Here is a 57,671-nt window from a genome sequence, read left to right as displayed (position 1 = left end):
TCTCAATCTCGGTTTTGCCGGTGGCAATAATTACGGTTACCGCTATGCACGCGGTGAATATATTCTGCTGCTGAATCCCGATGCTTTTCTGACGCCCGGATCTTTGTCTCTGGCACTGCAACGCATGCAGGAACAGCCGCAGGTCGGACTGGCGGGTGCCAGACTCAGCGATCCGCAAGGCCATCTGCAACCTTCGGGCCGTTTGTTCCCGTCACTGCTGAATGAATTTCTGGTGATGAGCGGTCTGTCGTCGCGCTTCCCGCATTCCCGTCTGTGTGGGCGTTTTGACCGTACCTGGGCCAATCCGGCGCAGGCGGCACAGGTCGACTGGGTTCCCGGTGCGTTCACCATTATCCGCCGCAGCGCGCTGGGCGACGCCGGATTGTTTGATGAACGTTATTTTTTATATTATGAAGAAGTGGATCTGTGCCGCCGGCTTAAACAACAGGGTTGCCAGATCTGGTACTGGCCGGAACTCAGCGTCACGCATATCGGCGGTGCTTGCTCCAAAGCCGTCAGTGATCAGCATTTTTCAAAAAGCGGATCACAACTCACCCTCTGGCGTATGCGCAGCGCGCTGCTCTACTACCGTAAACACCACGGACAATTCATCGCATGGAGTTACGCCATGCTGGAAATTGCATGGAACGGCTTGCGCCATCTGGTGCGTACCCTGCGGCACAAACATACTGCAGATACCCGCTCCGTCATACAGCTGATGCGGCAAGCCTGGCGCGATACCAAAGGCGGTAATGACAGCCCGCTGCGCCCATGGTAAGCGTACTCACCATCACCGACTGACAGGTGCCCTATGTTCGACAATCTGCGTTCTGACTGGATCACCCACGAAAGAGACCCGTGGCGGCAGGGTATGTGGGTGATGTGCGTTTACCGCTTTGGCCGCTGGCGCTATACCTTGCCGTGGGGCTGGCTGCGCAAACCGTTCTCGCTGCTGTATAAATTCCTGAAAATCTGGGTGCAAATCCTGACCGGTATAGATTTGCCTTGCGAAACCCGTATCGGCCAGCGTCTGACCATAGAACATTTCGGCGGCATTATCATCAGCGGTGATACCGTGCTTGGGGATGATGTTGTCATCCGCAATGGCGTTACCATCGGTTTGCGCCGCACCGGCCAGCCCGGTGCACCGCTGATAGGAAATCGTGTCGATATTGGCACCGGTGCTAAAATCCTCGGTAAAATCACGATCGGCGATGATGCTGTGATCGGTGCCAATGCCGTGGTCTTGCAGGACGTACCCGCCGGCTGCATCGCAGTCGGCATCCCGGCCCGCATTTTGCGCAAAAAAGATGCCGCAAGCCAGGCCGACTGTGAATCCGCACCTGCACAGTCTGCGGCAGGCGTACCGGACGAGCACGCAGCAAGTGTTTATGCCGCAAACCCGGTGGCAGCAGCCTCTGAAAAACTAACCGTCAGCGAAGCAGCAGCGGAAGCAGCCGTTTAAGACCTACCCGAACACCTTGAAAGAAAACCAGGCATGAGCATTTGCCGTGACCGCTGCGGCGCCTGCTGCATCGCCCCCTCCATCACCAGCCCGATCCCCGGTATGCCCAACGGCAAACCCGCCGGTGTGCGCTGCATACAACTGGGAGAAGATGAACGCTGCAAGATCTTCGGCCACCCCGACCGCCCCGCGTTCTGCGCCGGTCTGCAACCTTCTGAGGAAATGTGTGGCTCCAGCCGAGAACAGGCGATGTTCTGGCTGACTGAGCTGGAACAGGCCACCCGTCCCGCCGCTATCTGAAGTCCGCGCCGTTTCCGCAAGTCCAGCGGACAAGTAATCAAACAAGCAAATAAACGGTCAGTCAGCGCCTGCAAACACTCAGAAGTACTGAAAACCGGCTAAAAACACCCCAAATGCTGCATTCTGCACAGCAACCCGGCGGTCGTCGGCAGAAAGTCTGGCTGTCCGTAAATGACAGATGCGGATACCTGCACAGAAGTAATGTGAATTTACGGTGGAAAATCGCCAAAAAACGCTTTGGAATCACCGATTTGACTATAAATTTCGCAAATCTGCGATATACGGCAGATAGCACCCGTTACGCGCACAGAACGCTTCTATTCCATCCTGAAAAAAAGCCGGAACGAAAACACAATTGTGTTTGCACTCCGGCTTATTCACTACCGCGAAGACCAATACATTGCAATCAGCAACAATCCGCCTGAATGCTACTTTGGATTAGATATCCAGTTTCGGTAAGGATTTGACGATTTTCATGGTTTCCAGCGATACCGTGATAACGCGCAGGAACAATTCCAGCGGATACTTTGGATTCTGCATGGTCTCAATCGCCCAGTCATTCGCATCATTGACGATCCCGCTGTCTTTGTGAGTGCTGACGCACTGACGCTCAACAACCCAATCCAGTGCAGGCTTCCCATTCACCACATACTCATATGCTTCCAGCGGAATACCGGTGATGGTGATTTTTTCGTTGTAGATTAGCGTAGTCAGGTCTTTGTCTTTCCCCTTTTTGCCGTATTTCATTTTCTCGACACGGTAATCGCTGTCTTTCAGCAGCAGCGAGCCGCCTGCAATTTGCGCTGGGTACATGGCTACGGTTTCGTAGTTCAGATGCAGCTCGGCCAAGTCGCGGCCTGCTTGACTGAAGGCTTGGAAATCGGCGTAGGTTTTCACGCAAGGAATGCGTGGCAATTCTTTGCTCAGATTGTCAGCATAACGCTCACGGTAATCAGGCGAATGCAGCAGGCCATAGACGTAATAAAACACGTCTTCCTTGCTGATGCTGTGATTTGGGTACGCCGCGTGGAAATGTGCCAAGCCTTCATCGGTGATCGCATCTTTACGGGTGTAGCCCTGAGTATTGCTTTCCGTACCTTGCTCTTGAATGTCTGAGAGCAAATCCCCTTGCGGTGTATTTTTTGCTTCAATCTCATCTTGACTGGCGTACAAGTAAAGGGGGAAACATTGTCCTTTTTCAATATTGTCAAAGCAAGGAATAGAATCGGTAATGAGTGCAGTAAAGTTTCTAGCCCCAATTCCTGAGACACAAATTACTATATTGCTTACATTCGATGTAGGAAAAATTCGAGTGAGCTGATACACATATTCATTAAGATTTCTGTTGAAATAAAGCCACTGTTTAGTAAAAGGTCGATAACTACTTCGATTTAAAGAAAAAATATTAAATAATAAATAGTTTCTTTTTAGCAAACTTTGCTTTAGTGATCGTGTCCAGCTAATTTTGCTCGGATTAGTATCGATGAATGTATCAATTGAATACTCTCGATCTTTCTTATTTGAATTTTGATGAATTTTATTAAATTTATTGACTTCATCGTTATAGAAGTCAATCATTTTATTTATGTTATATGCAACATTATCTTTAGAGTAGTTATAGCACCATGCATCACGAGCGGTAGTAACACCTTGAGTGAAATTTTCAAATAGCTTCAGCTCGCTATTTTTTTTGTCGCCAATCGCAACAAGTTTAGAAAAACTGTCATCTCTCTGCCTAACCCAATCTCCGTGTTCATCTGGGTTAATATTAATCCAGCCATTGGCAGCGGTGATACTTGCGACACTGTGAAGTGCAGTAATTTTCGCAAGTTTTTCCTCGCGGCTAAGATAGTCTCCAATGTCATGCCAATAGATTTGACCATGCTGTTTGGCGTCTGGATTTTTTACTAACAAGGTGATCGCAATTGGTGCGCGACTACCGCTACCAAAAATCTTACCTCCCTCACGGCGTGACAATTCACCCGATGTTCGCTGATTACCTCGTAAATGGAAAACATAAATACTGCTAAATTCATCCGCTAAACATTTACGCAAGCCATCGGCCGTATTGGCTTCAAGGAAGCCTGCGTTAGTTACGAATCCAATCACCCCGCTGTTACCAATACGGTCTGATGCCCAGCGAATGGCGCGAATATAGGAGTCATAAAGATTTCGTACATTCCCCGCTTCCGACGCTTCTGCATAAGTGGCACGTATTCGGCTATCCAACGCAGGATATGGTACGTTTTGATTGTTATCGTTGGCGCTATCTTGCCCAACAGAATACGGCGGATTTCCAATAATCACCCGAATATCCAGCGCCTTCTGCTTTTTGCGGCGTGAACTATTGTCTACCAGTAGTTGATCGACTAAATCTTCCTTTTCGTACATCTGGAAAGTGTCTGTTAGGCAAATGCCTTCAAACGGCACATAGTCGCCGCCGACGATGCTGTGATACACCGCTTCGATATTGATGGCGGCGATGTAATAGGCCAGCAGCACAATTTCATTGGCGTGGATTTGATCTTTGTATTTTGCCGGAAGCTGCCTTTTTGGGATTAGTCCACTTTGTAATAAGCGTGTGATGAAAGTACCAGTGCCTGTGAAGGGGTCAATGATGTGAACACCGTCACTTCTTAAACTTTCACCGAATTCGTTTCTGAGAATATCGTCCACGCTATGGATGATGAAATCCACCACTTCAACCGGCGTGTAGACAATGCCCAGCCGTTCGGTCATGCGCGGGAAGGCGTTGCGGAAGAATTTATCGTACAGCTCGACGATGATTTTCTGTTTGCCTTCGGCCTTGTCGATGCCCTCGGCACGCATTTTCACGCTGTCATAGAAGCGTTGCAGCGTATCGGCTTCTTTATCCAGTCTGTGCTCTTGCAGGATATCCAGCACGTTTTGCATGGCGCAAGACATTGGATTATTGGAGGCAAAGCTGTAATCGCTGAAGAGTGCATCAAATACCGGCTTGGTGATCAGATGCTGTGCCAGCATTTCGATGACTTCGGCATCGGTGATGCTGTCGTTCAGGTCGTCGCGTAATTCATTGGCAAAGGCAAAGAAGGCTTCGCGTTCCGCCACATTCTCTTCATTTTCAATAATGGCGGTAATGCGGCTGATGTGGGTGCGGGCGATTTTGGCAATGTCATTTGCCCAGTCTGCCCAGTGGTGGCGGTTGCCGCATTTTTGTACGACTTTGGCGTAAATAGCGCGTTCAATTTCACCGATTTCAAACTGCAGTTCGCCCTGATCCTGTGGTGTATAGCCCGGCACGTTTTCGCCGATTTGATATTTACCTTTGCCAGCATCTTTATTTGTTTTGCCGGTGCTGCCTTTCGCCGCTTTTTTATTCAGATGGTCGGAAATGGCGATCACTTCCATTTTGGACAGCATGGATTTATTCAGTTCCAAATCCATTTTGTTGACCATTGCATCAAAGCGGTCATCGTGTGAGCGCAATGCTTGCAGTACTTGCCAAACCACTTTATAGGTTACGTTGTCGTCCAGTGCTTCATGCGCTTCCATACCGGATGGAATGACAACGGGCAGAATCACATAACCACGTTTTTTGCCTTCGGCACGGCGCATCACGCGGCCCACCGATTGCACGACATCAACCTGAGAACTGCGTGGCGTCAGAAACAGCACGGCGTCCAGTGCTGGCACGTCCACACCTTCAGACAGGCAGCGAACATTGCTGAGAATGCGGCAAGTGTTTTCGGGTGTTTCTTCCTTCAGCCATGCCAGTTTGGTTTCTTTTTCGCTGGCGTTCATGCCGCCATCAACGTGCTCTGCCTGACATTTAAGCGTGACGGATGGCAGATTGTCTTCAAACATTTGCTCTTTGTAGGCTTCCACAACGGTGGAAAACATATTGGCAATATTGACAGAGCTGACTTTGTGAACTTTGCTTTTACCGGTGTTTTCAATGACCTGGCAGAAGGCAACCGCACGTCGCATTGGTTCTTTGTCGTCAAACAGGTCTTCGAGCGTATCTTGCTTGGATAAGCCTTTCCAACAGCCAATAATTTTCGCGGCGTCGTCAACTTTTAACTGATTGTCTTCGCTTTTCAAAAGTTTTTGCAGGTTGGCGCTGATGTGATCTTCAGAAACGGCAAGCACCAGTACTTTGTAATCCACCAGTAATTCGCGGCGTACTGCTTCAGAAAAATTAATAACAAACAATTCTTTGCCGTACAGAGATTCATCATCCATAGAGCACAGCGCCACGTTGTCGGTATCCGCTTTGGCTTTTGCCATTTCGCCATAGATGCGTGGCGTTGCCGTCATGTACAGCCGTTTTTCGGCTTTGATGAAGTCGGCGTCATGCACTTTGACAAAATTGGATTCGTCGTCATCGCCAAAGGTTGCACCGGTTGTACGGTGTGCTTCATCACAGATGATGAGGTCGAAGCGGTCTAGTAGTGCTTCTTTTTGTGCTCGGCTGATGACGTCAATTGAATGGTAAGTACTGAATACAACGCTCATGTGGTGAGCGTCATGCCGTTTGGCCATTTCGGCAGCAAGGCGTTGCGGATTGGTGGTTGCAGGGTAGCGTAACTCGTGTGCAAAGGTTTGTACGATGTCGTCGCCTTTTTTGCGCTTGTTGCCGACTTCACTGTCTGAACAAACTGCAAAACTGTGCAACGGTGTTTCACTTTCCTGTGTCCACTCAGTCAGGGTTTGTGACAGTAAGGAGAGGCTGGGAACCAGAAACAAGACGCGCTTTCCTTTTCCAGCCAGTTTTTCTGCAATTTTCAGACTGGTGAAGGTTTTACCTGTGCCGCAGGCCATAATCAGTTTGCCGCGCTCCGCCGTAGCCAGTCCTTTTTCAACTGCAGCCAGGGCACTGATTTGATGTTCCCTGAGCTGCTTTTTGGCTTTTAATGCCGGTGTTTTTTCCGGCTGATATGCGGACCAGTCGATCTGGCTGTTTTCAAGATCATGTAGATCAATTTTGCTGACAGGGGGCTGCTGGTTTTGTAGCGCATCGTTTGCATGTTCGCTCCAGTTATTGGTCGTGGTGACAATAATCCGATGTGTAAACGGCTTTTTGCCGGAGGCGGTAAAGAAGCTATCGATGTCTGATTTTGTCACACGATAATCATCAGCATAAAATTTGCACTGGATCGCATGGAATTCGTTCGTGCCATTGGTCTGCGCGACCAGATCAATGCCCGTATCTCTCGCGTCTAATCCTTGTTCTTTGGCCCATTCCGCGTAAGTCCACACACGGCTATACAGGTCTGCGTATGTCGCTTCGTTGCGAAGGTAGCAGACGATCAATTCCTCAAAGTATGTTCCTTTCTCCCGTTCTGTAACGGCAGCATCGCGATATGTTTTTAAAAGTGATTGCAAAGGAGTTAATGTCATGGCGTGTAGTTATTGCGAAATAGTTGATTTGTGACGTTGCAAAATATTTGCAAGTTCACCAATTTTTTGATCGCGCCAATTCTACAGTTTTTAGACGAGAAAATAGGTGCTTGTTCTGAAATATTCGGTGTGCAAGCAAAGGGTTAAGGCGAGTGTTGTGACGAGTGCTTGACGTTAAGTCTGTTCAGGATCTTGCAGAAATGCTGAGAAACCGTAGAAAACACCCCAAATGCGGTATTCAGCACAGCAATCCGGCGGTTGTCGGCAGAAAGTCTGGCTGTCTGTAAATTGCAGATGCGGATAGCTGCATAGTAAGTGTCTGTGGTTGACGGGTCTGCGGCGGAGTGTGTGTTGCCTTGCGCTGTCTGTTTCAGGCAAAAAAACGGGACAGGCATCGCTCCTGTCCCGGCTGGCTAATCTGCTCGTTCGTTTTGGCCAGAATTACTTGATCGTGATGGTTTGGGTTGCGGTGGCGGTTTTACCGGCTGAATCGGTGACGGTGATTTTCAGCGAGTAGGTGCCGGCGACCGGATAACCCCAGTAAGATTTGATGGTCAGACCTGTCATCGAGAAGCTCATGCCCAGTGGTACACCAGAGATGGAGACCGATACCCACGCAACGCCCGGATCTGTGATGCTGATACTGCCGCTCAGTGCTTTACCAACGCTGCCGGTGATTGCCGGTGCATTAATGGTGATGCCGTTGGCGGTGACATTGAAGACCACGTTCGCGCTGCTGCTGAGGCCGGTTTTGCTGTCAGTTGCTGTCACGGTGACGGTATAGGTGCCAGCGGCTGCCGGTTTCCAGCTGATCACGCCTGTAGTGCTGATCGTCATGCCGGATGGTGCGCCTGTCAGTTTGTAGTTCACAGGATTGTAGGCAGTGACTGCGACAGTTTCGCTGACAGTCGCACCGACCAGTGTGCTGACGGTTTTACCTGTTACCACCGGTGCCGGTACTGCACTGATTTTCACGCTGACAACGGCGCTGGCGGTGAAGCCGGTTTTGCTGTCTTTGGCGGTGACGGTCACGTTGTAGGTGCCGAGGACAGGCGATGTCCAGCTGATCACACCGGTGCTGCTGATGCTCATGCCGGATGGTGCACCGGACAGGGTGAAGGTCACGGGATTCGGTGCGGTGTAGGCCACGGTGTAGCTGAGTGCTTTGCCAGCCATACCGGTCACAGTTGCTGCTGTCACGGTCGGTGGCGGTGGTGCTTTCACGGTAACGGTGTACACGCCCTGACCCGTCAGACCGGTTTTCGTATCCGTGGCTTTGACGGTGACAGAGTAGGTACCTGCCACTGGTGTACTCCAGCTAACAACACCTGCGGTGGTGATGGTCATACCGGCTGGTGCGCCAGTCAGACTGTAGGTAACCGGATTCACAGCGGATACCGATGCAGTGAAGGTCAGAGGTGTGCCGGTGGTGCCGGAAATGGCAGCGCCGTTGACGATTGGTGCTGCGACAGTGCCGCCATCGTTCAGCAAGGTCACCAGATTAGTCACATTCGGTGTGCCCAGACCGGTCAGCTGATCAAAGCCGGTTTTTGCAGAGCATGTGCCGCAAGTGCCGTGGGTGCCGGATGTTACATCCAGAAAGCCTTTGGCGTAGTTGGTGGCGTTGGTGGAGATTGTCTGATTCAGTGTGCTGTGTGCCTGACCAATCACCGCTTTGCCGGATGCTGCGCGGACGGCATTGGCCATCGCCACGATACCCGCCCATTGTGGCGTGGACATACTGGTGCCACCGGCACTGATCCAGTTCACAGTGGTGCTGCCCGGATTGATGACGGCAACGTATTGTCCGGTATTCGGATTCGCATTCATCGACACATCGGCCACGGTACGGCGTACCGGTGTCCCCATACCCGGCACGGCACTGGTCTGGTAAGACGGGGTGGCAACGTAAGCACTGATGCCGCCACCAGTGCCGGACCATGCCACTTCAGAGCGTGTGCCGGTGCCGGAGTAGGTCAGGCTGGTACCGCCGACGGCCAGTACTTTGGTCGAGACAGAAGGCCAACTGACGGAAACACCATTGTCGCCGGTAGCCGCCAGATAAGTCATTTTGGTGTTGGCAAATGCACTGTCGACGGAGCTGGTCCACGTGCCTTCGTTCGCGCCGAAACTCATCGAGACTGCGCCCGGGCCCATTGCATTCGCCAGATTCACACCGCCGACCAGACTGTTAATCGATGCATCCGGTGCTTCGATCAGAACGATACGTGCCAGTGGTGCAATGGCGTGTGCCCATTGCACATCCAGACTGATTTCTGTCGCCCAGCCGGAGTTGTAAGCGGGTGCGGTGTTGGTAATGCCGCCTGCAGCGGTGTTATACACGATACCGAATTCACAGGCATTCGCTGCCGGTGCCGGTAATGGCAGGGCAGTGCCAACGGTGTACTGTTTGGTGGTGCAGCCCGGCAGACCGAATTTGGTGTTGAATGCAGCCAGTTCCGCTGCAGCATTCGGGTTGTGGTACGCATCGACGATGTAAATTGTCTGACCGGCACCGAACTGCGCTAACTGTGCAGCAGTTAAGCCAGTGAAGCTGGCTGGCAGTGCTGGCAGGTTATAAGCAGCGCGGACTTGTGCCGGTGTATAGGTGGTTACGGCGGCGCTGATGCCGGCGGCAGGCTGGAAGCGCGCCGCGCTGGCACTGCCGTTCTGGACGAATTCTTTACGTGCGATTTGCGATACGGTCAGGCCACGGGTGGAAACACCTTGCAGCGCAGCCGAAATGCTCTGGGTATGTGCAGGCATGGAGGCAGATGCGCCCGGACGCAGTTTGTCAGCATCCGATGGTTCATTCAGCAAAACCGGGGCAACGTGGAAGGTCGGCGTTGCGGTCAGTGCTTGTGCTTCCGCCGGTACGGTGGTTTCCGCAGGAACCTGAACGGTGAAAGATGTAGTTGCGGTAGCAATGCCTGCAGCAGCGGTGTTATTAGATTGTTGTGCTGTTGGTGTGCTGCTGCCACCACAGCCTGCCAGCCCGATCGCAGTGATCGTGGCCAGTGTGATAGTACTTGCAGAAAAAGTCTTAGGCTGCAAATAAGAAGAAATTGTCATGGTACGCTCCAGAGTTGGGGCGAGGACCACGCAGTCAGTCTGAACAGTCTTACAGACTGGCAACCCCGCTGCCATTGCATCATGTGCTTTAGGCCGGAAGCTTTGCGTCCCCGATTTTCAACGGGTTTGCCCTCAAAAATAAAAATTACCCTGCCAGTGTAGACTGTAACAATCGTTACGAATTAAGAAAATTTGTTAAACATTGTCGCGGTTGTTCAGAAACATGGTTACCTTTATCACGTTTCCGCAAAAAACCTTGTTATCCGGCCAATGATTTAAATAATTCTTACGAAAATTTTGTCGTTTACTTCACATTCTGAGATGCCGCGTTGCGGTATTTTTGTCACAAAATCCAGCGTTGAATCGCTGATTTCCAGCCAATTCCACATTCTTGTAACAACTTGCAAGCAGCGCGCATGTCCGCATTGCATACCAGCGCGGCTGGCATATTTACCGGCATCAAAAATGCACCAAAATCGGGCGAAATGCGGTGTTTAGCACAGCACCTGCGCTGTCGTCGGCAGAAAGTCTTGCCATCACAAATTACCTGATGCGGATAGCTGCACAGTGCATCGCCTGATCGGCGCAAATTTACCGGCTTTACCGGAAAGCCAGCGGCCGCTTGGCGTCTGATCTCGTCTGATGGCGAAGGATATCGCGTCCCCAATCCCCATATTCAGCTGACAGCCCGCTAGTTCGAAAGGACTAGCGCAGGCCGCAATATAACTAGCGGCGGCTGGTCTTCCGGTGAATAGGCAAATTTGCTGTGCTCTCTAGAATCTGATAGTGCCACTAACAGAATAAGTGAGAGAAAAAATGGCTACACCTGTGCCACCTTCTGCACCCATTGCAGAGTCAAAAAAATACTTCGTGCTCGGCAGCAGTACGCTGGCATTCACCGTCTGCTTCACCATCTGGATGATGTTCGGTGTGGTCGGGATTCCGATCAAAACCGCGCTGCAATTAAATGAAACCCAGTTTGGTTTGCTGACTGCCATGCCGGTGCTGACCGGATCGCTGGTGCGGGTACCGCTCGGTATCTGGACCGACCGTTTCGGTGGTCGTATTGTGTTTTTTATTCTGATGCTTGCCACCGTCATCCCGATTTACCTGATCAGCTATGCCACCGAATACTGGCATTTCTTAGTGCTGGGCTTGTTTGTCGGTCTGGCCGGCGGCTCGTTTTCGGTGGGTACACCGTATGTTGCACGCTGGTTCAAGCCGGAGCGCAAAGGCCTGGCGATGGGCGTGTTCGGTGCCGGTAACTCCGGTGCTGCTGTCAATAAATTTGTGGCGCCGGTCATCATTGCCAGTGCTGGCTGGATGATGGTGCCGAAAGTCTATGCGGCGCTGATGCTCGGTACGGCGATCCTGTTCTGGATTTTTTCTGCATCCGACCCTTCGCATCAGGTCGCTTCCAAAGAAAGCCTCGGCCAGCAACTGGCGATGCTGAAAGATTCCCGCGTGCTGCGTTACTGCCAGTATTACTCCGTGGTATTCGGTGGCTACGTTGGCTTAAGCCTGTGGATGGTGAAGTACTACGTCACTGAATACGGTCTGGATATGAAACAAGCGGCGTTGCTGGCTGCTTGTTTCTCTTTACCCGGCGGCGTGCTGCGTGCGCTCGGCGGCTGGCTGTCTGACCGTTACGGTGCTTACAAAGTGACCTGGTGGGTGATGTGGGTATGCTGGGTTGCGTTCTTCCTGCTGTCGTATCCGCAAACCGACTTCACGATTATTACCGTCAAAGGTCCGCAAACCTTCCATATCGGTATCGGCGTCGAAGCGTTCACCGCCCTGATGTTTACCGTCGGTATTGCGATGGCGGTTGGTAAAGCATCGGTCTTTAAATTTATCTCGGATGAATATTCGAGCAATATCGGCGCGGTATCCGGCATCGTCGGTCTGGCCGGTGGTCTGGGCGGCTTTATTCTGCCGATTATTTTCGGTGCAGCGCTGGATCTGACCGGTGTGCGCAGTTCCTGCTTCATGCTGCTGTACGGCACCGTCTGTGTGTCGCTGGTCGGTATGCACTATCAGTTCCGTCGTGAATCCATGCTGTCTGCGCAGGCTGCACTGGCAAAAGCTTAATTTTATTAATCAGGAGTTAACATGAGCCGCACAATTACTCACTGGGAACCGGAACACGCCGAATTCTGGCAGCGCACCGGCAAACAGGTTGCGAACCGCAATCTGTGGATATCCATCCCTTGTCTGATGTTGTCTTTTTCAGTCTGGATGCTGTGGAGCGTGGTTGCCGCCAATCTGGATAAGGCTGGTTTTCAGTTCAGCAAAGATCAGTTGTTTTTACTGACAGCCTTGCCGGCTTTGTCCGGCGCGACGCTGCGCATTTTCTACTCGTTTCTGGTGCCGGTGTTCGGTGGCCGTCGCTGGACCACGATCTCTACTGCCAGTCTGCTGATTCCAGCGATAGGCATGGGGATGGCGCTGAAAGACCCGACCACCAGCTACTCCACGCTGCTGGTGCTGGCGCTGCTGTGCGGTCTGGGTGGTGGTAATTTCAGTTCCAGTATGTCGAATATCAGCTTCTTTTTCCCGAAAGCCAGCAAAGGTTACGCAACGGGCATGAATGCCGGTATCGGTAATCTGGGTGTGTCCGTGGTGCAGTTTGTCACGCCGATGGTGATTTCCGGTGCGGTATTCGGTGCCAGCATTTCCGGTAACGGTTTTGAATTTCTGAACCCGAAAACCCATCAGACCGCCACCTTCTGGCTGGCCAATGCGGGTTTTGTCTGGGTATTGCCTATCGTAATTGCCACCATTGCTTCGTGGTTCTTTATGAATGATCTGGCAACTGCGAAAGCATCTTTTGCAGATCAGGCAGTGATTTTTAAACGCAAACACAACTGGCTGATGTGCTGGCTGTACATCGGTACTTTCGGTTCCTTCATCGGTTTCTCAGCGGGTTTTGCGATGCTGATCAAATCGCAGTTTCCGGAAATTGATGTCGCGAAGTTTGCCTTCCTCGGCCCTCTGGCAGGTGCGCTGGTGCGTCCGGTAGGCGGCATTATTTCCGACAAAATCGGCGGTGCGCGTTTAACGTTCTGGGTGTTTGCCGCAATGGCAGCGGTGATTGTGGCAGGTATCGTACCAGCCCTGCACAGCCACGACTTCACGCTGTTTCTGGCTTCGTTCATCGGCATGTTTATCTTAACCGGCCTCGGTAACGGCTCTACATTCTGCATGATCCCGCTGATCTTTTTACAAATGAAAGAACGCGCAGCCGAAGGTAAAGGCCAGCCGGCACTGGCACAGGCACGTCTCGAAGCATCGAAAGAATCCGCAGCAGTACTCGGCTTTTCCGGCGCGATCGGTGCCTACGGCGGCTTCTTTATTCCGCAGGGTTTCGGCACCTCGATCAAACTGACCGGCAGCCCCGACATGGCCTTGTACACCTTCGTCGCGTTCTATATCACCTGCCTCGTCATTACCTGGTGGTTCTATTCCCGCAAAGGCGCAGAAATGCCTTGCTGATTCTCACTGTTGTGGCACTTGTGGTGTTTGCCCCCTCATTGCAGAGGGGGTTTTTGTTTGTCGCTCGTAAATTCAGGATACCGGTGAGTTGCAAGCTTTAAGTGAAATAGTCTGCTGCGTCCATAGAACAGATGTTCCATAGCTTGCCATTTGCAGCCCGCATAGCATAGGTCGCATCAATCAAAAATCTGCAAGGAGAAACGGATGAATAAGAAACTGATGTGCGTTGCGATCGCTGCTGTCATGCTGGCAGCCTGCTCAAAAAAACAAGAATCAAGCGCTACTTCTGCTGCAGCGGCACCACAGCCACCAGCACAATCCGCTAGTGCAGCGGGATCAGAGCAAAAAGCGATGCCAGTCGCTGCAGCACCAAAGGCAGATAAATCCGTACCGTTCAGTGATTACAAAAAGCTGACTGACGGCAAACAGCTGATGTTTGCGTATTACGCTGCCTCAACAGCACCGGTGGAATACGAAAAAGTTGCCGCCATTCTTGAGCCGCAAAAATATGTTTACGAGCAGGATGAATTTAAACGACGTGACGTGCTTGCAGCATTAAAACCGCAAATTGATGCCGCAGTGGAAAAAGCAAAGCAATCGAAATACTACAAAATCGCGGTCGGTAGCTCTTCTGATCTGGATAAATATGATTTTGAATCGAAGTCATTTCTTTGCAAGTCCGTGCCTTTCGACGGTGCAACCCAGTTCTTTACGGATGGTACCAATGAATACCGCTTTACTTTCGCGAATGGCGAGGCTTTCCGTAAGTTTAAAATCGACAATGAAGAGCTGGCTCGTAAACTCGAAAGTCTGAGAACAAAATATAACAGCTTCGACGTTGTGGCTTACTTCTTCGCTGGCGACACCAAAATCGGTGAAAAAACCATCAGCGGTGAACTGATGAAGCTGCAAATCGTTGATAAGCAAGGCAACGTACTGGCGGAGCAATGATGAAGAAAAGCATTCTCGGTATTGCCGCAACTGCGTTGCTGGCCAGCAGTGCATTTGCGCAAAATCTGGACCGCGATCTGCGCAAAGCAGTCGATGGTTACACCGCACTGGTCACCAATCTGCAGGCAAATAATAATCTGCCGCAGATTGAATGGTCTTCGTATGTGAAAACCACTGATGTGGATGAAGCGTGGACAGTTTCCGCCATTCCGGGCTTGTTCGCGTTCCGCCACATTGCGCCGAATATGGATAAGAATCCGGCAGAATTTGAAAAATGGATGAAGAACAAAGGCTATTTGTTCGAGTCCCGTGCCATTGTTTTATTTTTACCGAACGGTGCCGGTTTCATCACCCGCACCGGGATGTACAAAAAAAATCCGGATGCGCTGATTGTGTACGACAAAGATAAAGGCTATCGCAATGGCGCAGACGCTTTGCCATATCTGGCCCAGATTCTGCCACACATGCATCTGGACGACTTACCAAAAGTCGGCAATAAGAAGCCAACTTTCGTGCTGATCAGCAGCCCGTCCTGCCCCTACTCAGCTGCGCTGGATCCGAAACTGGTGGAAAGCGGTTTATCGTTTCGTGTTAACGTCACCTTCGGCGTCAATCCGATGAAAGATTATCCGTATGTAAACCGCGTTTACTGTGCGAAAGACAAAGTTGCCGAGTGGCGCAAACAAGTGGCCACCAAACCGTTGCCGGATATCAAAATGTTTGACGCACAGTGCGACCGTCAGGAACTGGCCCGCTACGAAACCGCCGACCTGAACCTGCTGACCGGCGAAAACTTACCAACACCATCATTTGTATTTGCCGACGGCACCATTTTGTCCGGTGCCGATAAGCTGGAGCAAGTCAAACAAAAATCGCAGGAAATGGAAAGAAAGAAACTATTCTTCCAATAAATCGGTTTATTTTTGAGAGACTAAAAGCCCCTCTGTTTTTGCATCGGGGCTTTTGGTTTCTTCTGTTATCGCACGAAGTATGTTTGTGCGTATCTCCATCCAATCTCCATAATTCCTCCCCGTATTCTTAAAACACTGTCTGTATGCTGGGTTGACAGAAGCAAGCAGGTGTTTGCGCTTGCCTGATGCATAACGGACGGAGAGCAGCGGAAGATGAAAAGACGTGAATTTCTTGCAATGGCAGGCGGACTGGCGCTGGCGGGTTGTGGTGGTGCAGGTGGTGACGGGCAATCCGGTGGGCAAACCGGCGGCGGTACTCCACCGGCAGCACTGCCGGTGATTGTGATCGGTGCCGGTATTGCAGGCTTGGCTACTGCGCGCCAGCTGGCGGATGCCGGTAAAAAAGTAGTGGTGCTGGAAGCCCGCAATCGTCTGGGTGGTCGTATTCATACATCGTCAAAGTGGGTGGATGCACCGCTGGATCTGGGCGCTACCTGGATACATGGCGATGGTGCAGCCAATCCGCTGACTGGCCTCGCGCAAAAGGCAGCTGCCCGCACAACCACCACCAGTTTTGCCCGCGACACGGCTTACGATGCAGACGGCCATATACTGATCAGTGCGGAACAGGCAACGATGACACGCCTGCGTACTGAGATACGTGCCGCAGTCACTGCATATCAGGAATCCACCAGCGATGCACCTTTGCGCGATGCCATTTACCGTGGTGTTGACTATGCAAACAAAGTGCCGTTTGAGCAGCGTCTGACAGATCATCTGATCAATACGACCTATGAACATGAATACAGTGGCCCGGCCACGGAATTGTCTGCACTGAACTTTGACAGTGACAGCCGCTTCACCGGTGATGAACGTTTGTTTCTGGATGGTTATGGCGTACTGACCAGCTATCTGGCGAAGGGCCTGGATGTGCGGCTGGAGCAGGTTGTCAGTGCCATCAATTACAGCAATGAAACTGTGACGGTGACGACTGGTCAGGGGACGATACAGGGAACTGCAGTGTTGGTGACTGTGCCGCTGGGTGTGTTGCAGTCCGGTGCCATTCAGTTTTCACCGGCGCTGCCAGCAGATAAACTGAACGCAATCAACGGGCTGGGCATGGGAACGCTGAATAAATGCTATCTGCGGTTTCCGGTGGCTTTCTGGGATACCAGCGCAGACTGGATTAACTATGTGCCTGCAGCCGCCAACCGGGGTGAGTGGGCAGAATGGCTGAGTCTGGCGCGTGTTACCGGTAAGCCGGTTTTGCTGGGATTTAATGCTGCTGATTACGGGCGCAGTCTGGAAAAACTCAGTGATAGCGAAATTGTGGCGCGGGCGATGCAAACCCTGCGCGCAATCTATGGCAATGCGATTCCGGCACCGGTGGACTGGCAGATTACCCGCTGGATGAGCGATCCGTTTGCGCGTGGCGCATACTCGTTCAACAAACTCGGCGCACCAGCCGGTGCGCGGACTACACTGGCAGCACCGCTTAGCCGCCGGGTGTATTTTGCCGGTGAGGCGACGGATGCGAAATATTTTCAGTCGGTACACGGTGCGTATCTGTCGGGATTACGTGCAGCGAATGAAGTATTGAATCAGAAAACTACCTGAGCGGGAGTACAGTATGAAACGCAGAACCTTATTGAAAGCCGGAATCGGATTGTCACCATTGCTGCCACTGACCGGTATGGCTGCCTTACAGAGCGGACAAAAAAACAGTGCGCAGGTGCTGGTGATCGGTGCCGGTATTGCCGGTCTGGCCGCCGCAAGGCAGCTGCGCGACGCTGGCAGCGATGTGATCGTACTGGAAGCCCGCGAACGTACCGGCGGACGTATTCATACCTATGCCAACTGGCGTGGTCCCGCGGTGGATATCGGTGCATCGTGGATACACGGCGCCGGACCTGCCAATCCGGTGGCAAAGCTGGCACGCAAAATCGGTGCACGTACCGTCACCACCGATGCCGAAAAAGCAGAACTGTACAACGGCGATGGTACGGCGCTGAGTGCACGCGATGAAAAGAAAATCGACAGCATCCGTCGGGAGGTCAGCGAAGCCATTGCTGAGCAAAGCCGCCGTGGCCCGGATTCATCGCTGCGCAAGCTGGTATATGCCGAAACTGACTATGAAACACGCTCGGCACTGGAACAGCGCATCATCGACTTCACGCTGAATTCTAATTATGAACACGAGTACAGCGGATCGACTGACCAGTTATCCCGACTCTGGTTTGATGACGGTGGCTCTTACGCCGGTGATGAAGCGATTTTTCTGGATGGCTATAAAGTCATTACGGATTCGCTGGCGGCGGGGTTGGATATCCGCTTACGTCATGAAGTCACGGCTGTCCGTTACGGTGAAAAAGAAGGGGTGACCGTAGAAACAAGTCAGGGCGTGTTCACCGCATCCGCTGTCATCGTGACGTTGCCACTGGGTGTACTGAAGGCTGGTAATGTCCGCTTTGTTCCGCCTTTACCGGCAAAAAAACAGGCCGCCATCAATCAGCTGGGTTTTGGCGTGCTGAATAAATGTTGTCTGCTGTTTCCTGAGGCTTTCTGGAATACCGGTCTGGACTGGCTGCAACACCTGCCGCGCACAGGTCACGCCGGTGAATGGGCAGAATGGGTCAGTTTTGCCAGACCTACCGGCAAGCCCATGCTGATGGGGTTTAATGCTGCCGATGTGGGTACCAGGATAGAGGGCTGGAGCGATGAAAAAATCATTCAGAGCGCCGTCTCCACGCTGAGTACGATGTTTGGCAAGCCAGTACCGGCACCGCTGGACGCCGTGATCACCCGTTGGAAATCGGATCCGTATGCCCGTGGATCCTATTCCTTCAATGCCGTTGGCTCGACACCGGCACAGCGCGATGACCTGGCAAAAAATATCAGCGCCAGAGTGTTTTTTGCCGGTGAAGCGACTGAGAAGAAATATTATCAGACCGTACATGGTGCGTATCAGTCCGGCTTACGTGCCGCCGATGAGATTCTGAAGCTGAATCTGCGCCGGTGACGACAACGCCAGCGCTGTAATCTCCCCTGTTTTTCCGGCCAGCATGGTCAGCCGTTTTTGCGCTACTCAGCGCAGGTGGCGGCTCGTCTCTGAGTCCGGAAAAACACGACATAGTTTGTTTCTCAGAATCGACCCGCCGTGCACGCCGCAGTTTTATCCTTTCCTGTTAATCAGGATATTCAGAAATTCATTGATGCTTCTGTTCACGACATTATTTCTGCCCGATACGCGCATCAGCCTTTTGGTGCATTTGGTAAATGTGCCATGTATGCGATTGTCGGCGCGCAAGTGCTGACGCTGCTGACCGGCAGACAATGCGAAGCAGTATGCGGCGGACAGATTATGGATTGCGGCGGAGGGCGCAGCATGATTATCGCGCCGGGGCGACAAGAAATCCGCCAGGCCAGACATTTGTCCGATCTGCGCATGTACCATTGCTGGATACAGGTGTATTTGCCCGATGAAGTCGTATTTGACCCTGTTGTGGTGGATTTTTCGACGCGTTACGACCCGCAGTCTGCCGCCTTATTTAAGATCGATTTTTCTGCGGAGCTGCAGAGGGACTTTATCTGGTGCAGGCTGAGCGACTTTGATAAACCTATCCCGGCATCACTGGAAGCTATGCATCAGCGAAGCGGACAGCGACCGGCATGGCTGTGGCGTGATGCCCGCTGCGAAGCCTTGCTGAAACAATTTCAGCAAGACAATGCCGCACAGTTTGCAGCAATCACATCGGCGGTTTTACTGAATTTCGTGCATCGTGTAGAGACTGCAATGGCAGACTCAACGACGACGTCAACGACAACGTCAACGTCAACGCTCGTCGCACCGGCGGCGTCTGAATATTCATTTTGACAAATATCCGGCAGCCACCGGCCAGCGGAGTTCAAACACACTGCCACCCTGTGCATTGCGATAGCAAACTGCCTGTCCGCCATGCGCATGGGCAATGGTCTGTACCACCGCCAGCCCCAGTCCGCTGCCGCGTGCAGCGGTATTTTTTGCAGGTGCCTGACGGAAAGCATCAAACACAAAAGCGATAAAATCTTCCGGGATACCCGGGCCGGAATCTGATACTTTCAGCAGATAAGTCTGCGCACTGACTTCTGTGCTGACAGTGATCTTGCCCGGATCAGCATGCTGTCGCGCATTATCAAGCAAGGCAATCAGCGCCTGCCGTATCCGGATCGGATCGCAGCGGAATACGCCTGCCTGCAAATCCAGAACCAGCGTTTGTCCCTGTTGCGCCATCTCGTTACGGAACAGGTCTGCAACGGCAGTCAGTTCGCTGACCAGACAGGTATCCTGCAGCGTTAACAGTAAATGTCCGTTTTCTTCCAGACTGACAATGCGCAAATCTTCGATCAGACGGGCGAGCCCATCCACATGCCGCAATAATTGTTGAAACTGCGCGGCATCTGCAGTGAACACGCCATCGGCCATTCCTTGCAAGCGGCCTTTCAGTATCGTTACCGGAGTGCGCAGCTCATGGGCAATCGCAGCATTCCAGAATTTCTGTTCGCCGGACACACGTTCCAGTTGTGCTGCCAGATGATTAAAATTGCCTGCCAGCGTCGCGATTTCGCTCATGGAATCTGCGCGTACATCGGCACGCGCCTGCAAATTACCGTCTGCGATATCGCGCAAACCTTCAGCGACGGCGTTTAAGGGGTGCAGAATGCGTGCGGATAATTTAAAAGCTGCTATAGCGGCCAACAATAAACCAATCAGTGTGATGCCTGCCATCCAGACCCATTCCGGGCCGCTGGGCACCAGATTGTCATTCGTATAGCTTTCCGGCCAGTAGGTTTCAAGGAGATAGCAAAGGATATAGGAAGTCAGCAGCACCAGAAAGGTGACTGTGAACGCAATCGCCGTCATCGATAACACAATCTGCCGGTGCAGGCCGCTGATTTTCATGCTTCACTCCACAAACGGTAACCAACGCCGCGCACCACCGATGGCATCCCCCGTACACCGCAATCTTCCAGTTTTTTGCGCAATTTGCTGATGTGGCTGTCTACCGTTCTTTCCAGTGCATCACCCTCCGGCAGCGAATGCTGCAGTAATTCGGCTCTGGAAAATACGCGTTTCGGGGCGCGCGCCATTTGGCACAACAAACGGAATTCCGTCAGTGTCAGCTGCAAATGCCGCTGATTCTGCGCATGACTGATACGCACTTCGTGTTGCGTCAGATCGATTTCCAGTGGACCCGCCCGCAATACTGTTGCTGCCCGCTCTGCGCTGGCAGGCTGATAACGGCGCAGCACAGCGTTGACCCGCGCAACCACTTCCGCCGGATTAAACGGCTTGACGATATAGTCATCGGCACCGATGCGCAGTCCGGTCAGTTTATCCAGATCGCTGTCCATCGCGGTAATCATCACCACCGGCGTATCACCACGCTGACGCAGTGCTGCCAGTACCTGCCAGCCATCCATGACTGGCATCTGAATATCCAGCAGCACCAGATCCGGCTTCAGTTGCCAGTGCAAATCCAGTGCTTCTGCACCATTCGCAGCCGTGATGGTGCGCATGCCGTTGCGCTGCAAATACGCCACCAGAATATCGCAAATATCCGGCTGATCTTCAGCGATCAGAACCAGTCTGGCAGCGCCGTGCGCGGAGATACAGGAATCCGGGCTGAGAAAAGGTGTTGCAGGAAAGTTCATACAGGAGCGTGGTTGAAGCCGGTCAGCCTTGCGGCGCAACAGGTGGTGCACAGAAAAAAAGCGAACACATTAGTCTAGAGGAATCCGCGTTTCTGCCAAATCCTTTCGAAGCAGCACACTAAAACTGTCTGAACAAGCGCAACACCTGCGCCTTAACGCGACCTTTCCCCCGTGTTTTCCGTTTCATTGTTTGTGATTTGTCATGAAAAACGACTTGAGCGAATGTGCCCCGAAGGCAGCGACTGACCGCAAAAAAACTCGTTCCGGCACGGATGCGTAAAGCAGAAATATGACCGTTGTATTAAGGTCGTGACAAGAATGCAAAAAGTTTATCGCATGCTACCTGACGGGGATTGTTGTGCGCTGTATGGAATTTGTCTGGCGGACTAACACTGCTTTCGCCAGACTGCGCAGCGCTTTGCTTCGCAGCCAGTATCGACAACCCCACAACATGGACAGCTTACTTATGAAAACTACCGTTCACACCCGCATCGCCAGTGTTCTGGCACTTTTCAGCATCGTCGCAGTCAGTCAGAGCGCAGTCGCGCAAACCGCGCCGGACAACAAAGGGCAGGCGAGTACCGTGGTCGGTTTCGGTGCCGGATATGTTCCCGAGTACGATGGTGCGCAAAAGCGCCGTGCGATACCCGTGTTGTTTGGCGAATACCGCAATGGTGAGGGATTTTTTGTCAGTTCCATGCGCGGTATCGGCATGGAAAAGCAAGCCGGTGAATTCGGCGTCAGCGCGGCGCTCAGTTATCGCGGCGGTCGCAAAGATCAGCGCAGTAACAGCTCGTTGTTTGGTTCGGATGATCTGAAGGGCATGGGAGATATTCCGGGATCGGCGGTGGCGAATCTGGAAGTGTCGACTTTGCTTGCGGGGCAGGTCAAACTGTATGCGGGCGCTAATCTGGCACTGAGTAACAGAGATAATGGGAACAGTTTTAAATTCGGTGTCAGCCGTCTCATTTTTCAGACCAGTGCGGATCAGGTTGGTCTGGATTTTTCTGCGGAATACGCAGACCGTAAATTTAATCAGACTTACTTTGGTGTGACAGCGCAGCAAAGTCAGAATTCCGGCTACCGCGCTTACAGTCCGAAAGCGGGTCTGAACCAGATGAGTGCCAGTATTGCGTGGAATCACGTCATCGACAGTCGCTGGTCGGTGCGTACCATGGCCGGCGTTACCCAACTGACCGGTGATGCGGCGAACAGTCCGATTGTTAAAAACAAAGTCAACCCGATGTTGATCAGTACGGTGAATTACCGTTTCTGACGCGCTGCATTTCAGAACAGGCAGGCGACATCACGCAAACAGCCGTAACTTCCGCCCGGAAGTCACTGCTGTAGCGCCAGTCGCACCGGATTGTCTACCAGCCTGTGCAAAAATCATCATCACCGGTTTCCGGACAGCCAGACTTTCCGCCGGCGAGCGCTAAATGCCTGTGCGAAAATCCGCATTTGTACCTGAAACTGACCAGAAAACGGTTTGAAAGGTATTCGCAGACGAGGAAGTGCCGCCGAAAAAGCGGCATTTGTTCTCTGAAACACGAAAAAACCCTCAGGTTTTCCGCGTTTTGGCAGGTATTTGTTGTAGTCTGTACAGCTTTTGCGGCAGTGAGTGCTGTTTAGCTGCACAGCACGACTCTGAGCGCATTACGGTTATAAAAAAAATGAAATCTGACAAAGTGCGCTCGCGGCGAATTATTGCGCCGGACTGAGAAGTGTCTAAACAGAATGTGTTGCCCCACCACACCTCAAGCGACGTGGATTAAGCTGGAGTGTACGAACAACCATGCTCAGAGCCGAAGATGGCTGAAGTTGTGATTGATCAGGCGCACTTCAGCCCGGATGGACAGTACAGATTTCAGTTTTTTGATGCCATAGTCGTATTGCACACCCCGGAATTCAGATAATGAAAAAGTCTACAAACAAGAGCACAAAGCGCTACGCATTACAAAAGTGTTTCGCGGTCACACTGATGCTGGTGGCGGGATATGCCTTTGCGTCCGAAGACCCGTTGCGTGCGCGTATTCAGTCGCAGGACGCTGAGCGTTTCGCAGCATTGTTTCGGGCAGGTAAAGTCAGTGGCGCAGAATTACAGGCGGGCTATCTGGATGGTGCGGGGCGCGGCGTGCAGATATTTACACCGAACCGTATTCTGAACGCCACGCATTTAGCGCAACAGGTTGCGAAGCGCAAAGCGGATTATGCCCATGCGGTAGCGACATGTCTGCCGATGGTAAACGGACTGAACGCGGAATTACGCGCGATTTACCTTGCATACCGCGGGCTGTTTCCGGAGTTTCCTTTACCGCAAGTGCATCTGGTGTTCGGCGCTGGTAACAGTGGTGGTACGGCGCGTGCTGACGCGCAAGTGCTCGGACTGGAAGTACTTTGTAAAGAAGGGACGACTGCGGCGCAGTTCCGCACAACTATGCGCAGCTTCTTTGCACATGAAACCGTCCATACCTGGCAAAGTGCAGGGAATGGGCCGGTTGCGGATCGCTTACTGTCCTCCGCGCTGCGGGAAGGCGTACCGGAGTTGCTGGCGGAGCTGGTAACAGGCGCAGATCCGGATCCGGATACAGAAGCCTGGGCGCGACCACGTGAGGCAGATATCTGGCGGCGTTTTTCAGAAGACCGTGTTCTGATGCAAACTGGCGATGATAAAGAGAAACGTGCGGCTTACCTGCGCTGGTTTTCAAATGCTGGTCAGCGTTTTGACGGATTGCCGGAAGGCTGGCCCGCTGAGCTGGGATACTGGGTGGGGCGCAATATTGCGCGTGCTTACTTCACACAGGCATCGGAAGAGCGGGAAGCTTTACTGACCCTGATTGCGGCCAAAGATCCGGCAGCAATCCTACAGCGCAGCGCATATGCACCGCGCTGACGCCATCCGCTCTGACCGACTCTGACAGTGGCAATGAAGCACCGGGCGGCGGACGCCATTGTGGCGCTTACTGTGCAAAAATCATCATCACCGGTTTCCGGACAGCCAGACTTTCTGCCGGCGAGCGCCAAATGCCTGTACTCAGATCCGCATTTCAGGCCAAAATGGCCGGAAAACAGCCGGAATTTTCCTAGTGCCGCAGATTCGCGCGATGATGGTGGATGGCAAGCCGGGAAGTCAGCGCTGAATTGCTGTTTTCAGCAAGCGATGTTTCATGCCTTCGGAGAGCCAGAGCGACTCGTCATGATGAACAATAAATGCATCCACATTTGGCAGGGCTGCCAGCATCTGACGTGCGCGTGCACTGCCTGCCACCATGAGCGCCGTACCGAGGCCGTTGATATCTCGTAAAAGGGAGGAGGTATGATGCGCCACCAATGCCAGTCCGTGCGGGCCTCGCGTAGGTAAACCAGTTTCCGGATTCAGAATATGATGCTGACGCTGTCCATTTTCAAAGAAAAAGCGTTCATAGTCTCCCGATGCAGCAACTATTCCATCACTAAGCGCGATCTGCCCCAGCAGTGCTGCCGGTTGACGCGGATCACGTAAACCTATGCGCCACGGTTGCTGATTTAGCTTGCCTTTGACAAAAACATCTCCGCCACCGTTCAGCATAGCGTTCTCAACCCCCATATTTTCGATGACTTTTAAGCCCGCCTGCAGAATCGGAAGTTTTGCGATCCCGCCTAAATCGAGACGCATACCTCTTTTCTGCAGAAAAGCTGTTTGTCGCAACGGATCAAGAATCAACTGATCTGCATTTACCAGTAGCCTTTGCTGCGCCAATTGCAATGATCCGGGGCTTCGGTCGAATGTGCCGTCAAACCGCCAGTCCTTATAAGCCCCGACGGTCGGATCGAATGCACCATGACTCAGCCGGGCCCGCTCTTTCGCCATGCGAAGGACGCTGAACAATTCCGGCGGTACCGGAATCGGACGCAGACCTGAGGCATAGTGCAGGGCATTGACGACGGACGCTGTATGAAAACGGCTCATCATCTGCGAAAGTCGTTCCATCTCCTGCACAGCGGCACTGGCTGCCCGCCTCAAAACACCTGCATCATTGCCCTGGAGGCAGATTTCCAGTTGCGTACCCATCAAAATTTTCGTTATACGAAGGATATCGCGCTGGACCGGAGGGGCGGCGACAACGACACCGCAGGCAAAGGCGGGTAAGGACAACAACAGACGCCGGCGCTGCTGAACGCAGGAGTCGTTACGGATGGCGGAGACGGGCTGTTGTCGCATGTGTGAATCCTCGCAATATAACGATTAACGTGACTGATTCACCATAAAGTCCACACCAGCTTTGACTTCGTCATCACTAAGTGACGCTGCGCCGCCACGGGGCGGCATTTGACCTTTTGCACCGGTAAATCCCTCGATAGCATGTTTATATAAAACATCCATACCTTGCTGAATTCGCGGCGCCCAATCAGCTTTATCACCGGGTTTCGGAGCACCGGCAACATTTGCTGCATGGCACATAGAGCAAGTTGAGCCGTAGACTTTTTTCCCCAACGGATTTTCAGCAACTGCCTCTGTCGCCGGGCTGGCTGCTGCTGTACTGCTGGCAGACGGACCGGACTCTTTCGCGGTCGTATTTTCAGCGGATTTGTTACAGGCACTCAAAGATACTGCGGCGATAAGTAAACCTAAGATTAGCGTTGTTTTTTTCATTTCTTAAATCCTCGTCATGGCGAAATAGTGGGTACCGGATATCGGTCTGAATACTTAAAAAGATACATTAAATGCGTATGGAGAATTTTCAACCAATATCAGGTTTGCAGTAAATCAACCTGAAATAACAAATTTACCCGCGTATGTTTTTTCTTGACTCGCGTCAATTATTTTTAGTGCACCTCAGTAGCATGATTCGGAATGCATTCGTCAATTCTTAAAAAAGTCATTTTATGAAAAATTCAAATAAAACCTGATATCAGGAACTTTTTTAAAAAGATCATTTTGAGTGTCGGGCATTTACGGCTCAAATCTGGAATTAAATTCTTCTGTGAAATACATGGCTTTCAACTTGTTTTTCGATTTTTAAGTGAGTATTCGTACTGTTGACATGAGGGGTTAGTAATGAGTGAAGATAAGAAAATAAAAAGTGATAGTGCTGCACTGACGAGCCGTCGGAGTTTTCTGAATACTGCTGCAATAGCAAGCCTTGGTGGCCTGGTCGCCTGTTCTGAGAAACCTTCGTCTATGGCAGCATCGGCTGCAGGGTCGGCCAGCGCACATGCACAGGGAAATTCGAATCCTGCGCACTTAAAGCCGGGTGAACTGGACGAATACTATGGTTTATGGAGTGGCGGTCACACGGGTGATATGCGTGTGCTGGGCATCCCGTCCGGGAGAGAAATTTTACGTATTCCTTGCTTCGTACCCGATGCTTTGGTCGGCTGGGGTATCACAAACGAATCTAAAAAAGTGATGGGAACCAAGCCGGATGGTAGTTTGAAATATACCGTCGCAGATACGCATCACACCCATGCCTCTTATAAAGACGGAAATTACGATGGACGCTATGCATTCATCAATGACAAAATAAATTCAAGAATAGCGCGTATCCGGCTCGACTATTTTATTTGTGACAAAATTACTGAGCTGCCGAATGTACAGGGTTTTCACGGAATTTTCCCGGATAAACGCGATCCTGTGGATCCGAAAATTAACTATACCACCCGTGTTTTCTGTGGTGGTGAATTCTCGGTGCCATTACCAAATGCTGGTACTGAAGACAGTAGCCAGTATCGTTCATTGTTCTCTTGTGTGGATGCAGAAACAATGGAAGTGCGATGGCAGGTGCTGATTGATGGCAATTGCGATCTGGTCGCGACTTCGTACGATGGTAAGCTGGCTGCAACCAATCAGTACAATACTGAAATGGGTGTGCATTATGAAGATATGATGTCAGCCGAACGGGATGCCTGCCTGTTTTTTAACGTCGCGCGTATTGAAGAGGCTGTTAAAGCCGGAAAATTTAAAACTATCGGTGATTCAAAAGTACCTGTCGTCGACGGAACTCATGCTGCAAACAAAGACCCGAAGACGGCATTGACAGCGTATGTCAGCGTACCTAAAAACCCGCACGGTGTGAATGCGAGCCCGGACGGAAAATATTTCATTTGTGCCGGTAAATTATCACCAACGGCTACGGTAATTGATCTGTCCAGAGTGCTGGACTGGTTTGACGGAAAGCTGGAAAAAATCGACGGTGCAATTGTCGCTGAAGTAGAACTGGGACTGGGACCTTTGCATACAGCGTTCGATGGACGCGGAAATGCATTTACTACCTTGTTTCTGGATTCGCAGATTGTGAAATGGAATGTGGCTGCAGCGATTAAGTTCCACAGCGGAGATAAAACGGCGAAGTACGTGGTTGACCGGCTTGATGTGCAATATCAGCCCGGTCACTTAAATGCATCGCAATCGGAAACAAAGGCAGCGGATGGTAAATATCTGGCTGTAGGTTGCAAATTCTCGAAGGACCGCTTCCTGCCTGTCGGACCTTTACATCCTGAGAATGAGCAGTTGATCGATATCTCCGGTGAGAAAATGGTTCTGATGGCAGATCACCCTGTGCGTGGTGAGCCGCACGATTTCATCATTTTTAAACGTGATCTGGTACGTCCTAAACAAGTTTACGATCTGAATGAATTCCCGTTAGCGGTAAAAGATGCCAAAGATTCCGGTGTGGTCAGAAACGGTAAAAAAGTGACAGTCAGGCTGACTTCGCTGGCACCGGCATTCAGTATGCGGGAGTTCAAACTGAAGAAAGGTGATGAAGTTACCCTGATTTTAACGAATCTGGACAAGATCGAAGATCTGACTCACGGCTTCGCCATTCCTAAATACAATATTAATTTCATTGTCAATCCACAAGAAACCGCCTCGGTCAGCTTCATTGCTGATAAGCCGGGTGTGTTCTGGTGTTATTGCACCCATTTCTGTCATGCACTGCATCTGGAGATGCGCACCCGCATGATTGTTGAAGCTTAACCGGTAGTTGTAGCTCAGGTGGCGTTTGACCCAGGTCGGGCGCTGCCTTTTTTATTTTAAAGCACATCAAATCAGAGACTCTTCAAAATTCAGGTCAACACCGCTTTTTTAAGAGTGGCGATATGTTTTTGATGAATTTTAATGAAAAAACGCAGCATCGTTTTTATCAGGCGGTTCCGCGCATAAGAGCGTGGCATTCTGCAGATCAGCTTCGTAAAAAAAATCTGTTCTCGGCTGATATTTTCCGCGGTATATCGGTGGTATAGCGGATTGTCTGAAGATTGCATTCGTAAGGAAATGAGCATGGTTTTCAGGTGTATGAGTGGCGTGTCCGGCAGGTCATCCGTATGGATGACAATGTGTATGCAAATAATTTCCTGTCTGATGATATACGGGCTCATGCCTGCATTCAGTTATGCCAGTACAGGTGCATATGAGGCGGTACTACCCGAAAATCTGAAAACAGCAAAAAATATGTGTGCGCTGGTGCCATGCGGGGAAGTATTTCCGGGTGCAGCAATATTCTCAGAGCGTCTTGGAAATCCCCCATACGTCGAAGCATACAGTGAGCAAGGCGGACAAAAAAAGCTGATCGGCTATGTGATGTTGTCTACGGATATCACTGACACGCCAGCGTATTCCGGTAAGCCGGTTGTTACGCTGATTGGTATGGATATACAGGGGAAATTTGTCGGTATCAAAGTGCTGAAACATTCGGAACCGATTTTATTACTGGGTATTCCTGAGGCTGCTTTACTGAAATTCAATCAGCAATACATAGGAAGATCGGTCGCCGACAAGATCGAAGTGGGGCCCGGCCGGCCCGCTGAAGGGATACTTGGAGTCGACGCAATTTCCGGTGCAACCGTGACCGTGATTGTGCAGAATCAGGTCATGATGGCAGCCGGAACGGCCGTGGCAAAGCAGGTTGGTATTCTGGCGCCAACGGTAAGACTGCAACCGGATTACAAGATAAAAAATAAAAAATATAGCTGGAGCGAGCTTGTCAGCCTGGGCAGTATAAAAAAAATTCTGGTGCATACCGAGCAGGTAGGTCTGCCTAAATCAGAAACACCATTTATTGAAATGTGGTTCGGAGATCTGAATCATCCGGATGTCGGCATCAGTGTGCTGGGTGAAGAAAATTACCGTAATTTGCATGCCCATCTGAAGGAGAGTGAACATGCCATTTTTATTATACGCAGCAACGGTAATGAATCTTTTAAAGGATCGGGCTTTGTGCGCGGCGGAATGTATGACCGGATACGGGTAAAGCAGGGGGCGGATTCTTTTACATTCCGTGATTTAGATTATGTGAACTTATATGGTGTACAGGCACAGGGCGCACCCGCATACAATGAATCCGCAATTTTCATCATTCGTTCTCAGGCGTTTTCACCGGCATATCCGTGGACTCTTGCATTTCTCGGTAACCGGATTGATCGTGCAACCGGCGCAAAAAGCTTTGCAAATTTTGAGCAGACTTTATGGCTTGCGGATGAGCTTTTCAACGGAGATCGGCCTCAGGCAGATGCAGATGATGCCGCGTGGATTGGTATCTGGAAAAGCCGGGCGCTGCCTGTCGCTTTGTTTGTTCTGTTGCTGATGTCGGTGACAGTTGTATATGCATTCCGTGAAAAACTGACGCGCCGGGCCACACTCAAAAATAAATGGCCGGTCAATCTGTTTAAATACAGCGCGTGGCTACTGAGTATCGGTTTTGTAGGCTTCGGTGCAATGGCTCAGCCTTCTATTACACAGGTGCTGACCTGGTTTCATTCCATTTTGTTCCAGTGGACGTGGTCGCTGTTCCTGAGTGATCCGTTTATTTTTGTATTCTGGATTTTTATTATTCTGACTGTTTTCCTGTACGGACGAGGTTTATTTTGCGGGTGGCTTTGCCCGTTTGGATCGCTCTCCGAAGCATTGTATAAAGTTGCCGGAAAAATCGGTCTGAAACGCTTTCAGTCGCATGTTCCGCACGCGGTTCACGATAAACTGAAGTGGCTGAAATACGCGATATTTCTTGGACTGTTATCGGTTTCTCTGTTCTCTATGGGGCTTGCCGAAGTATTGGCGGAGGTCGAACCCTTTAAGACCACGTTTCTGGTCGGCATCACGCATCGTGCGTGGCCTTATGGTCTATTCGTATGCGTATTGCTTGCTGTTTCTTTGTTTATCGAGCGCCCCTACTGTAAGTACATCTGTCCTCTGGGTGCAGCGCTGGCCATTCCCAGTACATTTCGCTGGTTTGGTCTGAAACGTAAGCAGGACTGCAACTCCTGTAAGGCCTGTGCGGTTGGCTGCGGTTCACTGGCAATTGATAAGAATGGCCGTATAGATCATCGTGAATGCCTGCATTGCCTCGATTGTATGGTGCTGTATACCGAACCGCATGCTTGTCCGCCTCTGGCGAAAGAGCGGAAGCAACGCGAGAAAGCGGGCCTCAGAATGACGCCGATAGGAAAAGACGGGTATTTCATTCCGATACAAGAAATCAGGAATGTGCCGAAGGCCGGCCCTGATCCGCGTATGGCAAGTGAACCTGTTTATCCCGCGCATTTAACGCAGTCTCGCAGATGGGGGTGGCTGATGCAGGAGCTGAAGCACCATTTGTGGCCATGGCAACGCACTGCCTGGCAAAAAAATAAAATATGGCAATTAACCGGATTCGTCGTCGCCGCCGGTGTGAGTCTGGCATGGATTTTTGCGGCAATAGGAAAACTGGCGTCCGGTGTGATCATTGCATTGTGGTTTGGCTGGAGCATGTATGAGCTTGTGCTGCGTATGCTGAACCAGCGCTATGTCAAAGAAGGTCCCTGGTGGCGTGCGCAGTACCGTTACGCCAGTCTGATGGATATGTTCAGTTATGTCTGCTTTAAAAATCTGATCATCGGTGCGGCCCTGTTCTTAATACTCAAATTTTTCTCCGGTCTGAATGTATGAGGATTTCTCTGAAAAGATGGTATGTGTTACTGCTGTTCGCTTTTTGGGGCGGCACCGCAGCCATTACTCATGCCAAGACAGTATTAGTTAAAGCAGGAAGCTCATTACAGGCTGCGATTTCCGATGCACAGGACGGAGATGTGCTGGAGATTGAACGTGGCCTGTATGTCGGGAATTTTCTGGTTAATAAGCGACTGACATTGCGTGGCCTGAGAAGGCCCACGCTGAGCGGGGGGATGCACGGCGATACCATACGGGTAACCGCTCCCGATGTTGTTCTGGAGGGACTGATCGTACGTGATTCCGGTGACAGCTTAAAAGATCAGAATGCCGGCATTTATATTTTTCCCGGCGCACACCGTGCTGTCGTTCGGAACAGTGAGCTGACATATAACCTGTTTGGTTTATGGATAGAAAAGTCAAATGATGTGTTGATCGAAGCTAATACTATCACCGGTAAGCGTGATTACAATTCTTCTCAGCGCGGCAACGGGGTTCAGTTATATAACACCAATGGCGCAAAAATTCTCAATAACCATATCAGTTTTGTGCGCGATGCCTTATATGTTGATGTTTCACATCATGCGCTTTTTAAAGGGAATAAATTGCATCACAGCCGCTACGGCAGCCATTACATGAATTCTTACTATAACGTGTGGGAAAACAATGACAGTTACTATAACCGTGGCGGACTGGCGCTGATGGAAACCCGTGATCAGATCGTCAGAAATAACCGCACCTGGGGCAATTCAGATCACGGCATCATGCTGCGTACCATTCAGGATTCCGTGATTGAAAATAATATTATTGCGGGCAATAACCGGGGCTTGTTTATTTACGATGTTGGCTATGTCACGCTGAAAAATAATCTAGTGGTTGATAACCGTGTCGGTGTGCATTTGTCTGCAGGTTCTAACTATAACCAGGTAGAGGGGAACGACTTCGTCGCAAATCGCGAGCAAGTCCGCTATGTCGGTGCGAAAGATGAAATTTGGGGCGTGCGCACAGGAAATTACTGGAGTAACTATGCTGGCTGGGATCGCAATGGTGATCAGCGTGGCGATCTGGCATACGAGGCAAATAATCTGGTGGACAGAATGAACTGGCGTTATCCGAGCTCGCAGTTGCTGGCGGGAAGTCCGGCGGTGCAGGTATTGCGTGGTGTTTCGCAGCAATTTCCGGTTTTGCGTGTTCCCAGTGTTGTGGACCCGCATCCGCGTATGCACCCCGGCAACAATAATATTGGCCTCTGGTTTGGAATGCATTATCCGGGAATGTAGAACGATGAACATGGAAACGAAGGAAGTTTGCGCACTGTTGGCAGATGCAGTACCTCAGAGTGAGACCGTCAGCGTGATACAGGTGCGCGATGTCAGTAAGCGCTATGGCGATCTGAGCGCGGTAAAGAATGTGAATTTATCCGTACACCAGGGCGAGATATTTGGTCTGATCGGTCACAACGGTGCCGGCAAGAGTACGCTGTTTAAAATGTTGCTGGGACTGATTGCTCCCAGTTCAGGTGATTTGCTGATTAACGGTAAGTCGGTACAGGGTCGCCATTTCCGGCAGGTAAGGCGTCAGATCGGTTATCTGCCCGAAAATGTCGTTTTATACGACAACTTAAATGGTCTGGAAACTTTGCAGTTTTTTGCAAAACTGAAGGGTATGAATGGACCTGACAGCCGCAATCATTGCCTCGAAAGGCTGACCGAAGTGGGGTTGGAACACGCAGGCAGCAAGCCGGTCCGGGAATACTCAAAAGGTATGCGTCAGCGACTCGGGTTCGCCCAGGCATTGCTCGGGCAGCCCGAAGTGCTTTTTCTGGATGAACCTACCAATGGTCTGGATCCGCAGGCGATACGTGATTTCTATACAGTGCTCAACACGCTGAAGCAGCGCGGCGTGACGATCATGATCACCTCACACATTCTGGCTGAGTTGCAGGAGCGGGTGGACAAACTGGCGATTATGGCTGCCGGGCAAATACAGGCAATTGGCAGTATTGATCAGTTACGAAAAAAAGCCCATCTGCCTTTGACTATGCGGGTAGTCATTGCTGCACACAATATCAGCAAGCTGCAAGCGCAACTCAGCACTTTTTTTGACGCCGGCGTCAGCACACGTACCTTAACTGATGGTTTAGAGGTGCATTGCCCGCGTTCGTACAAAATGCAGGTGCTGGAAAGAATGATGGAAATTCCTGGTCTGGTGCAGGATATGCATTTGCAGGAAGCGACACTGGAAGAAGTTTTTTTCGGAATATCGGATTAGGAAACCATGATGGAATGGATGCAGGTATTCACGCTGGCCGGTAAAGAATTTCGTGACCGTTTAAGAAATCGCTGGGTACTGGTGGTCGCGCTGGTATTTACCGTATTTTCTCTGGTGATTACATACTTTGGCGGTGCGCAACAGGGGCAGGTCGGTATGAAGTCGATCGAGATTACGATCACCAGTCTGGTCAGTCTGGTGATCTATCTGATTCCTTTGATTTCACTGCTACTCGGTTTCGATACTATCGTTGGTGAGCGGGAACGAGGCTCACTGGATTTGCTGTGTGCTTTGCCGGTGACGCGGTTTGAAATTCTGCTCGGTAAATATCTGGGACTGGCCGCGACACTGACAGTATCTCTGACACTGGGTTTTTCACTTGTCGCATTACTGATGCTGCAGCAGTTCGGCTGGACGGGTTTAAGTGCTTACTTATCTTTCGTAGGCAGTTCAGCGCTTCTGGGACTGGCTTTTTTAAGTATGGCAGTGTTGCTCTCTGTCGTGACCAGAGAACGTACCCGCGCATCCGGGCTGGCCATCGCCTTGTGGTTTTTCTTTGTTCTTGTCTTTGACTTGTTGTTGCTTGGTGCGCTGGTCAGCACGAGCGGACATTACGGGGCAGATATTTTTGCTTATCTGCTGTTGCTGAATCCGACCGATGTGTTCCGGATTATTAACATTTTTTCGCTGGATGATATCCGTACTGCATATGGTTTCAGCAGCATTATTCCGCCACTGCTGGCAAAGCCCTGGGTAATGGTTCTGGTGATGCTGCAATGGATAGTTCTTCCTGTATGGCTGGCACAATGGAGATTTAAATCGTGAAATTCAAAAAAGAAGTTTTCGGCTCTTATGTTCTTGCGGCATTCGCACTGACCGGAGTTCTGAGTTTAAGTGCTTGTGACGAAGATAAGGCGGCCAGGCAGGCAGCTGCCAAAGAAATTACAGAAAAAGAGATCTGCAGTCTGGATGGTATGACGCTGGCGGATTATCCGGGACCAAAAGCCCAGATTAAGTACGAAGGTGAAAAAGACGTCAGCTTTTTTTGCGACACCATAGAGTTTTTTCATGCGGTGCTCGCGCCTGAGCAGGTACGCAAGATCGAAAGCATGTATGTGCAGGATATGGGCAAAGCTAACTGGGATAATCCGCGTGAATACTGGATGGAGCCGTCAAACGGGTATTACGTCGTTGGCAGCAAGCGTCAGGGGTCTATGGGGCCGACTATCGCCAGTTTTTCTCAGGAAGCCGATGCAAAAAAATATATGAGCGAATGGGGCGGGAAATTGTTACGGTTTAAGGAAATCAATAAAGGTATGGTGGATTTAAGTGGCGGCGCCTTGCACGACGAAAAAATGTAATTCCAGATGTTTGCTTGCTGCTCCCGGAAGCCGTTCATCCCGGCAGTGATTTGTATCATGCAGAAATCCTCATTATTCATTTTCTGAGGCCCGGACTTTTCGCCGGCGAGCGCCATATCCCTGTGCACAGATCCGCATTTCAGGTAAAAAATGGCATGAAATACGGATCTGACAGCCAAATCGCGGCGGCCGAGTTTACAAGCCCAGTTCGCTGAGACCGGGGTAATCATCCGGGCGGCGGCCCTGTGGCCAGAAGAACAGGCGCTGGTCATCCGTGATCCGCAAGTCGTTGATACTGGCATGGCGCTTTGCCATCAGGCCATTCGCTGCGAATTCCCAGTTTTCATTACCGTAAGAGCGGAACCAGTTGTCCTGATGATCGCGCCATTCGTAGGCAAAGCGCACGGCGATACGGTTCTGATCATGCGCCCAGATTTCTTTGATCAGGCGGTATTCCTGTTCTTTTTCCCATTTGGCGCTTAAAAAGGGAACGATTTGCTCACGCCCCTGCAGAAACTGATCGCGATTACGCCAGAGACTGTCTTCGGTGTACGCCAGCGACACTTTTTCCGGATTACGCGAATTCCACGCATCCTCAGCAAGACGCACTTTTTGGATCGCAGTTTCCAGCGTGAACGGCGGTGTGAGAATGATGGCGGATGCCGGTACGGCGTTGGTTTGCATGGTTTTTCCTTTCATATGAATCAGAATATTCAGGTTATTGCGCATGCTGATCCGCAGATGTGATTGTGCCGGATAAGGCGGCAAGCAAGGCGTCACGTTCGGCGCTCAGTTGCGCGATTTGCTGCTGCATTGCTTCCGCCATTTCACTGACTTCCTGCTCTGTGTAACGCGGCGTAATGTGCTTAGGGCAATTCCAGTCAAAGGCTTCCACATCAATCACGATGGCACGCTCGATGCGGGCGCGGTAGGTCGGGTTTTCCAGCCGTGCAATCAGCGCCGGATCTTCCGCTTCATGCACAATACGCACGCGGCCCCACAGCTTTAAACGGCGGCGGTTGCGGTAATCCATCAGAATCAGCGCAATCCGGTTGTTGCTGCGCAGATTACCAACGCTGATGTACTGGCGATTGCCATTGAAGTCCGCAAACGCAATGGTTTGTTCATCCAGCACTTGCAGAAAACCGGCGGGGCCGCCGCGATGCTGCACATAAGGCCAGCCGTTTTCATTCACGGTAGCCTGATAAAAACTGTCGCGTGTTTCAATAAACGCGGCCTCATATTCACCAAGGCTGTCGCGGCTGTCTTCGCTGCGCTCTAATGCCAGATTGCTGGCACGGCTGCCGTAATCGGCCTGCGCCGCCTTCACAGAGTCGGTAAAGTACAGTTGTGTAAACGCACGTGGCATGGCTGACTCCTTATTTAGAACTCATTTCATCAATACCCGCGAGATACGTGCGCCATGAGGCAAACCCTGCGGGAACGGAGGTACCGGGCGCATATCCGGCGGGTAAATGACCACCCAGTGCCGGAAACTGTTGCAGCTTGCGGCGGTTGATGTCCGCCAGTTTGCCGCTGCCCAGTGGTGCAGCGCGGGCTGCATCGACTGCAAAGTTGGCTTGCTGAAATGCGGCGGCAAAGCGTGCGTCGCGCATATCTCTGGCATACGGGCGGCTTTGCAGCGACAGTGCGGCGATGGCTTGCGGATCAAGATCGCGGCTGAAGCGGGCAAAGCCATTGACACGGAAATGCTGCTCCACATAGCGGTCACTATGCTGTATCAGCGCGTCCATCAGTGCATACATCAGTTGATGCGGCGCATTGCCCGGCACGGTAACGCTGAATTGCAGATCGCTGAATTCCGGAAAATCTCCTTCCAGATGACGTGCCAGCGGCGCGGCACCGATTTGCAGATCCAGCAACATATCGCCATTGCGACCTTGTTCTGCATGTAGTAAATGCACAGGGCGTTGCGCAAAGCGCAGGCTTTGCAGGCGTGCGCGCAGTGCATCGGTTCGCGCTGCTTTCAGCATGCGGCGTGTCGCGGGTGGCGCTTGTAAAAAAGCTGCCTGCGTTTGCATCAGTGCCATGTCCTGATGGCTGCTCAGCGGCGCGCTGGCGCGCGTGGAATGTGGCAGATGGATAGTCAGCAGTTCACGCACTTCATGCTCACGGGCTTTCTTGATCGCCAGGAATGCAGTCTGCACGATTTCATGGTCCGGCATATCGCTGTCGATGCGCCAGCGGCGGCCATATACCAGCTTGTGCGGACGCAGGCGCTGTCCGTGTTCATAATTTTCCCGTCCGATTAAGCCGGTTTGCAGATACATGCCTTGCTGGTCCTGATCACAAAACAGCAGGGTGTGCTGGTCAAAGCTGATCTGACTCAGCAATTCCGCCACGCTGTCCGGGTTTTGCTGATACAGCTTGTAGTGCTGTGGCGTTGCCAGACTGCCGTCCGGCAAGCGTACTTGCGGCGCGTAAGGCATGGCCATACTGGCAGGCGCATCAGACTGGCGTAAAGGCAACACGGCGGAAAGCATGGGGAACTCCATTAGTAAGTATGAACAGGTGATAGCGCGCAGAATCAGATGGCAGTGTTAAGCGTGCAGCAAGCCGTCCAGCTGGCCACTTTGTTCCAGCGCGGCCAGATCGCTGTATCCACCGATATGACGCTGGCCGATAAAGATTTGCGGCACACTGCGCATGCCGGTTTTGCTTTGCATTTCGGCAAATGCCTGCTCAGACAAATCCACGCGGATTTTTCTGATGCTGATGCCTTTTGCCGCCAGTAACTGGTCGGCACGCTGGCAGTAAGGGCAGGTTTCAGTGCTGTACATGGTGATATCGTTCATGGCGGACTCCGTTCAGATGGATGTCAGCTGCGGCAGACCGACGGGGAGGATCAGCTGCCGTGCTGTGTTTCAGTTCAGGCTGACTTTCGGAAAGTCGATCTCGATACGGCTGGCTTTGCCTATCATATTGGTCAGCAGGTTTAAACCAACGTGGGTAATGATTTCCACGATGTCGGCGTCGCTGAAACCGGCGGCACGTGCTTCCAGCAATTCAGCGGTGGTGACTTCACCGTGGTTTTCCATCAGCGAGCGCGCCAGACGGACTGCCACAGCTGCCTGCGTATCCAGACTGCTGCCGGCGCGGTTTGCACCGATTTCCTCATGGCTGAGTCCGGCCTTCTTACCCAGTGCGGTATGGGCAGACAGGCAGTATTCGCAGGAATTTTGCTGAGCAATCGCCAGCGCAATCCGTTCGCGGGTGGCGGGTGCCAGGCTGCCGTGTTTGGCGATGCCGTACAGGCCGAGGAAGGCACGCAGTGCATCCGGCGAATGGGCAAACACTTTCAGGAAGTTAGGAACCACGCCCAGCTCAGCCTGAATGGCGGCGTACAGGGCTTGTTGTTCGGCATTGGCTTGTTCTGTGCTGACTAAGGGAATACGGCTCATGGTGCATCCTTTCGGTGGGGGTTATTCACGGTGTCGTGCTTGCTGCTACGATGGAATGCATTCTGAATCATCGTATTTGAAATAAGAATCCTCAGGAATTACAATAGATTCTTGCGATAATCGGAATAATTGGGATCACTAACCTATGGACCGCTTTGTACAGCTGACCGCCTACGTGGCCGTTGCCGAGGAAGAAAGCTTTGCCCGTGCTGCGCGGCGTTTGAATATGTCCGCACCGGCCTTAACCCGCACCATTGCAGCGCTGGAACAAAGTCTGGGTGTGAAACTGCTGAACCGCACCACGCGCTTTGTGCGGCCTACCGACGCCGGTTTGCGTTATCTGGATGATGCGCGTCAGATTCTGGCCAGAATGCAGGAAGCAGACGATGCGGTGGTGGGGATCAATGCCGCGCCGCGCGGACATCTGACCATGACGGCACCGGTGCTGTTCGGCAAAATGTTTGTGATGCCGCAGTTAGTCAGCTATCTGCAGACATATCCGGACATGCAAGTCTCTGCACTGTTTCTGGACCGCGTAGTGAATATGCTGGAAGAGGGCGTGGAAGTCGGGGTGCGTATCGGTGAGCTGGCAGATTCCAGTATGCGTGCAATCCGTGTCGGCAGCATACGGCGCGTGCTGTGCGCATCGCCACAGTATCTGGCGCAGCACGGTACACCGCAGACACCGGCTGATCTGACGCATCATCAGATCATCGCCGCCACCGGCGTTGGTACCAATGCCGAATGGAAATTCGCGCACAAGGGCGAGCCGCTTTCAATGCGGGTAAAACCGCGTCTGACCGTCAGCACCAATGACGCGGCGATTTGCGCCGTCAGCATGCATGCGGGCATTGCCCGTTTATTGTCGTATCAGGTTGCGCAGGAATTGCAGCAGGGCAGCCTGCAGACGGTGATGACGGATTACGAACCCGCGCCCTGGCCGGTGCATGTGGTGCATCGGGAAGGGCGCGGCGGTTCGGCGCGTGTGCGCAGTCTGGTGGATCATCTGGTGCAGGGTTTGCGTCAGCAAACGGCATTACAGGCATCAGACTGAGGCATAGTCGCTTGCGATGCCGGACGCTGATCTGAAATCGCGTCCGGCGCAGACATTATGCAGGCTGACGTGTCGCTGCCAGCACGATTTCACGGATACACACATGCTGCGGAGCCTGATACGCATAACGAATCGCATCCGCCACTTCTTCGGCGCGCAGCACCGGCCCCATATTGCGTTTCCATTCTTCGTAACCGCTGCGCACCGCTTCATCGGTGGTGTGGCTCAGCAATTCGGTTTCCACTGCGCCCGGTGCAATCGTGATCACGCGCACATCGTGGCCGCTGACTTCTTCACGCAGATTTTCACTGATCGCGTGCACTGCAAACTTGGTACCGCAATATACCGCATGGTTAGGGAAGGTTTTGCGACCGGCAATCGAACTGACATTGATGATCGTGCCGTGGCGACGCGCCAGCATGCCACCCAGTACCGCATGAATGCCGTTCAGCACGCCGTGGACATTCACATCCAGCATGGACTGCCATTCCGCGGCATCCTGCTTTGCCACTTCGCTCAGCAGCATCACACCCGCATTATTGATGATGGCATCCGCCGGACCGAATTCCGCTTCCGCTTCCGCCAGTGCTGCACGCATCGACGCCGCATCGGTTACATCCACCTGACGGCATATTGTTTGCGGCAGGCCCAGTGCATGCAGGCGTTCCACGCGGCGTGCCAGCAGCAGTAAAGGGTAACCCAGTGCAGAAAACTGGCGTGCGGTGGCTTCGCCGATACCCGAGCTGGCACCGGTAATGACGATCAAAGGCTTTTGCATAAAAACTCCGTACAAATAAAGTTGGTCAATGGATCGCACTTTATCTTGCAGTTTTTAGCCGCACAAATGATAATTTTCTGTTTCAGACATCGAAAAAATCTATGGATGCCCGCCAGCTCAAAGCCTTTGTCGCCGTTTTTGAAGAGCGCAATATCACCCGCGCGGCGGAACGCCTGTGTCTGACGCAGCCGACCTTGTCCGTCACCATCCGTCAGCTGGAAGAAGAACTGGGCTGCAGTCTGTTCACGCGTGAAGCCAGAGGTGTACTGGTCAGCGATGCAGCGCGTCGCCTGTATCCGCAGGCGCAGCACTTGCTGGCGCAAATGACGCAACTGAAAGCGCAGTTTCTGGCGCCACAGGATTGCCTGCCGCTGACGCTGGGCGTGGAAGCCGACATCGCCAGCGCACACCTTGCTGCCTTGCTGCGCCATTGCACACGGCAATTACCGCAATTACTGCTGGAAATTCTGCCCGGCTGCACCGGCGATCTGCGTCTGGCCAGCGAAGAATTACGCTGTGAAGATGAATTGTTTTTTCCGCTGTGGGAAGAAAGTTTTGTGCTGGCAGCGCTGGCGGATGCCACGCCTGAAAATGCATCTGCGGCGGACGAGACCAATGCACTGCAGGCAGCACAACTGGACTGGATTATCTGCCCGCAACACCCGTCCCATCAGCGTTTGCTGGCGTGGCTGGGCGGCGGCGGAAACGCCATCGCCACTGCGCATCAGGCTGGAAGCCTGCAACTTGCGCGCGATATGGTACTGGCCGGACTCGGTGTCGCCTTACTGCCCCCGAGTTTATTGACCGGCGAATTGCGCAGCCAGCGCCTGTCCGGCGCTGCCCCGTCGCGCCGTATCGGTCTGTGTTACGCAGCCAATGCTCTGCAGCGACCGGCACTTGCCATGCTGCTGGAAAGCCTGCGCGAACAGCCTTTGTGATGCACAAAACCCGGCAAGCCAAACGCTGGCTGTGCAAATATCGTCATCTGTCTTTTCCGGACAGCCAGACTTTCTGCCGACGACAGCCAGATCGCTGTGCTCAACACCGCATTTGAGCCGATTTCGTGCTTCAAAATGGTCTGACGCTGCCTGAAGCTGCCCCAAATCACCTGAGATAAGCTGCACCGGATGGTGAGTGGCTCGCGCCGTATCAGCGCTGCTTGCGGTACACCTCATCAAACCGTACATTCACCCCGCCGCACAAACTGTTATCCGACACCACCAGCTGATCGTGCAGCAAGCGCAAAGTCGCAACGCAGGTATAAGGCGTTTCCGGATCACCGATACGCAGCTGATTACCCGCAGGAACCGCCTTACCTTCCAGATCACCGGAGTGAATGATACGTTCACCGGTCGGCCCCAACCCGCCTACCCAGCGTGCGTTACCGCGGATGATCAGCTGACCATCTTTGGATGCCCGGATCACGATACGCGCCGCGCCACCGGTGGATTTCCAGTTGCCAAGCCAGTTCTTCATTGCCGGATCGCGTTCCGGCAAGGCACGAATGTTCTGACTGGCGATCCATCCGACCACTTCGCTGTGTTTTCCTGAATACCAGACGCAGCTCCAGCGATCCGATGTATGAGCAATCAGAACTTTATCGCCCTTCTTCAGCGCATCCTTCTGACTGCACGAGGCGGTATCGGGGCAGCCTTCCCAGTCAGGAAAGACCGCTGCTCGCTGATCCGCACTGACCATCACTTCGCCGTAATGTATCTCCGGATACGAAGGGAACGCGCCATTTCTGCAGGTATAGGGCTCCGTAGCAAATGCCTGCGTGGTCAGCAGAAACATCGTTGCTATAAAAACTGGCTTCATGTTTTTTCCTTTGTTTTAAACCGACTTGTCCGCCGCGCTGACTTCGCCGCAACCCCAGCCATCATTTCGTCCGCCGAATGACAACGCCAGCGCTGCCAGCATCTTTTCTGCATTGTCGATGTTTTCAATCCCCGGAATCAACTCCAACGTGATTTCTGCCTGCGCCTGCATGTCTTTCGCACCGTCATAGGAGCTGACTTCAAAGCGATATCCATCCTGCTTCAGTTGTGTGGCAAACTGTTTTGCAGCCTGCATGTCCGGAAGAACCACAGAAAAATTCACAGGCCGGCTCAGCCATAACGCATCGCCTTTGCGCCCCATCTTGTACAGCACATCGCCGTTTTCTGTCTCCGGAAATACCCGCAGATTGCGCTGACCAAACAGCAGATCCGCCTCATACGTGATAACCGTCTGCCAGCCCGGAACAACGGGAGAAGACGCTTTAATTTGATTCAGTAGCGGCATCAGATCGGAATAACCCTCGGCGGACAAAATCAAATCCATGCCGGTATCGGTGGAACCGATAAAAAAATACAAGCGCTCGTCAATTTCCTGCAGCGCGTTTAATAAGGCATCCATCGCAGACGCGGAAGGATCTTCTCCTTCTGTCAGCTGCGGCAGTAAGCGAACAAAATCTTGCCAGAAGGTCTGAACCGGATTCATAAGAAATTCCTTGTCGGATAAGGCAATATAAAAATCCCTGCGGTGCTTTGAAAATGCCGGAGCGAATATATTCAGGTTATGCACTGACAGCACAGAGAATACCAGATGCTTTTTACCGTTAAACTGCCGGAATAGAAAGCAAAACCTGACAGAAAATCCCGAACACACGACAGCACCAGAAAAGGACTCCCTATGAGCAAGCCGAAAGTCGCCATCATCACCGGTTCCAGCCGTGGCATCGGCGCGGAAACCGCGAAGCTGTTCGCCGCGCATGGCTATGCCGTGTGTATCAATTATCGCAAAGACCGGGCGGCGGCAGAAGCAGTCAGCGCAGAAATCAGCGCGGCGGGCGGCCGCTGCATCACGGTGCAGGCTGATGTGTCGGTAGCGGCAGAGGTGAAGTCAATGTTCGACCAGACTGAAGCGGCATTCGGGCCGGTTACGGTGCTGGTCAACAATGCTGCAATTTTGCAGCAGCAATGTTCGTTCACCGATATTTCTGAAGAACGTTTTTCAGAAATACTGCGCAGCAATGTGATCAGCTGTTTTCTGTGCTGCAAGGAAGCGGTATTGCGCATGTCCACCAAACACGGCGGCAACGGTGGCGCTATCGTCAATGTGTCATCCGGTGCGGCAAAAAGTGGCTCACCCCATGAATACATCGATTACGCCGCCTCCAAAGGCGCTGTCGATACCCTGACACGCGGGCTGGCGCTGGAAGTCGCTGCCGAAGCCATACGCGTCAACGCCGTCCGCCCAGGCCTGATCTACACCGATATGCACGCCTCAGGCGGCGAAGCCAGCCGCGTAGACCGCCTCAAATCCCGCATTCCGCTGCAACGTGGCGGATACCCGCAGGAAATCGCTGAAGCCATCCTGTGGCTGGCATCAGAAAAATCTTCATTCGTGACCGGTAGTTTTATTGATGCGGCGGGTGGTTTGTAATCAGGCTTACTGATTTCGACGCGCTTAAAAGACACTTCATACCGCAAGCAGCATCACTGAAGGGAAAATCCAAAATGGTAATTTCAGATCTGAACGTATTGCTGCAATCAATGCAGCCAGCCTTACACGAAGGCGTTTACGTCTATTGTGTTGTACCGCACGGCAGCGCAATGCAAGGCTTATCGCCAGTTGTTTCCGTCACGGAAGCCGAAGGGTTGACGCTGGTATTGCCCGAACAGCAAGCGCTGGATGCGGGTTTAGCCATCCTGTTCCGCGCCGCATGGATCACGCTGACCGTGCATTCCGATTTACAAGCCATCGGCCTCACCGCCGCCTTCGCCACCGCACTGGGCAAAGCAGGCATCAGCTGCAATGTAGTGGCAGGTGCTTACCACGATCATATTTTTGTGCCAGTGGAGAAGGGGGAATCGGCGATGGATGCGTTGCGGGCTTTGCAGCATGAGGAGTCACGATCTGGAATGTAACAAACTCATTCAAACAAATTCTTTTTGGTATAAGGTATCTGATTGGATGTACAGAAAATCTCACCTGATTATTGATCGCTTCCTTGGCTGCTCAGTTTTTCAGAGTTGATTGCATTTTGAAGCGCTTCACGCACATACATACCCGGATTCAAGGAAAGTTCCACCACCAATTCAGGATGTGCTCCGCGCAAAAGTGAAATATACAGACACAGCAGCGATTCCGAATGATCATCATCAAAACGTGCTAGTTCAGATATGACGGCTGCAAGCAATTTCTGATCGGGGTGAGAGGGGGGTGTCGTTTCTGACTCCCAAAGCGTTCTTTTTTGCTGATGGCATTCACGTAAGAACACAGCGAAATCATTTAAACTTAGAAATGCAATCTCCGGTTCAGGATCATGATTAAAGTGAATCACCATCCCGGCAGCAATTCCTTCAGTGATGTAGCAAAACGGATTTGAATCATTAGCGTCATCAAGAACATATAAACCGAGATGCCTGGCGAGTCTGATGCTCTGCAAATGTGAGGATGCAAGCAGACAATCTTCTTCGCTGAGAATATTGATTCCGAGACCGAGGCAATTGACCTCGTTCCGGATTTTCAAAAACTCTTTTGCTTCGTTTGGCAGTGTAAGAAGCATGTCCAGTGAAGCATTGCTATGAGATTCAGAAGCTTGAGAATTTTTAGATTTTCTGAAGAAATTGAACATAAAAATTTTTTCTATGAGAGTTAATCGCCACGCTTATATATTGGGGTAAGTCACGAGGGGAATTTTTACCATAGGACACGCTGAATTAATCCTATTTCAGCGAATAAAGCCATTTCTGATTCTTGTCGTAGCTTCTTCTATTTTTGCGCAATTCCCACAACCGGCGTCTGCTGCGGTTTTGGTGATTTGGATGGCTTCTGCTCCGCTTGGTGTATTTTGCGGGTGGTTGCTCGTTCGCAGAAGTGCACTTTTACCTTAGCCCGTCGTCGCATTGAATTTTCAAATCACTCACGCCGAAATTCTGTTCAAACTCCCTAAAAACACCCAAAATGCGGATTTCTGCACACAAATCTGCCGGTCGTCGGCGGAAACTGCGGGTCTTCGTAAGTGATCGATGCGGACTTTTGCATAGTCCGCTTCTCTTCTCAGCGCCGTATCAGCGAGCGTCTGCAGGCGGACTTAACTTTACTCACTGATTCTTTTCCAGTCTTAAATACTGCGCTGATTGACCCGTTTAGATAATGCTTCGGCGCTCTCTTTGCGTTCGCTGTAGCGGTCAACCAGATAGGGGGCGATGTCGCGGGTGAGTAGGGTGAATTTCATCAGTTCTTCCATCACATCGACCACCCTGTCGTAGTAGGCGGAAGGCTTCATGCGTCCGGCGTCGTCAAATTCCAGAAACGCTTTGGGGACGGAAGACTGGTTAGGGATGGTCAGCATGCGCATCCAGCGGCCGAGTATGCGTAACTGGTTGACCGCATTGAATGATTGGGAGCCGCCGGATACTTCCATGACTGCCAGCGTTTTTCCTTGTGTCGGGCGGATTGCGCCGCTGTTTAACGGAATCCAGTCGATTTGTGCTTTCATAATGCCGGTCATTGCGCCATGGCGTTCCGGCGAGCACCAGACCATGCCTTCTGCCCACAGTGTCAGTTCGCGTAATTCTCTGACTTTCGGATGATCTTCCGGTGCGCCATCCGGCAGCGGTAAATCTTTCGGATCAAATACTTTAACTTCCGCACCCATGGCAGTCAGCAGACGTGCCGCTTCCAGCGTCAGCAATTTACTGTAGGAGCGTTCGCGCAGAGAGCCGTACAGCAGTAAGAAGCGAGGTGGATGCTGCGACGGGCTGGCAGGCCGAAACTGGCTGATATCCGGTTGCTGAAACAGTTCCGTTTGTAAATTGGGTAAATCAGAAAGATGATGTGACATGCTGATCCTCGCTATCGGTAATGGCTTCTCAGCCTCGTTCAGTTTGCTTCGTCGGATGCGACAACATCCGATGCTGGCGTTGCCGGATACAGCCAGTTGAATAAAATCGTAGCGATCAGTGCACCGGCAAGCTGTGCCGCGATGAAGCCTAAGGTATCCGCAGGGCGAATGCCGGCGAAGGTATTGCTGGCAGCACGTGCCAGCGTGACTGCCGGATTGGCAAACGAGGTGGATGCGGTAAACCAGTAAGCAGAGGTGATATAAGCAGCGACTGCAAACGGCGTCACACCTGGACGCGTTCTGGACGTGCTGATGATGACTGCGATCAGCCCGAAGGTCGCGACAAATTCGCTCCACCACTGAGACCAGCCGGTTCGCACATGTTCAGATGCAAAAAAGACCGGCTCGCCAAACATGCTGTGCGCAATCGCAATACCGGTAAAGGCACCGGCGATTTGGATCGCAATATACGGCAGCACTTCATTACGTGGCAGATTGCCCTGCCACGCTTCGGATAAGCTCACAACCGGATTGAAATGCGCACCGGAAATCGCGCCGAACATCAGTATCAGAGCGGTTAAACCGCAACCAGTGGCAATCGCATTGGCGAGTAAGGCGATAGCAACGTTACCGCCCGCCAGACCTTCCGCCATGATGCCGGAACCCACCACCACCGCTAACAAAAAAGCCGTACCTAAACCTTCGGCCACCAGTCGCTTCACGCTACGCATTCGTGTATTCCCTTTGTGTGCATGCGCCGTCATGACAGCGCATTTTTGATGATTTGCACCATCTGTGCAGTTAAGAATTTTTCAGTGTTACTGCGCTGGCAGTAAGCTGCCGATTTTGTCCAGTTCTGCTTTCAGTGCCGCTTTATCCTGAACCAGTGTGTCCAGCGGCAAGGCCAGAAATGCTTCAATGCGCGCACGTAAAATGCGGTAAGCCTGCATAAATGCCGCGTTGATTTCATCGTCACTGCCGGTGGCGTGTGCCGGATCTTCCACACCCCAGTGCGTGCGCAGCACCGGTCCCAGATACGCAGGACAAGTCTCACCGGCGGCACTGGCGCACACGGTAATCACAATATCCGGCGTGGCTGGCAAATTGTCCCAGGATTTGCTGCTATAGCCTTCCGTGGCAATGCCTTCTTTCGCCAGCAAAGCCAGCGAGCGCGGATGCACTTGTCCGGTAGGCTGGCTGCCCGCGCTCATGGCTTTCCAGCCCGCAGGTGCTAAATGGTTAAAAGTAGCCTCGCCCAGAATGGAGCGGCAGGAATTACCGGTGCAGAGAAAAAGTACGTTCATCGTGTTCTCAATTGTTGGATGAAAAGAATCGGATCAGAAAAGGTGTTAGCAACAACTGTCCGGCGCACAGCCAGACGAAGGGGCGCACGGCGCGCCGCCGCAGCAGTTTTCCGTGAGAAAACCGAGCAGAGAATTCATGGTGTCAAAATTGGCCGAATAAATCATAAAACGCCCGTCCTGCCTGACGTTGACCATACCGGCATGGCTTAATTCTTTCAGATGAAATGACAGCGATGAAGGCGGAATCTCCAGTTGCTCACTGATCTTGCTGGCAATCATCCCCTCCGGCCCCGCCTGCACTAACAGACGAAACACCGCCAGCCGCGACTCCTGCGCAATTGCCGCCAGCGCCGCGATCGCTTGTTTGGTTTCCATAGGTCCTCCGCGTGAAAATCGATATTTCTATAATGGTCGAATTATAGAAATAAAAAAGGGAGAATTGCAATCTAATCGTGGTTTTTTGATGGAAATTTATGAAAGGTGTGCACAAAAAAAGGGAAGTCTCTGCAAAGAATTGTTCATGAAAAAGTTTCTGGGTTTGTTGATCCATGTATCGATGAGGGCTAATATTCGACGTTTAAGAAGTAAAAATATTATAAAAACTATGCTCATTAATTAAGGCTGAGATGATTACATCAGCACTAGTTGATGATCCTGGAAAATTAATAAAATGTCTACGCCCGAAGAGTTCGGGAATTATGCGTTGCTACTAATGAAACTCATCGACCTCGCTGAAAGCTATGTTTTATCGATCACCAAAGATCAGGCCAATCTTTGGTTTGAAATGACAGTTTTAACTGATGACGGCCAGCGTTATAGGATTTTTGCTTCGAACCACAATGGCTCTCCGATTGTTGTGGAAGTCGGTAGTGTTAGTCTGAAGGCCGGATTTACCTCTTCTGAAAATATTCCAAGTCTGGGTGAGCTTGAGTCTATTGGGCTGAGAACTACAGGCGTGTGTTTAGAGGGCGACTTCGGGGACATAACAATATTCGCGGATAATATAAATACGGAAAAATTGCTGTAGCTAAAGGCATGGTAAGCAATTAGCGCTTGTCAGTCATCCTTCTGCATTAAGCACTGATTTAAAATGATATGGGTTAGCCAGTGGCAGGTATTGAGTCTGACCATTTAGCGTTCTGCTAAAAAACGGTGTTTGCATCCGCTTCGGTCAGAGATTCAGCCTTCAGAGTTAGTCAGCGCAAATTCACCGGACACTCTTTTCTGAAGCGATGGATTTTCAATCTCTTCTCAAAAACACCCCAAATGCGGATCTCCGCATACCAATCTTCCGGTCGTCGGCGGAAACTGCGGGTCTCCATAAGTGTTCCATGCGGACTTCTGCATAGTCCGCGCTTCCTCACCGCCTCACAGCGCATCACAGCAAGCTGACTTTATCGCAGCGTTTGCTGAACACCCCGCGCAGTAGCCGACTAGTTCTTTCGGACTAGGCGGGCTAGACCTTACGCCGTGGCGGCTTACCCGCATCGACGAATATTCACAGACGGACTTCATTTTTACACTGCTTACAGTGCCAACAGAGTGGGTTTTCCCACACCAAATGGAGTCAATAATGAGTCACTTTTTAGACAGACTGCGGTTTATGTCGCATGTGAAGTCGACATTCGCCAATGGCCACGGTGCCGTGGTCGACGAAGACCGTAAGTGGGAAAACGCCTATCGCAGCCGCTGGCAGCACGACAAAATCGTTCGTTCCACGCATGGCGTGAACTGTACCGGTTCCTGTTCCTGGAAAATTTATGTCAAAAACGGTTTGATTACCTGGGAAACCCAGCAAACCGACTATCCGCGCACTCGTCCGGATTTGCCGAATCATGAGCCGCGCGGTTGTCCGCGCGGTGCGTCTTACAGCTGGTATGTGTACTCTGCACAGCGCGTTAAATATCCGATGATCCGTGGTCGTTTAATGGAAATGTGGCGTGAAGCGCGCAAAACCATGGACCCGATCGCAGCATGGGAATCGATCAGCCAGAATCCGGAAAAAGCCAAACGCTATAAATCTGTGCGTGGTCTGGGTGGCTTTGTGCGTGCAGACTGGGATACGGCAGAGGAAATCATTGCCGCAGCGAATGCGTTTACCGTCAAAAAATTCGGCCCGGATCGTGTGATTGGCTTCTCGCCAATTCCGGCGATGTCCATGGTGTCGTATGCCGCCGGTGCGCGTTATCTGAGTCTGATCGGTGGTGCCTGCCTGTCATTCTATGACTGGTACTGCGATTTGCCGCCTGCCAGCCCGCAAATCTGGGGTGAACAGACGGACGTGCCGGAATCGGCGGACTGGTATAACTCCACATATCTGATGGTCTGGGGCTCCAACGTGCCGCAAACCCGTACACCGGACGCTCACTTCTATACCGAAGTGCGCTACAAGGGGACAAAAACGGTTGCAGTATCGTCTGACTTTGGTGAGATGGTGAAGTTCGGCGATATCTGGATGGCACCGAAGCAGGGTACGGATGCAGCGCTGGCGATGGCGATGGGCCATGTAGTGCTGAAAGAATTCCACCTGAACGGCAAATCCGATTATTTCCGTAGTTACGTGAAGCAGTACACCGATATGCCGGTGCTGGTGCGTTTGCAGTCACGCAACGGCCATTTTGTGCCTGACCAGTTCCTGCGTGCTTCGGAATTGCCGGGCGGACTGGGTGAAGCAAATAATCCGGACTGGAAAACCGTGGCGATTGATGCGGCGACCAATACGCTGGTCACGCCGAATGGTTCTGTCGGTTTCCGCTGGGGCGAAGACAAGCACAACAACGGTGAAAAAGTCGGCCGCTGGAATCTGGAAAGCAAAGATGGCGGCAGCGGTCGTGAAATCGATCCGGTGCTGAGTCTGGTGGACAGCAATGATGAAATTGCGACGGTTGGCTTCAGCTATTTCGGCGGCAAAGATGCATCCGATCTGTTGCTGCGCGAAGTACCGGTACGCCGCCTGACGCTGGCGGACGGTTCTGAAGCACTGGTCGCAACGGTGTATGACCTGACCATGGCCAACTACGGAGTTGATCAGGGTCTCGGTGGCACGGTAGCGTCTTCGTATGACGATGATGTGCCTTACACCCCGGCATGGCAGGAAAAACATACCGGCGTGAAACGCGAACTGGTGATTCAGGTAGCGCGTGAGTTTGCACAAAATGCGCACGACACCCACGGTAAGAGCATGGTGATTGTCGGTGCCGCGCTGAACCACTGGTACCACAACGATATGATTTATCGCGGCATCATCAATCTGCTGATGATGTGCGGCTGTGTTGGTCAGTCCGGCGGCGGCTGGGCGCATTATGTGGGTCAGGAAAAACTGCGCCCGCAATTCGGCTGGGCACCGCTGGCCTTTGCGCTGGACTGGGTACGTCCGCCACGCCAGATGAATGGCACCAGTTTCTTCTATGCGCATACCAGCCAGTGGCGTCATGAAAAACTGCATGTGGATGAAATCCTTGCGCCAACGGCGGATAAATCGAAATTCAGCCACATGAGCATGATTGATCTGAATGCGAAATCCGAGCGTCTGGGCTGGCTGCCATCGGCACCGCAACTGGAAACCAATCCGCTGGATATTTGTGATCAGGCGAAAGCAGCCGGTGCAGATCCGAAAGCTTTCCTGGCACAGGGACTGAAAAACGGTTCCATCCATATGAGCTGTGACGATCCGGATAATCCGAAAAACTTCCCGCGCAATATGTTCGTGTGGCGTTCGAATATTCTGGGCAGTTCCGGTAAAGGCCATGAATATTTCCTGAAATATCTGCTTGGTACACAAAACGCCTTGTTTGATGATGAAAACGAGGCGATTCGTCCGGCCGAAGTGAAATTCCGTGAAGAAGCGGCAGAAGGCAAACTGGATTTGCTGACAGTGCTGGATTTCCGTATGAGTACGACCTGCCTGTACGGCGATATCGTGCTGCCAACCGCAACATGGTATGAAAAAGATGATCTGAATACCTCAGATATGCATCCTTTCATTCATCCGCTGAGCGAAGCTGTGCAGCCTTTGTGGGAAAGCAAAAGCGACTGGGAAATTTACAAAGGCATCGCCAAAAAATTTACAGAAATCGGTGGCGAATATCTGGGTACCCGTCAGGACATCGTATTGCAGCCATTAATGCACGATACGCCGTCTGAACTGGGACAAGCATTTGAACCGAAAGACTGGAAAAAAGGCGAATGCGATCTGATTCCGGGCAAAACCGCACCGAACTTTGTGGTGGTGGAACGCGATTACCGTCAGATCTACAAAAAATTCACTTCGGTTGGGCCGCTGCTGGACAAACTGGGCAATGGCGGTAAAGGCATTAACTGGAATACCGAACATGAAGTGCATGAACTGGCAGACCTGAACAAACGGGTAGCCGATGCCGGTGTCAGTGAGGGTCGTCCGAAACTGGAAACTGCAATCGATGCGGCGGAAATGATTCTGACCTTCGCGCCGGAAACCAATGGCCATGTATCGGTAAAAGCCTGGGAAGCCCTCAGCAAAATCACAGGCCGTGATCATACGCATCTGGCTGTTGGCCGCGAGCACGACAAAATCCGTTTCCGCGATGTACAGGCGCAGCCGCGCAAGATTATTTCCGCACCGACCTGGTCGGGTCTGGAATCGGAAGAAGTCAGCTACAACGCCGGTTATACCAATGTGCATGAACTGATACCGTGGCGCACACTGACCGGTCGCCAGCAGTTCTATCAGGATCACCGCTGGATGCTGGAATTCGGTGAAGGCTTCTGCGTGTACAAACCGGCGATTGATACGAAGACGATTGAGCCGGTGCTGGAAAAAATGCCGAACGGTGAAAAAGAAATCGTACTGAACTGGATTACGCCGCATCAGAAATGGGGCATCCACTCCACGTATTCCGACAATCTGCGCATGCTTACCTTAAGCCGTGGCGGTCCGCACGTCTGGGTATCGGAGCAGGATGCGAAAAAAGCCGGACTGGTGGATAACGACTGGGTCGAAGTGTTCAACAGTAACGGTACGCTGACAGCACGTGTTGTAGTCAGCCAGCGTGTGCCGGATGGCATGTGTCTGATGTATCACGCACAGGAAAAAATCATCAATGTGCCGGGTGCAGAAACCAGTAAAAAACGCGGCGGTATCCATAACTCGGTGACCCGCGCAGTGCTGAAACCAACCCACATGATCGGCGGTTATGCGCAACAGGCCTATGGCTTTAACTACTACGGCACCGTCGGCAGTAACCGCGATGAATTCGTGGTGGTACGTAAGATGAAGCGTGTGGACTGGCTGGAAGGCAAACTGCAAGAACAAGGAGAAGCATCATGAGAATTCGTGCACAAGTCGGAATGGTGCTGAATCTGGATAAATGTATCGGCTGCCATACCTGCTCGGTCACGTGTAAAAACGTCTGGACCAGTCGCGATGGCGTGGAATACGCGTGGTTCAACAACGTGGAAACCAAGCCGGGTATCGGTTATCCGAAAGAATGGGAAAACCAGAAAAAATGGAATGGCGGCTGGAAGCGCAATGCGGAAGGTAAGCTGGAGCCGCGTCAGGGCAGCCGTCTGAAGATTCTGGCCAACATTTTTGCGAATCCGAATCTGCCTTCGATTGACGATTACTACGAGCCATTTACGTTTGATTACGAACATCTGCAAAAAGCGCCGTTGTCAGAAACGCCGCCGACTGCCCGTCCGGTGTCTGTGATTACCGGTAAAAAGATGGACAAAATCGTCTGGGGTCCGAACTGGGAAGACGATCTGGGTGGCGAGTTCAGTGCGCGCAGTAAAGATGCCTTGTTCGAAGGTTTGCAGAAGGAAATGTACAGCACTTTTGAATCGACCTTCATGATGTATTTACCGCGTTTGTGCGAACACTGTCTGAATCCGGCTTGTGTGGCATCCTGCCCGTCCGGTTCGATTTACAAACGCGAAGATGATGGCATTGTGCTGGTGGATCAGGATAAATGCCGTGGCTGGCGTATGTGTATCTCGGGTTGCCCGTATAAAAAGATTTATTACAACTGGAGCTCCGGTAAAGCTGAGAAATGTACCTTCTGCTTCCCGCGTATCGAAGCCGGTCAGCCGACGGTGTGTTCGGAAACCTGCGTAGGCCGTATCCGGTATTTGGGTGTGTTGCTGTATGACGCAGACAAAATCGAAGCAGCAGCTTCGGTTGCCGATGAGCGTGATCTGTATCAGGCGCAGCTGGATTGCTTCCTGAATCCGCACGATCCGGAAGTGCAGAAAATGGCACGCGAACAGGGTATTCCTGAAAGCTGGCTGATCTCCGCACAAAAATCGCCGGTGTACAAAATGGCGATGGACTGGAAGATCGCGTTCCCGCTGCATCCTGAATACCGCACGCTGCCTATGGTCTGGTATATCCCGCCGCTGTCTCCGATTCAGAAAGCCGCTGAGTCCGGTCGTATGGGAATGAACGGCATTATTCCGGATGTGGCTTCGTTGCGTATTCCGCTGCGCTATCTGGCAAATCTGCTGACGGCTGGCGATGAAGCGCCGGTACTGAAAGCACTGGAACGCCTGCTGGCAATGCGCGCATTCAAACGCGAGCAAAGCGTGCATGGCAAAACTGACGTGGCCTTGCTGCAGCAAACCGGCCTGACACCGGCACAGGTGGAAGATATGTACCAGATTCTGGCGATTGCGAATTACGAAGACCGCTTTGTCGTGCCTTCTTCTCACAAAGAAATGGTGGAAGACAGCTTCAATGAAAAAGGCAGCTGCGGCTTCACGTTTGGTAATGGTTGCAGTGGTGGCACATCCGACGGCACTCTGTTCGGCCGCAAGGCAGAGGGCAGTGTGATTTTTGTGGATATGCCGAAGTCGCGCAAAAAAGCGCTGGCAGATCAGGGTTAATCAGGAGGCTGAAATGAATATTTACCGCGTCATTTCAGCGCTGCTCAGCTATCCGGAAGCGGATATGCTGGCAGCCCTGCCTGAAATCCGGACTGTGGTGCAGACACTGGACGCACCGGTGGATTTGCCTGAAGTATTAGCGCCGCTGCTGGATTATCTGTCTGCACATGATCTGATCACGCTGCAGGAAAACTATGTGGCGACCTTTGACCGCAATCCTTCACAGGCTTTGCATTTGTTTGAACATATTCACGGTGAAAGCCGTGATCGTGGTCAGGCTATGGTGGATTTGCTGCAAGAGTATCAGCGCCGCGGCTTTGAGCCGGACAGCAATGAAATTCCGGATTACCTGCCTTTATTTCTGGAGTTTCTCAGCTGTATTCCGGCGGAGGAAGCCGAGCCTATGCTGGGCGAAGCCATCCACGTGATTGCAGCAATCGGTGCAAGGCTGCGCGATGTGCAGTCACCTTACGCGAATGTCTTACTGGTGCTGACAGCGTATACCGAAGTCGAACCGCGTCAGCAATCGATGCCGCCGGTACGCGACATGGATGAGGTGATGGAAAAATTCGGCCCCGGTGCCGATGGTACCGAGCCTTTGCTGAGGCCGGGTAAGGATGAGCAGGTGGTCCGCTTTTATCCGAAATCCGCCGCCAATTTTGAATCAACACAACGCGGGAGCGCATCATGAATTACCTGCATCAGTTTTTATACGGTATTTATCCTTATATCGCACTGGCGATTTTCCTGTTCGGCAGTCTGGCGCGTTTTGAGCGTGAACAATACACCTGGAAAAGCGATTCTTCACAAATGCTGCATACAGGTAATTTGCGTGCCGGCAATATCCTGTTTCACATCGGGATCATCGGTTTATTCTTTGGCCACATGGTGGGTTTGCTGACACCGGTTGCAGTGTGGGACAGCCTCGGTGTCAGCCATGGCTTTAAGCAAATGATCGCGATGGTCGCCGGTGGTGTGTTCGGTACGATGTGTCTGACCGGCTTGCTGATTCTGTTGCATCGCCGTTTTTCTGATGCACGTATTTCTGCAGTGACCCGCTTTGGCGATAAAGTGTTGCTGCTGTGGATACTGATCACGCTGGCACTGGGTTTATCAACGATCTTTGTTTCTGCCAGCCATCTGGACGGTCATATGATGGTGTTGTTTATGAGCTGGGCGCAACACATCTTCACTTTCCGCGCTGATGCTGCAGGATTTATCGAAGAAGCGCCGTTGCTGTTCAAGGCACATCTGTTTATGGGCATGACATTGTTTGTGATCTTCCCGTTCACCCGTCTGGTACACGTATGGAGTGGCTTTGCTTCGGTCACCTACCTGCGCCGTGCCTGGCAGCTGGTTCGTACACGCTGAGGAGTCGTCATGCCAGTTACGATCAATGGAATTGAACTCAGCGATGCAGACATGGAGCGTGAGCTGCCGCTGCATCAGGATCAGCCGAATCCGCTGGAAAGCGCTATGACTGCGCTGATTCTGCGCAATGTGCTGCAACAGGAAGCCGATAAGCTGGGTTTGCAGGGCGACGAAGAAACACGTATTTCCGCATTGCTGGATAAAGCGATACTTGTGCCGGAACCAACGCAGGAAGAATGCCTGAGTCATTATCAGCGCTTTCCGCAGCATTTCCGCAAGGGACAAATCGCCGAGGTGTCACACATTCTGTATCAGGTCACACCGCAGGTTGATCTGGAAGCCCTGCGTGCCCATGCGCTGGCGCAGCTGGCTGTATTGCAGGCAGATCCCTCACAGTTTGCGGCCATCGCGAAAGCACAGTCTAACTGCCCCTCGGGGCAGCAGGGTGGCAATCTGGGGCAGGTGACGCCGGGGCAAATGGTGCCGGAGTTTGATGCAGCCGTCTGGAAAGCTGAAGCAGGAACGCTGATACCTGCGCTGGTGGAAACACGCTTCGGTTTACACATCGTTGCGCTGGGAAATAAGGACGATGGCGTGCTGGTACCGTTTGAACTGGTTGCTTCGTCCATTGCCACCGCCTTACAGCAGCGTAGTTTTGAGCAAGCCTTGCAGGAATATCTGCGTCAGCTGGTCCGGCAAGCCGATATACGCGGCGCAGATTTTCTGCCGCAATTTCAGACCCAGTCTTCAGGAGTAGCGTATGCGAACTGATATCCCGCATCTGGTCAGTGAACACCGCGAATGCGATGAATTATTGCATCGTGCAGAAAATGCCTTAAACGATGGTCAGCTGACCGAAGCGCTGGTATTGCTGAACCGGTTTTCCGATATGCTGAACCGGCATTTGCTGGAGGAAGAGCAGGACTGGTTCCCTGCCTTTGAAAAGCAAACCGGCATGACAAGCGGCCCGACCATGGTGATGCGGACTGAACATGCCGATATTCGTGACATGGCAGCACAGGCAAGCAGTGCGGCGAATGCAGGACAAATGGAAGAGGCGCTGGCTGCAATTGATACGCTGAATGTGTTGCTGCAGCAGCATAATGTGAAGGAAGAAAATATCCTGTATCCGATGCTCGAGCGGGTACTGGGCGCAAAAGCAGAAGGCAGTGCCTGCTGTGGCGGCTGTACCTGTTCCGGATAATTGTCAGTTGCATGACCCTGCCTAAAACCCTCAGTTACGATCTGGCGCCGGATCCGCCTGTCGTGTTTTTCTGTCTGGTGCCTGCACCGTTGCTGAGTGCGGGTGCCGGAATCTGGCTGGCATTTGCTCCGGCGCAGGGTTTTCCTGAGCGGTTTTCCGGACTGACGCTGGCGCTGGTGCACTGGATGATGCTGGCAGTGGCGTTGCCAGTGATGCTGGGTGCGCTGATGCAATTGCTGCCGGTGGTGGCCGCCGTTCGTCTGCGTGCGCCACGAATCATCCGCATCATGCTGGCGCCGTTGTGCTGGCTGACAGCAGCTTCGGTGATCGCAGGCTTCAGCGGTATGACGGAACATACGCAGTCGGCTTTTTCGCTCGCCGCCGTTAGCGGTAGTGTTCTGTTGTGCGTCACCGTATTTGTGTTCTTTGCAGCAGTACGCAGCGTTGATGTGGTCGATAACACGACGCTGACGCTGCGCTATATCCCGCTGGCCTTATGTGTAGTGCTGTTTGCCGGTGTTCTGATGGCGGCCGTTTTCGGCAATCTGGCGCTGCCTGCTTTGTCAGTAGGCTGGTTACTGAATGTGCATGTTGGTGTTGCCAGTGTCGCCTGGCTGGCAGCATTGCTGGCAGGAATCGCTTCGACAACGGTGCCGATGTTCTGGCAAACACCGCGCCCACATCACTGGTTTCAAAAACTCTTCCCTGCCAGTTTCTGGCTGACTTCCGTTTTATTACTGCTTCCCGTATCGCAGACGTTTGCACTGTTGTGTATGAGCATTGCCGTGATTGTCTGTGCAAGCTGGTCTTTGCTGGCCTTGTTAAAAGCGAAACGGCGTAATGATCCCGGTTACCTGTTGTGGTTGTTTGCCTGCGCTGGCTGGATCACGGGAGCGATGATCACGTTTGCTTTGCACTGCGACTGGCTGACCGACAGTAACTGGCAATGGCTTGCCGGTGTGCTGGTGCTGGTTGGCGGTGTGTGGTTGCCGGTGAATGCGATGCTGGTCAAAATCATACCGTTTCTGGTATTTTTGCATTTAC

Annotated in this window: 50 protein-coding genes and 1 riboswitch (2 of these 51 running past the window's edge); of the genes, 30 read left to right on the top strand and 20 right to left on the bottom strand. The window is 52.1% G+C overall.

What is annotated here, in order from left to right; all coding sequences use genetic code 11:
- The 3 genes in view from IE092_RS06500 to IE092_RS06490 are tightly spaced (at most 33 nt apart) and all read left to right on the top strand, a layout consistent with a single transcriptional unit that may run on beyond the window.
- Nucleotides 1-778, top strand: the 3' portion of a protein-coding gene (locus IE092_RS06500; protein ID WP_189356215.1) for a glycosyltransferase family 2 protein. It extends 209 nt beyond the left edge of the window; only the last 778 of its 987 coding nucleotides appear in the window; its start codon lies beyond the left edge, outside the window; its stop codon occupies nucleotides 776-778.
- A 33-nt stretch (nucleotides 779-811) separates the two neighbouring features.
- Nucleotides 812-1,465, top strand: coding sequence for a serine O-acetyltransferase (locus IE092_RS06495; RefSeq protein ID WP_189356214.1), 654 nt, complete (start codon nucleotides 812-814; stop codon nucleotides 1,463-1,465).
- A gap of 33 nt (nucleotides 1,466-1,498) precedes the next feature.
- Complete coding sequence (locus IE092_RS06490; RefSeq protein WP_189356213.1) at nucleotides 1,499-1,765, top strand: YkgJ family cysteine cluster protein; 267 nt, start codon at nucleotides 1,499-1,501, stop codon at nucleotides 1,763-1,765.
- 438 nt (nucleotides 1,766-2,203) lie between these two features.
- On the opposite strand, the gene IE092_RS06485 is transcribed toward IE092_RS06490, so the two are convergent.
- Both IE092_RS06485 and IE092_RS06480 read right to left on the bottom strand, forming a co-directional pair.
- Nucleotides 2,204-7,147 (bottom strand): DEAD/DEAH box helicase, encoded by a 4,944-nt coding sequence (locus tag IE092_RS06485; protein WP_189356212.1) that lies wholly within the window; start codon nucleotides 7,145-7,147, stop codon nucleotides 2,204-2,206.
- Nucleotides 7,148-7,588: 441 nt separating this feature from the next.
- Nucleotides 7,589-10,219 carry a S53 family peptidase gene (locus tag IE092_RS06480; protein WP_189356211.1) on the bottom strand — a complete coding sequence of 877 codons (2,631 nt, stop codon included), beginning with the start codon at nucleotides 10,217-10,219 and terminating at the stop codon, nucleotides 7,589-7,591.
- A 55-nt stretch (nucleotides 10,220-10,274) separates the two neighbouring features.
- A riboswitch (cyclic di-GMP riboswitch) is annotated at nucleotides 10,275-10,360 on the bottom strand.
- A gap of 675 nt (nucleotides 10,361-11,035) precedes the next feature.
- Between IE092_RS06480 and IE092_RS06475 the strand changes: the two genes are divergently transcribed.
- The 7 genes from IE092_RS06475 (at nucleotide 11,036) to IE092_RS06445 (ending at nucleotide 19,450) form a co-directional block, all read left to right on the top strand.
- Nucleotides 11,036-12,310, top strand: coding sequence for an MFS transporter (locus IE092_RS06475; protein ID WP_189356210.1), 1,275 nt, complete (start codon nucleotides 11,036-11,038; stop codon nucleotides 12,308-12,310).
- A gap of 21 nt (nucleotides 12,311-12,331) precedes the next feature.
- Nucleotides 12,332-13,714, top strand: a complete 1,383-nt coding sequence (locus IE092_RS06470) for a NarK family nitrate/nitrite MFS transporter (protein WP_189356209.1) — start codon at nucleotides 12,332-12,334, stop codon at nucleotides 13,712-13,714.
- A 204-nt stretch (nucleotides 13,715-13,918) separates the two neighbouring features.
- Nucleotides 13,919-14,665, top strand: coding sequence for a DUF4852 domain-containing protein (locus tag IE092_RS06465; protein WP_189356208.1), 747 nt, complete (start codon nucleotides 13,919-13,921; stop codon nucleotides 14,663-14,665).
- The gene (locus IE092_RS06460; protein WP_189356207.1) at nucleotides 14,662-15,576 is read left to right on the top strand and encodes a thioredoxin fold domain-containing protein; all 915 of its coding nucleotides are present in this window, start codon (nucleotides 14,662-14,664) and stop codon (nucleotides 15,574-15,576) included. Before IE092_RS06465 ends, IE092_RS06460 begins: the two co-directional genes overlap by 4 nt.
- Before the next feature lie 213 nt (nucleotides 15,577-15,789).
- Complete coding sequence (locus IE092_RS06455; RefSeq protein WP_189356206.1) at nucleotides 15,790-17,193, top strand: flavin monoamine oxidase family protein; 1,404 nt, start codon at nucleotides 15,790-15,792, stop codon at nucleotides 17,191-17,193.
- A gap of 13 nt (nucleotides 17,194-17,206) precedes the next feature.
- Nucleotides 17,207-18,595 carry a flavin monoamine oxidase family protein gene (locus IE092_RS06450; RefSeq protein ID WP_189356205.1) on the top strand — a complete coding sequence of 463 codons (1,389 nt, stop codon included), beginning with the start codon at nucleotides 17,207-17,209 and terminating at the stop codon, nucleotides 18,593-18,595.
- 138 nt (nucleotides 18,596-18,733) lie between these two features.
- Entirely contained in the window at nucleotides 18,734-19,450 is a 717-nt protein-coding gene (locus IE092_RS06445) for a hypothetical protein (RefSeq protein WP_189356204.1), read from the top strand.
- Here the strand turns inward: IE092_RS06445 and IE092_RS06440 are convergent.
- A complete protein-coding gene (locus IE092_RS06440; protein WP_189356203.1) occupies nucleotides 19,442-20,515 on the bottom strand; it encodes an ATP-binding protein in 1,074 nt (357 codons plus the stop codon). The genes IE092_RS06445 and IE092_RS06440 overlap by 9 nt on opposite strands.
- Nucleotides 20,512-21,267, bottom strand: a complete 756-nt coding sequence (locus IE092_RS06435) for a response regulator (RefSeq protein WP_189356202.1) — start codon at nucleotides 21,265-21,267, stop codon at nucleotides 20,512-20,514. The genes IE092_RS06440 and IE092_RS06435 overlap by 4 nt, the downstream gene beginning before the upstream one ends.
- Nucleotides 21,268-21,733: 466 nt before the next feature.
- On the opposite strand from IE092_RS06435, the gene IE092_RS06430 reads away from it, so the two are divergent.
- Together IE092_RS06430 and IE092_RS06425 are read left to right on the top strand one after the other, a co-directional pair.
- Complete coding sequence (locus IE092_RS06430; protein WP_189356201.1) at nucleotides 21,734-22,543, top strand: MipA/OmpV family protein; 810 nt, start codon at nucleotides 21,734-21,736, stop codon at nucleotides 22,541-22,543.
- Nucleotides 22,544-23,182: 639 nt separating this feature from the next.
- Complete coding sequence (locus IE092_RS06425) at nucleotides 23,183-24,160, top strand: gliding motility protein GldB-related protein (protein WP_189356200.1); 978 nt, start codon at nucleotides 23,183-23,185, stop codon at nucleotides 24,158-24,160.
- 237 nt (nucleotides 24,161-24,397) lie between these two features.
- Here the strand turns inward: IE092_RS06425 and IE092_RS06420 are convergent, their stop codons facing one another.
- The gene (locus IE092_RS06420) at nucleotides 24,398-25,468 is read right to left on the bottom strand and encodes an FAD:protein FMN transferase (protein WP_189356199.1); all 1,071 of its coding nucleotides are present in this window, start codon (nucleotides 25,466-25,468) and stop codon (nucleotides 24,398-24,400) included.
- 24 nt (nucleotides 25,469-25,492) lie between these two features.
- The gene (locus tag IE092_RS06415) at nucleotides 25,493-25,900 is read right to left on the bottom strand and encodes a c-type cytochrome (protein WP_189356198.1); all 408 of its coding nucleotides are present in this window, start codon (nucleotides 25,898-25,900) and stop codon (nucleotides 25,493-25,495) included.
- Nucleotides 25,901-26,305: 405 nt separating this feature from the next.
- Between IE092_RS06415 and nosZ the strand changes: the two genes are divergently transcribed.
- Nucleotides 26,306-28,225 (top strand): TAT-dependent nitrous-oxide reductase, encoded by a 1,920-nt coding sequence (nosZ, locus tag IE092_RS06410; RefSeq protein ID WP_189356197.1) that lies wholly within the window; start codon nucleotides 26,306-26,308, stop codon nucleotides 28,223-28,225.
- An 89-nt stretch (nucleotides 28,226-28,314) separates the two neighbouring features.
- On the opposite strand, the gene IE092_RS06405 is transcribed toward nosZ, so the two are convergent.
- Nucleotides 28,315-28,626: a hypothetical protein gene (locus tag IE092_RS06405; protein ID WP_189356358.1), complete on the bottom strand. Its 312-nt coding sequence runs from the start codon at nucleotides 28,624-28,626 to the stop codon at nucleotides 28,315-28,317.
- Here IE092_RS06405 and IE092_RS06400 point away from each other — a divergent pair.
- The 5 genes from IE092_RS06400 to IE092_RS06380 are packed head-to-tail and all read left to right on the top strand — an operon-like array spanning nucleotide 28,625 to nucleotide 34,803.
- Nucleotides 28,625-31,171, top strand: a complete 2,547-nt coding sequence (locus tag IE092_RS06400; RefSeq protein WP_373295320.1) for a NosR/NirI family protein — start codon at nucleotides 28,625-28,627, stop codon at nucleotides 31,169-31,171. The genes IE092_RS06405 and IE092_RS06400 overlap by 2 nt on opposite strands.
- Entirely contained in the window at nucleotides 31,168-32,451 is a 1,284-nt protein-coding gene (locus IE092_RS06395; RefSeq protein WP_189356196.1) for a nitrous oxide reductase family maturation protein NosD, read from the top strand. The genes IE092_RS06400 and IE092_RS06395 overlap by 4 nt, the downstream gene beginning before the upstream one ends.
- 10 nt (nucleotides 32,452-32,461) lie before the next feature.
- Nucleotides 32,462-33,442 carry an ABC transporter ATP-binding protein gene (locus tag IE092_RS06390; protein WP_189356195.1) on the top strand — a complete coding sequence of 327 codons (981 nt, stop codon included), beginning with the start codon at nucleotides 32,462-32,464 and terminating at the stop codon, nucleotides 33,440-33,442.
- Nucleotides 33,443-33,451: 9 nt separating this feature from the next.
- Nucleotides 33,452-34,267, top strand: a complete 816-nt coding sequence (locus IE092_RS06385) for an ABC transporter permease (protein WP_189356346.1) — start codon at nucleotides 33,452-33,454, stop codon at nucleotides 34,265-34,267.
- The gene (locus IE092_RS06380) at nucleotides 34,264-34,803 is read left to right on the top strand and encodes a nitrous oxide reductase accessory protein NosL (RefSeq protein ID WP_229793063.1); all 540 of its coding nucleotides are present in this window, start codon (nucleotides 34,264-34,266) and stop codon (nucleotides 34,801-34,803) included. Before IE092_RS06385 ends, IE092_RS06380 begins: the two co-directional genes overlap by 4 nt.
- Before the next feature lie 195 nt (nucleotides 34,804-34,998).
- On the opposite strand, the gene IE092_RS06375 is transcribed toward IE092_RS06380, so the two are convergent.
- The 5 genes from IE092_RS06375 to IE092_RS06355 all read right to left on the bottom strand — a co-directional run bounded on the left by IE092_RS06375 (nucleotide 34,999) and on the right by IE092_RS06355 (nucleotide 38,225).
- Nucleotides 34,999-35,487 carry a nuclear transport factor 2 family protein gene (locus tag IE092_RS06375; RefSeq protein ID WP_189356194.1) on the bottom strand — a complete coding sequence of 163 codons (489 nt, stop codon included), beginning with the start codon at nucleotides 35,485-35,487 and terminating at the stop codon, nucleotides 34,999-35,001.
- A 34-nt stretch (nucleotides 35,488-35,521) separates the two neighbouring features.
- Nucleotides 35,522-36,172, bottom strand: coding sequence for a pyridoxamine 5'-phosphate oxidase family protein (locus IE092_RS06370; RefSeq protein ID WP_189356193.1), 651 nt, complete (start codon nucleotides 36,170-36,172; stop codon nucleotides 35,522-35,524).
- A gap of 10 nt (nucleotides 36,173-36,182) precedes the next feature.
- Nucleotides 36,183-37,307: a hypothetical protein gene (locus IE092_RS06365; protein ID WP_189356192.1), complete on the bottom strand. Its 1,125-nt coding sequence runs from the start codon at nucleotides 37,305-37,307 to the stop codon at nucleotides 36,183-36,185.
- A 57-nt stretch (nucleotides 37,308-37,364) separates the two neighbouring features.
- Complete coding sequence (grxC, locus tag IE092_RS06360; RefSeq protein WP_189356191.1) at nucleotides 37,365-37,619, bottom strand: glutaredoxin 3; 255 nt, start codon at nucleotides 37,617-37,619, stop codon at nucleotides 37,365-37,367.
- A 69-nt stretch (nucleotides 37,620-37,688) separates the two neighbouring features.
- Nucleotides 37,689-38,225 (bottom strand): carboxymuconolactone decarboxylase family protein, encoded by a 537-nt coding sequence (locus tag IE092_RS06355; RefSeq protein ID WP_189356190.1) that lies wholly within the window; start codon nucleotides 38,223-38,225, stop codon nucleotides 37,689-37,691.
- A 145-nt stretch (nucleotides 38,226-38,370) separates the two neighbouring features.
- On the opposite strand from IE092_RS06355, the gene IE092_RS06350 reads away from it, so the two are divergent.
- Nucleotides 38,371-39,279 carry a LysR family transcriptional regulator gene (locus IE092_RS06350; protein ID WP_189356189.1) on the top strand — a complete coding sequence of 303 codons (909 nt, stop codon included), beginning with the start codon at nucleotides 38,371-38,373 and terminating at the stop codon, nucleotides 39,277-39,279.
- A gap of 55 nt (nucleotides 39,280-39,334) precedes the next feature.
- Here the strand turns inward: IE092_RS06350 and IE092_RS06345 are convergent, their stop codons facing one another.
- On the bottom strand, nucleotides 39,335-40,057 hold the full coding sequence (locus tag IE092_RS06345) for an SDR family oxidoreductase (protein ID WP_189356188.1): 723 nt from the start codon (nucleotides 40,055-40,057) through the stop codon (nucleotides 39,335-39,337).
- Between the two features lie 101 nt (nucleotides 40,058-40,158).
- Here IE092_RS06345 and IE092_RS06340 point away from each other — a divergent pair, with 101 nt between their 5' ends.
- Nucleotides 40,159-40,995: a LysR family transcriptional regulator gene (locus IE092_RS06340; protein ID WP_189356187.1), complete on the top strand. Its 837-nt coding sequence runs from the start codon at nucleotides 40,159-40,161 to the stop codon at nucleotides 40,993-40,995.
- 211 nt (nucleotides 40,996-41,206) lie between these two features.
- Here IE092_RS06340 and IE092_RS06335 read toward each other — a convergent pair whose 3' ends face one another.
- Entirely contained in the window at nucleotides 41,207-41,875 is a 669-nt protein-coding gene (locus IE092_RS06335) for a hypothetical protein (protein ID WP_189356186.1), read from the bottom strand.
- A 15-nt stretch (nucleotides 41,876-41,890) separates the two neighbouring features.
- A complete protein-coding gene (locus IE092_RS06330; RefSeq protein ID WP_189356185.1) occupies nucleotides 41,891-42,538 on the bottom strand; it encodes a ribonuclease E inhibitor RraB in 648 nt (215 codons plus the stop codon).
- Between the two features lie 192 nt (nucleotides 42,539-42,730).
- Here IE092_RS06330 and IE092_RS06325 point away from each other — a divergent pair, with 192 nt between their 5' ends.
- Nucleotides 42,731-43,483 (top strand): SDR family oxidoreductase, encoded by a 753-nt coding sequence (locus IE092_RS06325; RefSeq protein ID WP_189356184.1) that lies wholly within the window; start codon nucleotides 42,731-42,733, stop codon nucleotides 43,481-43,483.
- Between the two features lie 74 nt (nucleotides 43,484-43,557).
- Nucleotides 43,558-43,968: an ACT domain-containing protein gene (locus IE092_RS06320; RefSeq protein ID WP_189356183.1), complete on the top strand. Its 411-nt coding sequence runs from the start codon at nucleotides 43,558-43,560 to the stop codon at nucleotides 43,966-43,968.
- A gap of 68 nt (nucleotides 43,969-44,036) precedes the next feature.
- Here the strand turns inward: IE092_RS06320 and IE092_RS06315 are convergent, their stop codons facing one another.
- The 5 genes from IE092_RS06315 to IE092_RS06295 form a co-directional block, all read right to left on the bottom strand.
- Nucleotides 44,037-44,678: a hypothetical protein gene (locus tag IE092_RS06315; protein WP_189356182.1), complete on the bottom strand. Its 642-nt coding sequence runs from the start codon at nucleotides 44,676-44,678 to the stop codon at nucleotides 44,037-44,039.
- Between the two features lie 489 nt (nucleotides 44,679-45,167).
- Entirely contained in the window at nucleotides 45,168-45,890 is a 723-nt protein-coding gene (gene arsH, locus IE092_RS06310) for an arsenical resistance protein ArsH (RefSeq protein ID WP_189356181.1), read from the bottom strand.
- Between the two features lie 38 nt (nucleotides 45,891-45,928).
- Nucleotides 45,929-46,621, bottom strand: a complete 693-nt coding sequence (locus IE092_RS06305) for an aquaporin (RefSeq protein ID WP_189356180.1) — start codon at nucleotides 46,619-46,621, stop codon at nucleotides 45,929-45,931.
- Between the two features lie 87 nt (nucleotides 46,622-46,708).
- Entirely contained in the window at nucleotides 46,709-47,194 is a 486-nt protein-coding gene (locus tag IE092_RS06300; RefSeq protein WP_189356179.1) for an arsenate reductase ArsC, read from the bottom strand.
- Between the two features lie 45 nt (nucleotides 47,195-47,239).
- A complete protein-coding gene (locus IE092_RS06295; RefSeq protein ID WP_189356178.1) occupies nucleotides 47,240-47,569 on the bottom strand; it encodes an ArsR/SmtB family transcription factor in 330 nt (109 codons plus the stop codon).
- 295 nt (nucleotides 47,570-47,864) lie between these two features.
- Between IE092_RS06295 and IE092_RS06290 the strand changes: the two genes are divergently transcribed.
- The 8 genes from IE092_RS06290 to IE092_RS06255 form a co-directional block, all read left to right on the top strand.
- Complete coding sequence (locus tag IE092_RS06290; protein ID WP_189356177.1) at nucleotides 47,865-48,221, top strand: hypothetical protein; 357 nt, start codon at nucleotides 47,865-47,867, stop codon at nucleotides 48,219-48,221.
- Nucleotides 48,222-48,767: 546 nt separating this feature from the next.
- The gene (locus IE092_RS06285) at nucleotides 48,768-52,499 is read left to right on the top strand and encodes a nitrate reductase subunit alpha (RefSeq protein WP_189356176.1); all 3,732 of its coding nucleotides are present in this window, start codon (nucleotides 48,768-48,770) and stop codon (nucleotides 52,497-52,499) included.
- Nucleotides 52,496-54,052: a nitrate reductase subunit beta gene (gene narH, locus IE092_RS06280; RefSeq protein ID WP_189356175.1), complete on the top strand. Its 1,557-nt coding sequence runs from the start codon at nucleotides 52,496-52,498 to the stop codon at nucleotides 54,050-54,052. Before IE092_RS06285 ends, narH begins: the two co-directional genes overlap by 4 nt.
- A 13-nt stretch (nucleotides 54,053-54,065) precedes the next feature.
- Nucleotides 54,066-54,743, top strand: a complete 678-nt coding sequence (gene narJ, locus IE092_RS06275) for a nitrate reductase molybdenum cofactor assembly chaperone (protein ID WP_189356174.1) — start codon at nucleotides 54,066-54,068, stop codon at nucleotides 54,741-54,743.
- A complete protein-coding gene (gene narI / locus IE092_RS06270) occupies nucleotides 54,740-55,423 on the top strand; it encodes a respiratory nitrate reductase subunit gamma (protein ID WP_189356173.1) in 684 nt (227 codons plus the stop codon). The genes narJ and narI overlap by 4 nt, the downstream gene beginning before the upstream one ends.
- A 9-nt stretch (nucleotides 55,424-55,432) precedes the next feature.
- The gene (locus IE092_RS06265) at nucleotides 55,433-56,194 is read left to right on the top strand and encodes a peptidylprolyl isomerase (RefSeq protein WP_189356172.1); all 762 of its coding nucleotides are present in this window, start codon (nucleotides 55,433-55,435) and stop codon (nucleotides 56,192-56,194) included.
- On the top strand, nucleotides 56,184-56,627 hold the full coding sequence (locus tag IE092_RS06260) for a hemerythrin domain-containing protein (RefSeq protein WP_189356171.1): 444 nt from the start codon (nucleotides 56,184-56,186) through the stop codon (nucleotides 56,625-56,627). Before IE092_RS06265 ends, IE092_RS06260 begins: the two co-directional genes overlap by 11 nt.
- An 11-nt stretch (nucleotides 56,628-56,638) precedes the next feature.
- Nucleotides 56,639-57,671, top strand: the 5' portion of a protein-coding gene (locus tag IE092_RS06255) for a hypothetical protein (RefSeq protein ID WP_189356170.1). The gene runs 236 nt beyond the window's last position; the window shows 1,033 of its 1,269 coding nt (coding positions 1-1,033); its start codon is at nucleotides 56,639-56,641; the stop codon falls past the right edge of the window.

The organism is Cognatundibacterium squillarum (genome assembly GCF_014652435.1).
GTDB classification, from domain to species: Bacteria; Pseudomonadota; Gammaproteobacteria; order Burkholderiales; family Burkholderiaceae_D; genus Undibacterium; species Undibacterium squillarum.
Note: the sequence above shows the minus strand (reverse complement) of the source record. Positions and strands in the feature narration are given on the sequence as shown.

Bases quoted from the DNA above. Each gene is read 5' to 3' on its own strand.
- IE092_RS06495 (WP_189356214.1), top strand. From the start codon at position 812: ATGTTCGACAATCTGCGTTCTGACTGGATCACCCACGAAAGAGACCCG.
- IE092_RS06490 (WP_189356213.1), top strand. From the start codon at position 1,499: ATGAGCATTTGCCGTGACCGCTGCGGCGCCTGCTGCATCGCCCCCTCC.
- IE092_RS06485 (WP_189356212.1), bottom strand. From the start codon at position 7,147: ATGACATTAACTCCTTTGCAATCACTTTTAAAAACATATCGCGATGCT.
- IE092_RS06480 (WP_189356211.1), bottom strand. From the start codon at position 10,219: ATGACAATTTCTTCTTATTTGCAGCCTAAGACTTTTTCTGCAAGTACT.
- IE092_RS06475 (WP_189356210.1), top strand. From the start codon at position 11,036: ATGGCTACACCTGTGCCACCTTCTGCACCCATTGCAGAGTCAAAAAAA.
- IE092_RS06470 (WP_189356209.1), top strand. From the start codon at position 12,332: ATGAGCCGCACAATTACTCACTGGGAACCGGAACACGCCGAATTCTGG.
- IE092_RS06465 (WP_189356208.1), top strand. From the start codon at position 13,919: ATGAATAAGAAACTGATGTGCGTTGCGATCGCTGCTGTCATGCTGGCA.
- IE092_RS06460 (WP_189356207.1), top strand. From the start codon at position 14,662: ATGATGAAGAAAAGCATTCTCGGTATTGCCGCAACTGCGTTGCTGGCC.
- IE092_RS06455 (WP_189356206.1), top strand. From the start codon at position 15,790: ATGAAAAGACGTGAATTTCTTGCAATGGCAGGCGGACTGGCGCTGGCG.
- IE092_RS06450 (WP_189356205.1), top strand. From the start codon at position 17,207: ATGAAACGCAGAACCTTATTGAAAGCCGGAATCGGATTGTCACCATTG.
- IE092_RS06440 (WP_189356203.1), bottom strand. From the start codon at position 20,515: ATGAAAATCAGCGGCCTGCACCGGCAGATTGTGTTATCGATGACGGCG.
- IE092_RS06435 (WP_189356202.1), bottom strand. From the start codon at position 21,267: ATGAACTTTCCTGCAACACCTTTTCTCAGCCCGGATTCCTGTATCTCC.
- IE092_RS06430 (WP_189356201.1), top strand. From the start codon at position 21,734: ATGAAAACTACCGTTCACACCCGCATCGCCAGTGTTCTGGCACTTTTC.
- IE092_RS06425 (WP_189356200.1), top strand. From the start codon at position 23,183: ATGAAAAAGTCTACAAACAAGAGCACAAAGCGCTACGCATTACAAAAG.
- IE092_RS06420 (WP_189356199.1), bottom strand. From the start codon at position 25,468: ATGCGACAACAGCCCGTCTCCGCCATCCGTAACGACTCCTGCGTTCAG.
- IE092_RS06415 (WP_189356198.1), bottom strand. From the start codon at position 25,900: ATGAAAAAAACAACGCTAATCTTAGGTTTACTTATCGCCGCAGTATCT.
- nosZ (WP_189356197.1), top strand. From the start codon at position 26,306: ATGAGTGAAGATAAGAAAATAAAAAGTGATAGTGCTGCACTGACGAGC.
- IE092_RS06400 (WP_373295320.1), top strand. From the start codon at position 28,625: ATGCCTGCATTCAGTTATGCCAGTACAGGTGCATATGAGGCGGTACTA.
- IE092_RS06405 (WP_189356358.1), bottom strand. From the start codon at position 28,626: ATGAGCCCGTATATCATCAGACAGGAAATTATTTGCATACACATTGTC.
- IE092_RS06395 (WP_189356196.1), top strand. From the start codon at position 31,168: ATGAGGATTTCTCTGAAAAGATGGTATGTGTTACTGCTGTTCGCTTTT.
- IE092_RS06390 (WP_189356195.1), top strand. From the start codon at position 32,462: ATGGAAACGAAGGAAGTTTGCGCACTGTTGGCAGATGCAGTACCTCAG.
- IE092_RS06385 (WP_189356346.1), top strand. From the start codon at position 33,452: ATGGAATGGATGCAGGTATTCACGCTGGCCGGTAAAGAATTTCGTGAC.
- IE092_RS06375 (WP_189356194.1), bottom strand. From the start codon at position 35,487: ATGCAAACCAACGCCGTACCGGCATCCGCCATCATTCTCACACCGCCG.
- IE092_RS06370 (WP_189356193.1), bottom strand. From the start codon at position 36,172: ATGCCACGTGCGTTTACACAACTGTACTTTACCGACTCTGTGAAGGCG.
- IE092_RS06365 (WP_189356192.1), bottom strand. From the start codon at position 37,307: ATGCTTTCCGCCGTGTTGCCTTTACGCCAGTCTGATGCGCCTGCCAGT.
- grxC (WP_189356191.1), bottom strand. From the start codon at position 37,619: ATGAACGATATCACCATGTACAGCACTGAAACCTGCCCTTACTGCCAG.
- IE092_RS06355 (WP_189356190.1), bottom strand. From the start codon at position 38,225: ATGAGCCGTATTCCCTTAGTCAGCACAGAACAAGCCAATGCCGAACAA.
- IE092_RS06350 (WP_189356189.1), top strand. From the start codon at position 38,371: ATGGACCGCTTTGTACAGCTGACCGCCTACGTGGCCGTTGCCGAGGAA.
- IE092_RS06345 (WP_189356188.1), bottom strand. From the start codon at position 40,057: ATGCAAAAGCCTTTGATCGTCATTACCGGTGCCAGCTCGGGTATCGGC.
- IE092_RS06340 (WP_189356187.1), top strand. From the start codon at position 40,159: ATGGATGCCCGCCAGCTCAAAGCCTTTGTCGCCGTTTTTGAAGAGCGC.
- IE092_RS06335 (WP_189356186.1), bottom strand. From the start codon at position 41,875: ATGAAGCCAGTTTTTATAGCAACGATGTTTCTGCTGACCACGCAGGCA.
- IE092_RS06330 (WP_189356185.1), bottom strand. From the start codon at position 42,538: ATGAATCCGGTTCAGACCTTCTGGCAAGATTTTGTTCGCTTACTGCCG.
- IE092_RS06325 (WP_189356184.1), top strand. From the start codon at position 42,731: ATGAGCAAGCCGAAAGTCGCCATCATCACCGGTTCCAGCCGTGGCATC.
- IE092_RS06320 (WP_189356183.1), top strand. From the start codon at position 43,558: ATGGTAATTTCAGATCTGAACGTATTGCTGCAATCAATGCAGCCAGCC.
- IE092_RS06315 (WP_189356182.1), bottom strand. From the start codon at position 44,678: ATGTTCAATTTCTTCAGAAAATCTAAAAATTCTCAAGCTTCTGAATCT.
- arsH (WP_189356181.1), bottom strand. From the start codon at position 45,890: ATGTCACATCATCTTTCTGATTTACCCAATTTACAAACGGAACTGTTT.
- IE092_RS06305 (WP_189356180.1), bottom strand. From the start codon at position 46,621: ATGCGTAGCGTGAAGCGACTGGTGGCCGAAGGTTTAGGTACGGCTTTT.
- IE092_RS06300 (WP_189356179.1), bottom strand. From the start codon at position 47,194: ATGAACGTACTTTTTCTCTGCACCGGTAATTCCTGCCGCTCCATTCTG.
- IE092_RS06295 (WP_189356178.1), bottom strand. From the start codon at position 47,569: ATGGAAACCAAACAAGCGATCGCGGCGCTGGCGGCAATTGCGCAGGAG.
- IE092_RS06290 (WP_189356177.1), top strand. From the start codon at position 47,865: ATGTCTACGCCCGAAGAGTTCGGGAATTATGCGTTGCTACTAATGAAA.
- IE092_RS06285 (WP_189356176.1), top strand. From the start codon at position 48,768: ATGAGTCACTTTTTAGACAGACTGCGGTTTATGTCGCATGTGAAGTCG.
- narH (WP_189356175.1), top strand. From the start codon at position 52,496: ATGAGAATTCGTGCACAAGTCGGAATGGTGCTGAATCTGGATAAATGT.
- narJ (WP_189356174.1), top strand. From the start codon at position 54,066: ATGAATATTTACCGCGTCATTTCAGCGCTGCTCAGCTATCCGGAAGCG.
- narI (WP_189356173.1), top strand. From the start codon at position 54,740: ATGAATTACCTGCATCAGTTTTTATACGGTATTTATCCTTATATCGCA.
- IE092_RS06265 (WP_189356172.1), top strand. From the start codon at position 55,433: ATGCCAGTTACGATCAATGGAATTGAACTCAGCGATGCAGACATGGAG.
- IE092_RS06260 (WP_189356171.1), top strand. From the start codon at position 56,184: ATGCGAACTGATATCCCGCATCTGGTCAGTGAACACCGCGAATGCGAT.